59 protein-coding genes, 2 rRNA genes and 1 riboswitch (1 of these 62 running past the window's edge) are annotated in these 57,671 nt (G+C 50.7%); of the genes, 5 read left to right on the top strand and 56 right to left on the bottom strand.

Features of this window, described 5'->3' with window-relative positions:
- From nadB to yabN, 21 genes are all read right to left on the bottom strand, one after another.
- Nucleotides 1-256 carry the 5' end (the start) of an L-aspartate oxidase gene (gene nadB / locus M3194_RS29005; RefSeq protein WP_251657654.1) on the bottom strand. Its footprint begins 1,361 nt before the window's first position, so only the first 256 of its 1,617 coding nucleotides appear in the window; the start codon lies at nt 254-256; its stop codon lies off the left edge, out of view.
- Between the two features lie 45 nt (nt 257-301).
- Nucleotides 302-1,240 carry a quinolinate synthase NadA gene (gene nadA / locus M3194_RS29000; RefSeq protein ID WP_091190584.1) on the bottom strand — a complete coding sequence of 313 codons (939 nt, stop codon included), beginning with the start codon at nt 1,238-1,240 and terminating at the stop codon, nt 302-304.
- A gap of 250 nt (nt 1,241-1,490) precedes the next feature.
- Nucleotides 1,491-2,453 (bottom strand): ABC transporter permease, encoded by a 963-nt coding sequence (locus M3194_RS28995; protein WP_251657633.1) that lies wholly within the window; start codon nt 2,451-2,453, stop codon nt 1,491-1,493.
- The gene (locus M3194_RS28990) at nt 2,450-3,544 is read right to left on the bottom strand and encodes an ABC transporter permease (RefSeq protein ID WP_251657632.1); all 1,095 of its coding nucleotides are present in this window, start codon (nt 3,542-3,544) and stop codon (nt 2,450-2,452) included. Before M3194_RS28990 ends, M3194_RS28995 begins: the two co-directional genes overlap by 4 nt.
- A 6-nt stretch (nt 3,545-3,550) precedes the next feature.
- On the bottom strand, nt 3,551-5,095 hold the full coding sequence (locus M3194_RS28985) for an ABC transporter ATP-binding protein (protein WP_251657631.1): 1,545 nt from the start codon (nt 5,093-5,095) through the stop codon (nt 3,551-3,553).
- A gap of 109 nt (nt 5,096-5,204) precedes the next feature.
- Nucleotides 5,205-6,275, bottom strand: a complete 1,071-nt coding sequence (locus M3194_RS28980; RefSeq protein ID WP_251657630.1) for a BMP family lipoprotein — start codon at nt 6,273-6,275, stop codon at nt 5,205-5,207.
- A 338-nt stretch (nt 6,276-6,613) separates the two neighbouring features.
- Nucleotides 6,614-8,623 carry an ATP-dependent zinc metalloprotease FtsH gene (gene ftsH, locus M3194_RS28975; protein ID WP_251657629.1) on the bottom strand — a complete coding sequence of 670 codons (2,010 nt, stop codon included), beginning with the start codon at nt 8,621-8,623 and terminating at the stop codon, nt 6,614-6,616.
- A gap of 104 nt (nt 8,624-8,727) precedes the next feature.
- The gene (gene hpt, locus M3194_RS28970; RefSeq protein ID WP_012772064.1) at nt 8,728-9,267 is read right to left on the bottom strand and encodes a hypoxanthine phosphoribosyltransferase; all 540 of its coding nucleotides are present in this window, start codon (nt 9,265-9,267) and stop codon (nt 8,728-8,730) included.
- Nucleotides 9,268-9,321: 54 nt separating this feature from the next.
- The gene (gene tilS, locus M3194_RS28965; protein WP_251657628.1) at nt 9,322-10,749 is read right to left on the bottom strand and encodes a tRNA lysidine(34) synthetase TilS; all 1,428 of its coding nucleotides are present in this window, start codon (nt 10,747-10,749) and stop codon (nt 9,322-9,324) included.
- Nucleotides 10,750-10,807: 58 nt separating this feature from the next.
- Nucleotides 10,808-11,725, bottom strand: a complete 918-nt coding sequence (locus M3194_RS28960; protein ID WP_251657627.1) for a serine/threonine protein kinase — start codon at nt 11,723-11,725, stop codon at nt 10,808-10,810.
- Entirely contained in the window at nt 11,709-12,437 is a 729-nt protein-coding gene (locus tag M3194_RS28955; protein ID WP_251657626.1) for a vWA domain-containing protein, read from the bottom strand. The genes M3194_RS28960 and M3194_RS28955 overlap by 17 nt, the downstream gene beginning before the upstream one ends.
- A gap of 237 nt (nt 12,438-12,674) precedes the next feature.
- On the bottom strand, nt 12,675-15,167 hold the full coding sequence (spoIIE, locus tag M3194_RS28950; RefSeq protein WP_397334393.1) for a stage II sporulation protein E: 2,493 nt from the start codon (nt 15,165-15,167) through the stop codon (nt 12,675-12,677).
- A 783-nt stretch (nt 15,168-15,950) separates the two neighbouring features.
- A complete protein-coding gene (locus tag M3194_RS28945; protein ID WP_251657625.1) occupies nt 15,951-16,448 on the bottom strand; it encodes a S1 domain-containing RNA-binding protein in 498 nt (165 codons plus the stop codon).
- 97 nt (nt 16,449-16,545) lie between these two features.
- Nucleotides 16,546-16,857, bottom strand: coding sequence for an FtsB family cell division protein (locus tag M3194_RS28940; RefSeq protein ID WP_251657624.1), 312 nt, complete (start codon nt 16,855-16,857; stop codon nt 16,546-16,548).
- Nucleotides 16,858-16,948: 91 nt separating this feature from the next.
- A complete protein-coding gene (gene yabQ / locus M3194_RS28935; protein ID WP_251657623.1) occupies nt 16,949-17,554 on the bottom strand; it encodes a spore cortex biosynthesis protein YabQ in 606 nt (201 codons plus the stop codon).
- Nucleotides 17,551-17,835, bottom strand: a complete 285-nt coding sequence (gene yabP / locus M3194_RS28930; RefSeq protein ID WP_091190555.1) for a sporulation protein YabP — start codon at nt 17,833-17,835, stop codon at nt 17,551-17,553. The genes yabQ and yabP overlap by 4 nt, the downstream gene beginning before the upstream one ends.
- A 104-nt stretch (nt 17,836-17,939) precedes the next feature.
- A complete protein-coding gene (locus tag M3194_RS28925) occupies nt 17,940-18,755 on the bottom strand; it encodes a DUF817 domain-containing protein (protein WP_251657652.1) in 816 nt (271 codons plus the stop codon).
- Nucleotides 18,756-18,912: 157 nt separating this feature from the next.
- A complete protein-coding gene (locus M3194_RS28920) occupies nt 18,913-19,659 on the bottom strand; it encodes a YciC family protein (protein ID WP_251657622.1) in 747 nt (248 codons plus the stop codon).
- Between the two features lie 66 nt (nt 19,660-19,725).
- On the bottom strand, nt 19,726-20,004 hold the full coding sequence (locus M3194_RS28915; RefSeq protein WP_251657621.1) for an RNA-binding S4 domain-containing protein: 279 nt from the start codon (nt 20,002-20,004) through the stop codon (nt 19,726-19,728).
- A 3-nt stretch (nt 20,005-20,007) separates the two neighbouring features.
- Complete coding sequence (locus M3194_RS28910; protein ID WP_012772051.1) at nt 20,008-20,280, bottom strand: HU family DNA-binding protein; 273 nt, start codon at nt 20,278-20,280, stop codon at nt 20,008-20,010.
- Nucleotides 20,281-20,471: 191 nt separating this feature from the next.
- The gene (gene yabN, locus M3194_RS28905; RefSeq protein ID WP_251657620.1) at nt 20,472-21,950 is read right to left on the bottom strand and encodes a bifunctional methyltransferase/pyrophosphohydrolase YabN; all 1,479 of its coding nucleotides are present in this window, start codon (nt 21,948-21,950) and stop codon (nt 20,472-20,474) included.
- A gap of 153 nt (nt 21,951-22,103) precedes the next feature.
- Between yabN and M3194_RS28900 the strand changes: the two genes are divergently transcribed.
- On the top strand, nt 22,104-23,240 hold the full coding sequence (locus M3194_RS28900; RefSeq protein ID WP_251657619.1) for a glycerate kinase: 1,137 nt from the start codon (nt 22,104-22,106) through the stop codon (nt 23,238-23,240).
- Between the two features lie 25 nt (nt 23,241-23,265).
- On the top strand, nt 23,266-23,889 hold the full coding sequence (locus M3194_RS28895; RefSeq protein WP_251657618.1) for a GyrI-like domain-containing protein: 624 nt from the start codon (nt 23,266-23,268) through the stop codon (nt 23,887-23,889).
- A gap of 541 nt (nt 23,890-24,430) precedes the next feature.
- On the opposite strand, the gene melA is transcribed toward M3194_RS28895, so the two are convergent.
- Nucleotides 24,431-25,729: an alpha-glucosidase/alpha-galactosidase gene (gene melA / locus M3194_RS28890; RefSeq protein WP_251657617.1), complete on the bottom strand. Its 1,299-nt coding sequence runs from the start codon at nt 25,727-25,729 to the stop codon at nt 24,431-24,433.
- A gap of 183 nt (nt 25,730-25,912) precedes the next feature.
- On the opposite strand from melA, the gene M3194_RS28885 reads away from it, so the two are divergent.
- Entirely contained in the window at nt 25,913-26,761 is an 849-nt protein-coding gene (locus M3194_RS28885; RefSeq protein ID WP_251657616.1) for an AraC family transcriptional regulator, read from the top strand.
- A 100-nt stretch (nt 26,762-26,861) separates the two neighbouring features.
- Here M3194_RS28885 and spoVT read toward each other — a convergent pair whose 3' ends face one another.
- From spoVT to M3194_RS28780, 22 genes are all read right to left on the bottom strand, one after another.
- On the bottom strand, nt 26,862-27,401 hold the full coding sequence (gene spoVT, locus M3194_RS28880) for a stage V sporulation protein T (protein ID WP_251657615.1): 540 nt from the start codon (nt 27,399-27,401) through the stop codon (nt 26,862-26,864).
- Nucleotides 27,402-27,895: 494 nt separating this feature from the next.
- Entirely contained in the window at nt 27,896-28,078 is a 183-nt protein-coding gene (locus M3194_RS28875; RefSeq protein ID WP_251657614.1) for a type II toxin-antitoxin system antitoxin, read from the bottom strand.
- Between the two features lie 12 nt (nt 28,079-28,090).
- A complete protein-coding gene (locus tag M3194_RS28870; protein ID WP_251657613.1) occupies nt 28,091-28,963 on the bottom strand; it encodes an SPFH domain-containing protein in 873 nt (290 codons plus the stop codon).
- 129 nt (nt 28,964-29,092) lie between these two features.
- Nucleotides 29,093-30,202 carry a peptidylprolyl isomerase gene (locus M3194_RS28865; RefSeq protein ID WP_251657612.1) on the bottom strand — a complete coding sequence of 370 codons (1,110 nt, stop codon included), beginning with the start codon at nt 30,200-30,202 and terminating at the stop codon, nt 29,093-29,095.
- Nucleotides 30,203-30,519: 317 nt separating this feature from the next.
- Nucleotides 30,520-34,047 carry a transcription-repair coupling factor gene (mfd, locus tag M3194_RS28860; protein WP_251657611.1) on the bottom strand — a complete coding sequence of 1,176 codons (3,528 nt, stop codon included), beginning with the start codon at nt 34,045-34,047 and terminating at the stop codon, nt 30,520-30,522.
- Between the two features lie 131 nt (nt 34,048-34,178).
- Nucleotides 34,179-34,409 carry an anti-sigma-F factor Fin family protein gene (locus M3194_RS28855; RefSeq protein WP_251657610.1) on the bottom strand — a complete coding sequence of 77 codons (231 nt, stop codon included), beginning with the start codon at nt 34,407-34,409 and terminating at the stop codon, nt 34,179-34,181.
- Between the two features lie 63 nt (nt 34,410-34,472).
- Nucleotides 34,473-35,033 (bottom strand): aminoacyl-tRNA hydrolase, encoded by a 561-nt coding sequence (gene pth / locus M3194_RS28850; RefSeq protein ID WP_251657609.1) that lies wholly within the window; start codon nt 35,031-35,033, stop codon nt 34,473-34,475.
- A 130-nt stretch (nt 35,034-35,163) separates the two neighbouring features.
- Complete coding sequence (locus tag M3194_RS28845; RefSeq protein ID WP_251657608.1) at nt 35,164-35,814, bottom strand: 50S ribosomal protein L25; 651 nt, start codon at nt 35,812-35,814, stop codon at nt 35,164-35,166.
- A gap of 59 nt (nt 35,815-35,873) precedes the next feature.
- Nucleotides 35,874-37,274, bottom strand: a complete 1,401-nt coding sequence (gene glmU, locus M3194_RS28840; protein ID WP_285889633.1) for a bifunctional UDP-N-acetylglucosamine diphosphorylase/glucosamine-1-phosphate N-acetyltransferase GlmU — start codon at nt 37,272-37,274, stop codon at nt 35,874-35,876.
- 431 nt (nt 37,275-37,705) lie between these two features.
- A complete protein-coding gene (gene spoVG, locus M3194_RS28835; protein ID WP_012772036.1) occupies nt 37,706-37,990 on the bottom strand; it encodes a septation regulator SpoVG in 285 nt (94 codons plus the stop codon).
- A 129-nt stretch (nt 37,991-38,119) separates the two neighbouring features.
- A complete protein-coding gene (locus M3194_RS28830; protein ID WP_091190625.1) occupies nt 38,120-38,515 on the bottom strand; it encodes a RidA family protein in 396 nt (131 codons plus the stop codon).
- 121 nt (nt 38,516-38,636) lie between these two features.
- On the bottom strand, nt 38,637-39,464 hold the full coding sequence (gene purR / locus M3194_RS28825) for a pur operon repressor (RefSeq protein ID WP_251657607.1): 828 nt from the start codon (nt 39,462-39,464) through the stop codon (nt 38,637-38,639).
- A gap of 81 nt (nt 39,465-39,545) precedes the next feature.
- Nucleotides 39,546-40,400 carry a 4-(cytidine 5'-diphospho)-2-C-methyl-D-erythritol kinase gene (ispE, locus tag M3194_RS28820; protein WP_251657606.1) on the bottom strand — a complete coding sequence of 285 codons (855 nt, stop codon included), beginning with the start codon at nt 40,398-40,400 and terminating at the stop codon, nt 39,546-39,548.
- Nucleotides 40,401-40,519: 119 nt separating this feature from the next.
- Nucleotides 40,520-40,708 (bottom strand): small, acid-soluble spore protein, alpha/beta type, encoded by a 189-nt coding sequence (locus M3194_RS28815; RefSeq protein ID WP_311292416.1) that lies wholly within the window; start codon nt 40,706-40,708, stop codon nt 40,520-40,522.
- A gap of 138 nt (nt 40,709-40,846) precedes the next feature.
- Nucleotides 40,847-41,122, bottom strand: coding sequence for a biofilm formation stimulator Veg (gene veg / locus M3194_RS28810; RefSeq protein WP_012772031.1), 276 nt, complete (start codon nt 41,120-41,122; stop codon nt 40,847-40,849).
- A 155-nt stretch (nt 41,123-41,277) separates the two neighbouring features.
- Nucleotides 41,278-42,177, bottom strand: a complete 900-nt coding sequence (yabG, locus tag M3194_RS28805; RefSeq protein ID WP_251657604.1) for a sporulation peptidase YabG — start codon at nt 42,175-42,177, stop codon at nt 41,278-41,280.
- A gap of 184 nt (nt 42,178-42,361) precedes the next feature.
- Entirely contained in the window at nt 42,362-42,496 is a 135-nt protein-coding gene (locus tag M3194_RS31380) for a hypothetical protein (protein WP_285889632.1), read from the bottom strand.
- 591 nt (nt 42,497-43,087) lie between these two features.
- The gene (gene rsmA, locus M3194_RS28800) at nt 43,088-43,981 is read right to left on the bottom strand and encodes a 16S rRNA (adenine(1518)-N(6)/adenine(1519)-N(6))-dimethyltransferase RsmA (protein ID WP_251657603.1); all 894 of its coding nucleotides are present in this window, start codon (nt 43,979-43,981) and stop codon (nt 43,088-43,090) included.
- A 5-nt stretch (nt 43,982-43,986) separates the two neighbouring features.
- Nucleotides 43,987-44,532, bottom strand: a complete 546-nt coding sequence (gene rnmV / locus M3194_RS28795; RefSeq protein WP_251657602.1) for a ribonuclease M5 — start codon at nt 44,530-44,532, stop codon at nt 43,987-43,989.
- Between the two features lie 154 nt (nt 44,533-44,686).
- On the bottom strand, nt 44,687-45,820 hold the full coding sequence (locus M3194_RS28790; protein WP_251657601.1) for a ubiquitin-like domain-containing protein: 1,134 nt from the start codon (nt 45,818-45,820) through the stop codon (nt 44,687-44,689).
- A gap of 240 nt (nt 45,821-46,060) precedes the next feature.
- A riboswitch (cyclic di-AMP (ydaO/yuaA leader) is annotated at nt 46,061-46,269 on the bottom strand.
- Between the two features lie 183 nt (nt 46,270-46,452).
- A complete protein-coding gene (locus tag M3194_RS28785; protein ID WP_251657600.1) occupies nt 46,453-47,226 on the bottom strand; it encodes a TatD family hydrolase in 774 nt (257 codons plus the stop codon).
- Between the two features lie 30 nt (nt 47,227-47,256).
- Nucleotides 47,257-48,552 carry an HD domain-containing protein gene (locus M3194_RS28780; protein WP_251657599.1) on the bottom strand — a complete coding sequence of 432 codons (1,296 nt, stop codon included), beginning with the start codon at nt 48,550-48,552 and terminating at the stop codon, nt 47,257-47,259.
- A 284-nt stretch (nt 48,553-48,836) separates the two neighbouring features.
- Between M3194_RS28780 and M3194_RS28775 the strand changes: the two genes are divergently transcribed.
- The gene (locus M3194_RS28775) at nt 48,837-49,091 is read left to right on the top strand and encodes an AbrB/MazE/SpoVT family DNA-binding domain-containing protein (protein WP_012772023.1); all 255 of its coding nucleotides are present in this window, start codon (nt 48,837-48,839) and stop codon (nt 49,089-49,091) included.
- A 122-nt stretch (nt 49,092-49,213) separates the two neighbouring features.
- Here the strand turns inward: M3194_RS28775 and rsmI are convergent, their stop codons facing one another.
- The 10 genes from rsmI to M3194_RS28725 all read right to left on the bottom strand — a co-directional run bounded on the left by rsmI (nt 49,214) and on the right by M3194_RS28725 (nt 56,587).
- Nucleotides 49,214-50,095 carry a 16S rRNA (cytidine(1402)-2'-O)-methyltransferase gene (gene rsmI, locus M3194_RS28770; RefSeq protein ID WP_251657598.1) on the bottom strand — a complete coding sequence of 294 codons (882 nt, stop codon included), beginning with the start codon at nt 50,093-50,095 and terminating at the stop codon, nt 49,214-49,216.
- Nucleotides 50,096-50,138: 43 nt separating this feature from the next.
- Nucleotides 50,139-50,834 (bottom strand): tRNA1(Val) (adenine(37)-N6)-methyltransferase, encoded by a 696-nt coding sequence (locus tag M3194_RS28765; protein ID WP_397334392.1) that lies wholly within the window; start codon nt 50,832-50,834, stop codon nt 50,139-50,141.
- A 71-nt stretch (nt 50,835-50,905) separates the two neighbouring features.
- Nucleotides 50,906-51,325, bottom strand: coding sequence for an initiation-control protein YabA (locus M3194_RS28760; RefSeq protein WP_251657597.1), 420 nt, complete (start codon nt 51,323-51,325; stop codon nt 50,906-50,908).
- Between the two features lie 32 nt (nt 51,326-51,357).
- Complete coding sequence (locus tag M3194_RS28755; RefSeq protein ID WP_251657596.1) at nt 51,358-52,167, bottom strand: PSP1 domain-containing protein; 810 nt, start codon at nt 52,165-52,167, stop codon at nt 51,358-51,360.
- 4 nt (nt 52,168-52,171) lie between these two features.
- Complete coding sequence (holB, locus tag M3194_RS28750; protein WP_251657595.1) at nt 52,172-53,149, bottom strand: DNA polymerase III subunit delta'; 978 nt, start codon at nt 53,147-53,149, stop codon at nt 52,172-52,174.
- A 70-nt stretch (nt 53,150-53,219) separates the two neighbouring features.
- Nucleotides 53,220-53,663 carry a YaaR family protein gene (locus tag M3194_RS28745; protein WP_251657594.1) on the bottom strand — a complete coding sequence of 148 codons (444 nt, stop codon included), beginning with the start codon at nt 53,661-53,663 and terminating at the stop codon, nt 53,220-53,222.
- A gap of 16 nt (nt 53,664-53,679) precedes the next feature.
- Entirely contained in the window at nt 53,680-54,009 is a 330-nt protein-coding gene (locus M3194_RS28740) for a cyclic-di-AMP receptor (RefSeq protein WP_012772016.1), read from the bottom strand.
- 61 nt (nt 54,010-54,070) lie between these two features.
- Nucleotides 54,071-54,724, bottom strand: a complete 654-nt coding sequence (tmk, locus tag M3194_RS28735) for a dTMP kinase (RefSeq protein WP_251657593.1) — start codon at nt 54,722-54,724, stop codon at nt 54,071-54,073.
- A gap of 109 nt (nt 54,725-54,833) precedes the next feature.
- On the bottom strand, nt 54,834-56,312 hold the full coding sequence (locus M3194_RS28730) for an aminotransferase class I/II-fold pyridoxal phosphate-dependent enzyme (protein WP_251657592.1): 1,479 nt from the start codon (nt 56,310-56,312) through the stop codon (nt 54,834-54,836).
- A gap of 83 nt (nt 56,313-56,395) precedes the next feature.
- On the bottom strand, nt 56,396-56,587 hold the full coding sequence (locus M3194_RS28725) for a sigma factor G inhibitor Gin (protein WP_251657591.1): 192 nt from the start codon (nt 56,585-56,587) through the stop codon (nt 56,396-56,398).
- 187 nt (nt 56,588-56,774) lie between these two features.
- On the opposite strand from M3194_RS28725, the gene M3194_RS28720 reads away from it, so the two are divergent.
- Nucleotides 56,775-57,305 carry a transposase gene (locus M3194_RS28720; RefSeq protein WP_251657590.1) on the top strand — a complete coding sequence of 177 codons (531 nt, stop codon included), beginning with the start codon at nt 56,775-56,777 and terminating at the stop codon, nt 57,303-57,305.
- 52 nt (nt 57,306-57,357) lie between these two features.
- On the opposite strand, the gene rrf is transcribed toward M3194_RS28720, so the two are convergent.
- Together rrf and M3194_RS28710 are read right to left on the bottom strand one after the other, a co-directional pair.
- Nucleotides 57,358-57,474, bottom strand: a 5S ribosomal RNA gene (gene rrf, locus M3194_RS28715).
- Between the two features lie 72 nt (nt 57,475-57,546).
- Nucleotides 57,547-57,671 (bottom strand): 23S ribosomal RNA (locus M3194_RS28710); the annotation flags it as partial.

The following is a 57,671-nucleotide window of genomic DNA, read 5'->3' as shown; positions in this document are numbered from 1 at the left end:
CGCCCGCAATAAGCGTATCCTCCCGGTGATAAGCCGGCGAGTCCTCCTCCGAGATCACAGCGGCAATGCCGCCCTGGGCGTAACGGGTATTGCTGTCAAGCAGGGACTTCTTCGTAATCATTAAGACCGAATGGTTATTCTCGCTTGCCCGAAGTGCCGTAAAAAGACCGGCGATGCCGGCCCCGATTACTATGACGTCCTTCTCTATTACAGGCAAGTCCTCGATCGACAGATCAACAAGGTATCTTGGTATCATCATCTTCGTATGCGCCTCCAATCATAGGAGTAGCGCATGCTCCTCCTATTTAACGAGTAACATGCGCTCCAGGGACTTACGAGCTTGATCCGCAACATGATCAGGAACGTAAATTTGAGGCTGCATGGTTTCCAGGCATTTCACCAGCTTCTTCAAGTTGTTCACTTTCATATTCGGGCAAACCAGATATTTGGATGCAAAATGGAAGGTTTTGTCCGGGCTGTCCAGACGCAGCTGGTAACCAGTACCGTCTTCCGTGCCGACGATAAACTCCTTACAATCCGATTCCTTGCAATATTTAATAATGGCCGTTGTACTGCCAACGAAATCGCCAAGCTCTACAACCTCTGGGCGGCATTCCGGATGTACGACAAACTGCGCGTTCGGATATTTCGCTTTCATTTCCTCAACGTCTTTGACGGTAAGCATATCATGCGTGTTGCAATAGCCTTCCCAGATAATCATCTTCTTGTCCGTGTTTTGCTGCACGTAGTGACCCAGGTTTTTGTCCGGCACCCAAATCACTTCATCGCCTTCTACCGAGTTTACGACTTTGACCGCATTAGCCGAAGTACAGCAAATATCGGTCTCTGCTTTAATCTCCGCTGAAGAGTTAATATACGTAACGACTGTCGCGTTCGGATGCTGCGCTTTCAGCTTGCGCAAACCGTCTACGTTAACCATGTCGGCCATTGGGCAGCCGGCACGCTCGTCGGGAATAATAACGGTTTTGTTCGGAGCCAGGATTTTCGCGCTTTCTCCCATGAAATGAACGCCGCAAAAAACAATAACGTCCGCATCGGTTTGCGCGGCCTTCTGCGCGAGCAGGAAAGAGTCCCCGCGGAAATCGGCCACCTCTTGAATTTCATCGCGTTGATAATAATGGGCAAGAATGATGGCATTGCGTTCCTTCTTCAATTGCATGAGCCTTTCACGCAGTTCACGATTCTGTTCCGCCTTGCGTTCCAGCGCCAGTGCTTCCACAGTTGATCCTCTCCTCTTATGAGGGATGGGCGATAAAACCCATTCCGATTATGGCTATCCAGACTTTGTGAAATCATGCACAAACTATTTCAAAGTCAATGGCCTATTTGTGATTCTTTTGTTAAGGTTTAATTTACTCCAGGTGCAGGTTACTGTCAATGCATTTAAACAATAAAAAACCTCTTCTCCGCAGCAAATTTTGCATAATGCGGAGAAGAGGCCTTTAACAGCTCTTGCAACGGGACCCAAGCTATCTTTTTGCCGGATCATACGGCTCGCCAAGCGCCCCTGGCGCCGACGAACGTCCCACTGCTCCTGCCAGAACGAGAAGCGTCAGCAGGTACGGCAGCATGTAGAAAAATTCGTTCGGAATATGATGCGACCATTCGAACAGCTGCGCCCAGTTGCGGAGCGCTTGCGCCATCCCGAAGAAGATGGCCGCGCCGGCTACGCCAATCGGATTCCATTTCCCGAAGATAACAGCCGCAATGGCGATAAAGCCTTGCCCGGAAATCGTGTTATGGGCAAAGTTGCTTGTTGTTGTCAGGGCAATCGTTGCCCCGCCAAGTCCGGCTAAAGCGCCGCTCAGCATAACGCCGATGTAGCGGTACTTCGTTACGCTGATGCCGACGGTATCGGCCGAGCTTGGATGCTCGCCAACCGCGCGGAGACGAAGACCAAAGGTCGTACGGTACAGGACGATATAACTGAGAATAACAACCCCAATGACGATGTAAGTGGTCGGGTAAGCGGTGAAGATCCCTTTGCCGAGCAGAGGGATATCGGATAGCCCCGGAATAGCAACCGGATTAAATACATACTCCAGCGTTGTTGTTTGCCCGGAGCCTTCGTACAAGCTTTTCGTCAAATAAATGGCCAACCCGGCCGCAAGGATGTTAATAACGACGCCAACAATGGTTTGGTCGGCCTTAAACGTTATGGTGGCAACGGCATGCAACAGCGATACCACAAGCCCCAACACTAAGCCTGCGAGCAGCCCAATCCAAGGAGCGCCATGCTTCATTCCCCCTTGAATGGCTTGATCCGTAAATACGGCAGCGCCAAAAGCGCCTGCGATCATAAGTCCTTCAAGACCGATATTCACAACGCCGGACCGTTCCGAGAATACCCCGCCAAGACCGGTGAAGATGAGCGCCGTCGAGAAAACAAGCGTAATACTGATTAATTGTCCGATTGTATCAAGTGCGTTCATCGTGCACCGCCTCCTTCCGATTTGCCCTTATTCGAGCGGCGAATCATAAATGGCTTCAGGAAGAACTTCACGAGTCCATGCGAAGCAACAAAGAAAATGATCGAGCCGATAACGATCCGGACAATTTCCGGCGGCACATTCGCCCCAAAGCTCATCCCCGCCGAACCGTAGCTAAGCCCACCGAACAGAATAGCCCCGAGGAATACGCCGATAGGCGTGTTGCCGCCAAGAAGCGCAACCGCGATACCGTCAAAGCCATACCCCCATGAAGCGGCCATAACCGTCTGGTAGCCGAAGACGCCCAGAATCTCGAACACGCCGCCAAGACCCGCAAATACGCCGCTGATAAACATCGAAGTAACGATTGTACGGTTGACGTTCATGCCGGCATACAGCGCAGCGTGGGGATTGAGACCAACTGCGCGCAGCTCATAGCCTTTTTTCGTGCGCCACAAGATGACATAAAACACAATCAGGCCGATAATCGCAAACAGCGTTCCCCAATGCATCCGGGCATTGCCCATGCTTTCGGACAGCCATTTGATCGATACAAGCGCCGATTCATGAATCGGCTTGGACTTCTGTTGGCCTTCCATAACGAGATAAGTACCTACGATATAGTTAGACAGGAAAAGCGCAATCCAGTTCAGCATAATCGAGGAGATAACCTCGTTGACGCCGCGGGCTGCCTTCAGGTAGCCGGCAAGTGCCGCCCACAGGCCGCCAAACAGACCGCCTACAATAATCGCCAGAGGCGCATGGATGTACCATGGCAAATCAAGAGTTACCCCCACAATCGTCGCGCCTGTCATCCCCATCAGGAATTGACCGTCCGCACCAATATTGAAGAGGCCCGTACGGAAGGCAAAAGCTACTGCAATACCCGTAAAGATAAGCGGTGTAATCGCGCGGATCGCCTCGCCAATATCATACGGACTGCCAAACAGCTTCTTCACCAAGGAGCTGTAAGCCAGCCATGGATCATATCCGCCGGCAAGCATGGCAAGAGCACCGCAGATAAGACCCAGGATGATCGCAACAAGCGGCACCAGGAAGGAGGACTTGTCGAATATTTTTCTCATTGTATTCATGCTGTTCTACCCCCTCCCTTCTGTTGAAGCAGCTGCGGCTGAATCGCCTGCCATCATGAGACCCAACTGCTGATCGTCGCGATTATCGGCATCCACTTCACCCATTAAACGTCCTTCGTACATAACCGCAATCCGGTCGGACAAGGCATACAGCTCATCAAGCTCAAACGAAATGAGCAGAATGGCCTTACCTTGATTCCGCGCTTCCACCAGACGCTTATGTACGTATTCAATCGCGCCAATATCGAGACCGCGTGTCGGTTGCACCGCAATAAGCAGATCGGGATTCTTCCACAGCTCCCGGGCAATTATGGCCTTCTGCTGGTTACCGCCGGAGAGCGAACGGGCTTTGGCATGAATACCGGACCCGCGGACATCAAACTCAAGTACCAGCTTGTCAGCCAGCGTGTCCATGGCCTTGAAATCGATAAAGCCATTTTTGCCAAACTGCGGATCGAAATAACTGCCAAGAATCATGTTCTCGCTCAGCGTAAAATCAAGCACCAGACCATGCTTATGCCGGTCCTCCGGTATATGGCTTATTCCGGCAAGCGACACTTCCCGCGGCGTGCGGTTCGTAATATCCTTGCCATTGAGGTTCACGCTTCCGCCGTTTACGCCTCGCATGCCCGTAATCGCATAGACAAGCTCGCTTTGGCCGTTGCCGTCTACCCCTGCAATACCGAGAATCTCGCCTGCCCGGATATTAAAGTTGATTCCGTCGAGCACCTGCTTGCCTTGATCGCCCTTCATGCGCAAGGAATCAACAGACAGCACGACATCGCCAGGCTCCTGCTTCGATTTCTCAACTTCGAAGGTCACGTCTCTGCCGACCATGAGCTCGGCCAAATGACGTTCGTTTGTCTCCGATGTCGGAAGGGTGCGGATCACCTTTCCTCTGCGGATTACGGTTACCGTATCGGCAAGAGCCATAACTTCTTTCAGCTTATGGGTAATGAGGATAATGGATTTGCCCTCTGCCGACAGACTGCGCAGAATTTCAATCAACTCTTCGATTTCCTGAACGGTTAGTACTGCCGTAGGCTCGTCGAAGATCAGAATATCGGCGCCGCGGTACAACGTCTTCAGAATCTCTACCCGCTGCTGCATGCCGACCGTAATATCTTGAATCCGCATCTGCGGATCTACTTTCAATCCGTAACGTTCGGAAAGATCCCGAACTCTCTGATTTGCTTTTCTGTACTTCAAAAAACCGAATTTAGACGGCTCGTTGCCAAGCACGATATTCTCGGCAACCGTGAAAGGCTGCACAAGCTTGAAATGCTGATGGACCATGCCGATCCCAAGTTCAATTGCTTTACCTGCTCCGTCAATGACGGTCTTATTGCCGTTAACCCAAATCTCGCCTTCTTCCGGCTGATACAAACCAAACAAAATGTTCATTAGCGTCGATTTACCCGCGCCATTCTCACCAAGAAGGGCATGAATCTCGCCTTTTTTCAGTTCAAAATTAATGTTATCATTGGCCACTAACCCTGGAAAACGTTTCGTTATTCCTTTTAGTTCGACAGCCGTTGTGCTCCGGATCATTCTTCCATCATCCCCCCGGGGTTTCTACCTTAATGGCAAAAAAGGACAAGACCGGCTGGAGCCGGCCTTGCCTTGACACAGCGACATCAAATAATTTTCTGTCCGAAAATTATTCGGTAGGCACCGTAATCTCGCCGCTGATGATTTTTTGTTTGAACTCTTCAACTTTAGCCAAAACATCAGCTGGAACGTTCTTCGTGGAAGTCTCAGGCAAGCCTACGCCATTGTCTTTCAGACCAAGAGTTACGACTTGTCCGCCTTTCCAGTTGCCGTTGATCAGATCAGTCGATACTTTATAAACGGCAGCTTCTACGCCTTTCATCATGGAAGTCAGTGTAATTTCGTCACCGAATTCAAGCGATTGGTCTTTGTCAACGCCGATTACCCATACGTCTTTACCCGCGTCTTTACGGGATTTCGCTTCGTTGAATACGCCATTGCCGGATGCGCCGGAAGCGTGGAAGATGATGTCGACGCCAGCGTCGTACATCGTAGCAGCCGCTTGCTTGCCAAGGTCAGGCTTGGAGAAGTCGCCTACATAGTTGATTTTCAGTGCTTTTGCAGCTTCAGGGTTAACCGCTTCGATACCCGCTTTAAAGCCGGCTTCGAATTTCTTGATAACCGGAATTTCCATACCGCCTACAAAGCCGATTTTGTTTGTTTTTGTTGTCAGACCTGCAACTACACCAACGAGGAAGGAGCCTTCGTTCTCCGCAAATGCTACGGACTCAACGTTTGGCAGCTCTACTGCCGCGTCGATAAGCGCAAATTTGGAATCCGGATTTTCCGTTGCAACTTTAGTCATCGCATCCGTAAACAGGAAACCGATACCCCAAGTCAGATCATATTTCTCCGATACGAAAGCCTTCAAGTTAGGCTCCATGTCGGCATCGCCTTTGGATTCAAGATATTTTGTTTCAGCGCCAGTGTCAGCCGTTACTTTCTTCAGAGCTTCCCACGCGCTTTGGTTGAAGGATTTGTCGTTAACGCCGCCAACGTCCGTTGCCATACCGATCTTCAGTTTAGAAGCCGGTGCTTCGGATGCGTCCGGAGATGCAGTACCTGCATTGCCGCCCGTGTTAGCGTTATTTGCGCCATTGTCGCTCTTGCTTCCGCATGCGGACAAGACAACTGTCAACGCCAGGATAATCATAAGCATTAAACCCGCCTGTTTTTTCATACCTGTTTCTCTCCCCTGCTTTTTATTTTAGTTAGGGCAATTGTACTATCTTTATTATTCTTGATGTCCACCGCCGCTATTCTTCTTAATTATAATTACAATCTAACAGCCGTCAATCACATTATGTCAACTAATTTAACACAGAAATTATGTTCAGTAGAACATGGTTCATTTATGTAACTTTTGTGCGAGATCGTTCGGAATTTTCCAACAAATAGCTGACTTAATCCCGACGTGTTTGCTTGTTATTACCCTCAGAATCCGAACAATGAAACATATATCCAAAAAAACAGCTGCCTCACGCTTGCGAATGCAAACATAAGACAGCTGCTTGATTATTAAGATCCTTTGTTTGGATCTTCGTCGTCTGGTTTTTGTTCATCCAGTTCAGGAGGCGTAATATCGCCTGCGTCACGGCCTTGAATGCGAACCTTCACGCCGCCGATCGTATCTACGATTGGCTCGGAAGAAGATTCAGCTGCTCCGCTTCCTTCTCCGACAGGCTTATCTCCGCCCGCAAGATCTCCGGATTCAATCAAATTCTTGATTTGCTCAAGCTCGAGCGTCTCTTCTTTAAGCAGCGTTTGAGCGATCAGATGTACTTCTCTGCTCTTATCCGTCAACAACTGCTTCGCGCGAGTGTAGCAATCATTGATGAAGTTTTGCATTTCTTGGTCAATTTCATAAGCAATTTTATCGGAATAATTCTGCTCGTGACCAAGGTCTCTGCCAAGGAATACCTGGCCTTGCGATTGGCCGAATTGCATTGGGCCAAGCTTGTCGCTCATGCCGTATTCCATAATCATGCTGCGGACGATACCGGTGGCTTGCTTGAAGTCGCTGTATGCGCCAGTACCAATCTCGCCGATAAACAATTCCTCTGCAACCCGTCCGCCAAGCAGACCCGTTACTTTGTCGAGCAGCTCTTGCTTCGTTACGAGCATACGGTCTTCCTTCGGAAGCATAATGACGTAACCGCCGGCGCGGCCGCGAGGAATGATTGTAACTTTATGCACCATGTCCGCGTGCTCCAGGAAGTAGCCGACAATGGTATGACCTGCTTCGTGGTAGGCGACGATACGCTTCTCGCGGTCGCTGATGACACGGCTCTTCTTCTCCGTACCAACGATAACGCGGTCAATCGCTTCATCAACCTCTTGCATGGCAATGTCTTTCTTGTTGCGGCGGGCAGCAAGGAGGGCTGCTTCGTTCAGCAGGTTCTCCAGATCTGCACCGGTGAAGCCGGTTGTACGCTTAGCAATGACATCAAGCTTAACGTCTTTATTAAGCGGCTTGTTGCGTGCATGTACTTTCAGTACAGCTTCACGGCCTTTCACATCTGGGCGGTCAACCGTAATTTGACGGTCGAAACGTCCCGGACGAAGAAGCGCCGGGTCAAGAATATCCGGGCGGTTCGTCGCTGCGACGATAATAATGCCTTCGTTGGCGCCAAAGCCGTCCATCTCAACGAGCAATTGGTTGAGCGTTTGCTCACGTTCGTCATGTCCGCCGCCAAGTCCGGCGCCGCGCTGACGGCCAACCGCATCGATCTCGTCAATAAAGATAATACAAGGAGCGTTTTTCTTCGCATTCTCGAACAAGTCGCGGACACGGGATGCACCAACACCAACGAACATTTCCACGAAGTCCGAACCGGAGATGCTAAAGAATGGTACGCCTGCCTCGCCGGCTACGGCGCGGGCAAGAAGCGTTTTACCGGTACCCGGAGGACCAACGAGCAATACGCCCTTCGGAATACGCGCGCCCACCACATTGAATTTGCGAGGATCCTTCAGGAAGTCAACGACTTCGACAAGCTCTTGCTTCTCTTCGTCGGCACCTGCCACATCCTCAAACGTGATGCGCTTCTTCTCTTCGTTGTACAGCCTTGCGCGGCTCTTGCCAAAGTTCATCACTTTGCCGCCGCCGCCCTGGGCTTGATTCATCAGGAAGAAGAACAAAATAAATATGATCACAAACGGAATTATGGAAGTAAGGAACGTAAGCCAGATGCTTGGTGTATCCATTGGCTTATAGTTCAGCTTGAATCCATATTGCTCTTCTGCAGCGAGAATATCTTCTCCCGCTTCCAAGGCTACCCGCGATGAGAAGTTCTTCTCTCCTTTGGAGTCCGCAGGCGGCTCTTTATATTTACCTGAAACCAAATAAGTATAACCATCGTACTTCACGGTCAGTTCTTCAACATTGTTGGAACTGATCGCCTGGCGAAGCTGATCGTAACGAATTCCGACGGTAGTATTATTTTGGCTGCTGATAAACTGAATAATCCCAACCGTTACTAAAAAGATGATCAAATAAAATCCAGTGTTACGGATGATCCGATTCATCCCCTACCTCCTCTCAAGACGCTTCTAATATTTTAACATAGCATGACTTTCCATCTCAATAGAACCAAAGGCGAGGGGGAGGCATGCCGGTTTAACCGCAATTTCTATTTCTCGTAAACTTCCGGCTTCAGAATGCCAATGAACGGAAGGTTGCGGTATTTCTCTGCGTAATCGAGGCCATAGCCGACAACAAACTCATCCGGCAGCGAGAAGCCGGTGTAGTCCGCTTCCAGATCCACCGAACGGCGCGCAGGCTTATCGAAGAGCGTAGCAACCGTTACCGACTTGGCATTGCGGCGCTCCAGCACATCGATCAGGTAGCTTAGCGTCAGACCGCTGTCGATAATATCTTCGACGATCAGGACGTCACGCCCTTCTACAGAAGCATCAAGATCTTTAATAATCTTGACGACACCCGACGATTTGGTCGAAGCCCCGTAGCTCGATACCGCCATAAAGTCGATTTCAAGTTTAATCGGCATCTCTTTGACCAGGTCGGACATGAAAATAAATGCGCCTTTGAGGACGCAAATAACGAGCGGATTACGCCCGTCAAAGTCACGGCTCAGCGTTTCCCCAAGTTCCTTCACCTTCGCTTTGATTTGTCCTTCGTCATAGAGTACCTCTTTAATATCGTTCAACAAAATGTAAATCCTCCTATATCTTTCACTTTATAATTATGAATACAGCAGGTCTTCTTATTCGTTCTCCATTCGAATGAACAGGAAGTCCGTTGTCTCATGACCGGTTAGCGCATGGCTCGAACGTCGGATGCCCGGAATCCAGAGCAGGCGGCCTTCCGCATCAACAAGAAGCGGATAGCGTTCACGCTCGGACGGCGCGATCTTTTCGTCAACGAACATATCTTGCACTTTTTTGGACCCATTTAATCCTAAAACCTGAATTCGGTCGCCAGGCTGCCGATTTCGTACCGTGAGCGGAAAAACAAGCTGATCCGCATCAAAGCAAACCTCGCTTCGTCCCGCCGGCTTCACCGCCTCGCCCCGCTTCTGACGCTCGATATGCAGTCTGCGCCCGCCGGCCGCGATGCTCGCCTTCTCTGATTCGCGGGATACCGGGTAAGCATAGCCTGCTTCCGGGGTAATTGCGGCGCTAAGCACTCGAACCCATCGGATGCTGCCATACTCGCGGATGCACCGAACGCCCGAGCCTGCATCGTATCGCCAGGTACTCGGGGCTGCAGGAGCTGCCGCAAGCCGCATTGTCTCAATTGCGTCAAAGGAGGCAATTTCTGCATCCTTCGAAAGATAATTTAATATTAGTTTAATCAATCTTCTTTGTAAAGCGACATGAAGGCCGTGCAGCATGCTGACATCTACCTTGCATTCATCCGGGGTTGACGTTGCAAGAGATGCAAACAGCTTTTGCGCTTCAAGCTCCATCCAGTCATCCTCGGCCCCCGCCACGTCGGCGATCCGCCGGAGCGAGTGGGTAAGCTGAGGATTAAATTGCGAAAGATAAGGAAGAACATCGAGCCGAACGACATTACGGAAATAATATCGCTCATTGTTGCTGCTGTCGTGGCAGTACGGAATGCTCTGCCCGGAGCAATAATCCACAATGTCTGACTTGTTCATACGAAGTAACGGACGTATAAGTTCCACGTTTTTTTCTTGCCGTTTGGCTGCCATGCCCGCAAGGCCGGTCAGGCCTGCTCCGCGGATGATCCGCATCAGCACCGTCTCTGCCTGGTCATCGGCATGATGGGCGAGGGCTATGGCCGAGGCGCGATATTTATGTGCCGCTTCATGAAGGAAGGCATAACGCTTCTCGCGCGCTGCAGACTGGGCATTCATTCCTGTTTCTTCTATGTATGCCGGCATATCCAATTCAATCATTTCAAAGGATACACCAAGCTTCGCTGCATATTGGCGGACAATTTCCGCCTCCTGCCGCGATGCTTCCTTGCGGAAGCCGTGATTCACATGGGCGGCAATAACCGTGAGCTCATCTTGCTGCGCTGCCGCACAGAGCATATGCAGCAGAGCCATCGAATCGGGACCGCCCGATACAGCGGCCACGATCCGGTCGCCCTTCGACCATAGCTGTTCAGCTGCCGCAAACTTCATCATCTCGGTTGGCAGCTTATGGTCCCCCGTTTCCATATCCGTATGTATCTCCCCGTTCCCTTCATTTTAATTCCCTGTTTCTTCTATATACCTTTTATATACCACCGCGAAGCAGCCAGTAAACGGAGATCCCCAGCACAACCGCCGATACGGCTGCAAGTCCCTTCAGCCAGCCAGGCGTCTTTGAGCTTTTTACTCTCGTGTCCCGGCGGTGCAGCAGCCTCCGCCATGCTTCCACCCCTTCGGAAGCATCGTAGAACCGTCCGGCCATTGCCTGCTTCAACCAGCCCGCTACCGGAGTCAGCCCCTTGCACTCGTTAATCAAACGCTCCAGCTCCTCCGCAGAACGAATCTGCGGCAAGCCTCCGGTCAGTGCTTGAAGCTTCTTCGGTTCATGCAGCATGATGCACAGTAGGGCAAAAGAGAACAGGTCATAACTCGCATCGGCCGAGCGCGACCCCGCATTCCAGAAGCCGCGGTCATAAATCTCCGTGAACTGGCGGATGCCCTTGCCCATAGCCGTAACGCCGCCGTAATCGACAAGCTCCACGTACCCGTAATCGGCAACCAGTACGTTGTCAATCTTCAGATCGCCAAATACCCAGCCTTTGCGATGAAGCTCGGCAAGCTTACTAAGCAGATTAAGCCCAATAAGGGGGAACCACTCCGGTCCGTTCTTCGTCAAAAAATCGGAAATCGTTACTCCGCGCACGTATCTCATAATATAGAAAGGATACTCTTTGCCGTCAGGTCCAAGCAGATCGTCCACCTCGTAGAGGTAGGTCTGCTTCCGGTCCTGCTTCTCGAGTGCCTGCAGCACGTTAATCTCCGACTGCAGATCAATGGCATCCATTCCTACCTTAAGTGCGCACCAGCCGCGGTCAGCATGAACGAGATAAACCTTGCCGTTCGCTCCCTCTCCAAGCAACCGCTCCACACGATAACGGGAATGCTTCCACTTCCCCGTTACAACGGCACCGCGGCGGAGATTTAACTTAAACGACGTAGTCACTCATCATCCCATCCGTTTCATCGTTTTTGCTCTTCTTACCATAATCCCCCTGCCGATAAAAATCAATGACCTGCATAAGAGCCGGTCCTGTCGGCGTTGTCCCGCTCATCGGAAATTTCGTAAATATAGAAGAAATATTTTTCAGATTATCGGTCCAATCGAGATCCAGCTTACAGTCCTCTCCGTACTTGCTGCTTGGAAAATGGAATACCGCAATCTCGCTATGCCCCTGGCGGGCCTGCAGGCTCAGCATCAGGTCATGGATTGCTTCCTCCACCGCGCGAAGCTTTGGCTTCATACTGGCGCTCGCGTCAATAAGCAGGGCAACCTGCAGCTTAGAGGTCTCTCCCAGCTCGTCAATGACACGGACAACCTCGCTCCTCTTCTCGGGCGGGAGCGCTTCAATCGAGCCGTTGCCAAGCACCTGCTTCAGTTCCTTCTGGACGGCCAGCTGAATCGTTTGGACCGCTGTTTTCCTCGTCAGCATTTGAACCGTCTGCGACAGCTGCCGCATATTTACAAGTCTGCTCAGGCCGCCTCCGGCACGAGCCACCTCTTCAATCTCGGATGCACCAAGCTCTCCTACATCGCCATAATCCAAAATGCCTACAACATTTACCGCAATTCCTTCCGCCTTCGCATGCGCCGCCGCCACAACCGGGCTCATCCCGACGTTGGAGCAGCCATCCGTCACCAGCAAAATCTGTTTCATTCTTCATTGCCTCCTCTTCGAAACAAGCATAACCTCTCTATCAGTTTTGCCGTTTGAAGCGAGGGATAAACCGCTAGATTGCCCTATTTCCCGAGAAATTATGCAGGCTGTCGATTTAAAAACCTAAAATAAAGCATAACTTGTCCCATTTATGAAGCAAAAAGGCTCCAGGCTAAAGCGCAACCTGCCGCGCTTTAGCCTAAGAGCCTGCATCCGCCCATATGTCATCTGCCTCCTTCAGCTAACCGTACGGGGCCGTTCCAGCCGTGTAAGTCCAGGCCAGCGGAATGACGCCCACTCCGGCAAATGCTTATCGATCCGCGCTACAAGCACGGTCATATCATCATTAATATCCCCTTCATGATGCCTCACGACAGTCTCCAGCAAGGCATCGGCCATCTCCTGCGGATTCTCCGTCTTCAGCTCTTGAATAATCCTCTTCATCCACATCTCCTTATTAACCGCATGCCCCGGCGCATCATAAATACCGTCGCTCATCATGACGATTGTGTCGCCTGGCTGCAGCGGCATTGAGATCAAATCGAAATCGATATCCTGTAAAATACCGACCGGCAAATTATTTGCCGTTACCGGGATCACCTCGTTTCCGCGTTTAATAAAGCTTGGCGTAGACCCGATCTTCATAAAGGTCGTTTTGGCTGTATATAAATCGATCATCGCTAAATCAATCGTCGCGAACACTTCATCCGGCGATCTTAACAGCAGGATCGAATTGACCGATTTGATTGCCAGCTTCTCATCCATCCCGGATTTCAGCAGCTGCTGCAGAATCGACAGGGCTGCGCTGCTCTCCTGGCGCGCGCGTTCCCCGTTGCCCATGCCGTCGCTAATCGCCACGGCAAACTTGCCATTGCCAAGCTCAAGCATGCTGAAGCTGTCTCCCGACAGCAAATCGCCACCCTTAGCAGCGCCCGCTATGCCCGTTTCCACCTCAAACTCCTTCGCTGAGCCAAACACAACGAGTGTCGGCTCGCCATTCTTCTCTGGCGGCCTCTCCGACTTGACGGCCACATGCTCGCCCAAAATATCCGATAAGAGCGGCGCAATAATTTTGCGGCTTTCGTCGTAGCCCCTTGCGAAATGGTGGTACAGCTCGATTTCCACATTCCCCTCCTCCAAATTAATCACTTCGATTTCCTGTATGGATAAGCCCAGCCCCTCCAATGCTTCGCGGATCTGTTCCTCCTGCAGATGAAGAGTCTGTCCTTCTCTCTTAATCTCTCGCGCCAGGTCCTCCATTACCTGAGATACGCCCGATAGTTGATCCGCCACAAGCTGGCGGGAGTCGAATATTTGTTTTTTCCAGTGCATATCATTCTTGTACAACTCGTGCTCCTGCTCGATAATGCCCAGCACCTGTGCCGGCTTCGTGCAGTGCGAAGCCCATGTGCGCGGCATATTGTGCGAGGGTATGCGGTCCTCCTCCACCGCCGAGATCATATCTTTCATCATTTGATAGGTTTGATAGTACTTGCCCTCCCAGCAAGCCCGGTTTCTATGGCAGTCCGCGCAGCTTCGCGCCGATACCGACTGCATGAAAGTATTAATCTCCTCCTCTCGCTTCACTGTGGCTGCTGTGCCATTCAACTGACCAAAGCTCTTCGAGAGCTGGCGGAACACCTCCGAATATTGCGATACCCGATCCGCCGTTACGTCGCGTACGCGCTTGGCATATTCATGCTGCGACTTGGCATGCTCGTTGGTGCCCGGAACATAGCGGGCGATGGTTCGAATCATGATTTTGGGTGTAAGCATAAGCAGAACGGCTGCTGTGACCGACTCCCAGGTCGAGGTCATCACATCCGATCCGCTGCCGACATAAACGGCAAGAATCGAAGTGCCTAGCAGCATGCCGAAAGCGACAGCCGCTTTGCCGCCTTCCCGCAGAAGGCCGGCCAGCAGCCCTGCGAAGGCGAGCAGACTCATCTGCACCACCGAGTTAAAGTCAGCGAGGCTGAGGATCAGCCCGGCCACTACCCCAACGCAGGCGCCAAGCGGAGCCCCTCCTGCCAGCGCGAACAGCAGCAGCAGGAACCGCGACATGATATGTTCAACGGACAGACCGTAAATTTGCCAGCCTACCGCCCCGGTCATGACGGAGGCAAGCAAGATCATGAGACATATGATTTCCTCATTCTTGAGAGAGGCGGTCTTCTTCGACATGGTCAGAACCGGTATGGCTTGAATAAAGACCAGCGTAAGCACAAAGCTGAGCGCCGCCTCTACCACCACCATCATAAATCCATACCAGCTCATCGTATCTCCTATGAAGAGTCCAAATAGCTGCACAAGTAAGGTGGAGATAAAGACGAGTAAGGGAGCAGTCCCGAGCTCCGCTTTTTCGTAAGCCTCCAGGCCTTTAAATAAGAGGAATAGAACGGCCAGCTCCATCCCGATCCATAAGGGTGCGGGCGTAACCGCGAACCAGCTCCCGGCCACAAGCGAGACGGCTGTCCAGGCGAATGCGTCTTTTCGAAGAAAGTAGACAACCGCGAAGTACGCAGCAGCAAAGGGCATTAAGGATTCCAGGATCACCGCCCGTCCGAGCAGAAAACCAAGCCCGACCAGCATAATGGTCCATTTCTTAGCAAGCACTAATTGGACAAGTCTTCTTGAGGATAGCCATCCCCGCCCTTTATCCATGATCGAACGTCCCCACCCCATCTGTTGTTCTCCTGCAGGAAACATAATCACATTTTGCTTCTTCATAACAAGCACCACCCATTCCGGTTTATTGTGGTTCTCATTATAGGAGCATGTCCGTATAAAAGTTTGTCAGTTTACCGTGGGTGCCTAAAAGTTTTTTCCGACAAAAGCCAAAAGGGCAAGCCATAAATTGTCAGCGCTTTCAAAACCGCGCCGTTCCTGAGCTTAAACCTAACACGAGACTATTGGCACGTCTGCCGCTTCAACAAAAACCGTCGCTCCGCGCCTTCCGCAGCCTGCGACATCTTTGTTTTCTGCTGTCGGGATTGCAAGGAGTATCGGGGAAAACGAGTAAAACTTTTTTTCGGAAGAGGTATATTTTTTGGAATTTAGCATAGAAGAGGCTAGAAAAACGCCAATCTGGCATCCGTTTGGGAGGGAGCATGAACCTGAGGATCATAAACAACGCTGTATTTGCAGCCAGTTGAAGGCAGCGTGTCTCTGCTTTATGAAGAAGTTTGTCATGTCGTACGGCCCGTGCAGGGTGATTGTTATTACCCCGCGCTGGAAATTTTTAAACACAACCACGCGGAAGTGTCGAGACGTTAAGGAGAGTTGCGTGAGAAAACCTTTATCGATGCAGTTCGATGATGAGCGACCGCGTTTAGCGGTAGGTTTTATCGCGGATCAAATGCGGTGAGAAAACCCTTATCGTTGCAGTTCGATGATGAGCGACCGCGTTTAGCGGTAGGTTTTATCGCGGAATGGACCATATTCATGGTCCATTGCCGTAAAAAAGGCAGAACCGTTTAGGTTCTGCCCTCATATGATTGTATAAAATCCAGCTTAGACCCGTTTAGCACCGCGTCCGCCGCGTTTGCCTTCGGTATTTTTCTTCAGGGAGGAAATCCGTTCTTCGCTATCTTTCAGGAAGCGAGACATTTTATCCTCGAATGACGGTTTGTTGTAAGACGGTCTGCCAGCCGACTGCTTGTTGAATGGACGTCCACCACGGTCTTGACCGCCGCCTCCACGGTTAAAACCGCCGCCTCCGCCGCTTCCACCACCAACACGTGGTTCACGTTGTGGCGCTACTTGGCCTTCTGGCCGGTCAACTGCCTGTTTAATGGAAAGTCCGATCTTACCGTCCTTATCAACGTTGATCACTTTGACTTTAACAACATCGTCAATTTTCAGGTGATCCTTCACGTCTTTGACGTAGTTGTCGGCAATTTCCGAGATGTGAACGAGCCCTGTGACACCCCCGGACAAATCGACGAATGCTCCGAAATGCGTTATGCCTGTCACTTTGCCTTCTAACTTGGCCCCTACTTCAATTGCCATAAAATAAAATGTTCCTCCCTAAGCTAAATAGCGTTACTATCGTGATTATAACCGAATCGCCAAAGTAAGGTCAACAGACGTTCACCCGTTGTGGCGTCTATTTAATGACCTGAATCTGCTGTTCTCCAGGAGTTACCATCCCTTGTTCCTTCGTTGCTAGTTGTCTGATATATTCCGGATCGTTAAGTCGATCAATTTGCTGTTGGAGCTGTTTGGACTGCAGGGTGGAATCATCTACCTGCTTCTTGATCTCCGTAAGCTGTACCTGCGTGGCCCGGCCATCCTTGATCTGTCCAATAAAGGTATACGCAGCCCAGCACAAAAATAGAGTGATGCACATGGCCCATATGCGCAAACGGCGTTTGGATCCTGCGTTCCCTGTCGATTGATTGGCTGTGGCAGTCGTCATAACGGTAAACCTCCTAAAATCAATAATCACCCAAAAATGGCCGATTTTACTGCCCATTGCGATGATTCATGCTTCGAAAGCATAGTCTTCGTTAAAACAGGCGTTTCCATAATTTAATCACGCCAGCTCGTACCTTGTCCCATTTTTCTTTAAGCTGCAGACTGTTAAGACGCGGTCCAAGCCATCGCCACAGCGGACGAATGAGCGGACCAAGCAGAAATCTGAACAGCAGCCAGAATGGTCGAACCAATTGTAGCACAATTTTTAACAGGAATACAGTGAGTGCAGTCCCAAATCCGATAAGAACGCGGATTAACCGGTACAGCAGAATGACCGGCTTCACGATTAGCAGGTCAAATGTCCGGAGCGTGAACCGAATGAGGGCTCGTACCGCTTCAATGAGCCATTTCACAATACCGATAACCGGCTTGCTCAGCAGCCAGTAATAGCTCAATACGCCAATAAGCAAACCAAGAAAGACATACGCCCGCACCTCGCCGTAGTTGCTGGCGTACAGCACCCGGAACACAAGGAGTGATGCGGCCAGCCAGTACACCATATCGAGTACCGGCAGCGTCCACCGCGGAAAGCGCAATTCGTTCGACACCACCCGATAGCCGTCGAAGATCACGCCCATTCCGATGCCCGACAGCAGCATCATCCCCATTGTGAAAAACTGTAAGCTTAAGGAGGTCACTTAAACAGCTTCCCGAATAAACCCTTTGTTTTGGTAGAGGCATTGCCGTCCAAATAGGCGAGCGAATGGACAAGCCCCTCAATCGCAACCAGATTCTGCTCGAGGTTGAGATGTTTAATATGCAGGTTTTGCCCTTTTATCATCAGGAAGCCAAGTTCGGTATCGAGCAGAAACTCTTCGCTGTCGAAACTTTCCACATTTAAAACGCCGGTAATTTCGAGCAGCTTGCGGTTCAGCATCTTAACTTCCTGCCGCTTCTGCCCTTTGCTTTGTTCAACCATTGACCCGTCCCTCCACTTCGAAAGCATAGCTTGAGACTAGCTTATGGGGGCTCTACGAACTTTAGAACAGCCGCCGGGGGCAAATCTACTCTTTCATATTTCCGCTAGAGAGCCGGATTGCCTCCTTCCCTGGCACCCTTCACGCGCTTCAGCTGCGCCACGATAATGACGCTGATGACAACAAGCAGGAACCAGGAGCTGATCTTGCCCAGATGGACAATATGCCAGGTATGCTCTTGGTTCGGATAAGCCCATGCCCCCATAAACGTCGAAATATTTTCCGCGAGCCAGATGAAGAAGCCGATGAGCAGAAACGACAGCACCACATGCATGCGGTACTCCTTGCCCCCCACTTTGTACGTGAAGGAAGTACGATAAAAAACGACAACAAGCAAAACCGTCAGCACCCACCGCAAATCCCAGAAATAATGATGGGTAAAAAAGTTCAAATAAATGGCCGCACAGACCATAACGGCATATCGCTGCCTCGGCCATCCGTGCACGGAAATAGAGAGCCTCCTCCATGCCTGGCAAATATAGCTCGCAACGCTCGCATACATAAACCCGCTATAGAGCGGCACGCCAAACAGCTTCGACCAGCCTTCCCCCGGATAAGACCATGACCCCATATGCACCTTATACAACTCAAGCATCAGCCCGATGATATGGAACATGCAGATAACCTTCAATTCGTCGATCGTCTCCAGCTTGAATACCACCATGCCAACTTGCGCAATCAGGCAGATCAGTAGAAGAAGATCATAACGGTGAAAGAACGGAATCGAGACAACTTTCGTTAAAGCGAGCGAAGCAAATATAATAACCGGAAAAATACAGGACATCGCCTGCTGATAACCAAAATTAAAGAGCTGCCCGACGCGGCGGATCCATACGGCATTCAATAAGGGCTGCAATTCCATTGGCATGCCCCTCCCCTCCATAATGAAAAATCACCATTAAGGTACCACAGTGTTTATTGTTTTACAATAAATAATTAATGATATCATTGATATATTTGTTGTTAGAATAGAAAAGGAGCATTCCTCTTTAAGAGAAATGCTCCTTTTCTTCTAGGAATTATACCGTTGCAGCAGCTTCATCAGCCGCCTTTGCGGTCGCCGCATGTTGCTCCGTTCTAAGCTTCAGATAGAGAACTAGAGACAGAATAGTCCCCAGTATGGAGATCCAGTCTATAAACAGATTATAGAGTGCAACGGTAATCCCGTTCGAATAGGCTGCTTCCATGAATAACTTTCCTGCAGACCAGGTGATCAAAAAAAGAGCTCCCTGTATGACGACACTATAGCCGATAAAAGCCCAAAATTGCCCTTTGGCCATATTCCGGCTGCTCTCCAGCGGATTGGTTACCGACGTATTCTCGACAGACACGACTACAGGCAATAGCAGCAGCCGCACGTACATGAAAAAGCCCGGAATGATGAACAACAAAAAGCCTGCCGTTAAAATAACGCTTTGGAGAAAGCTGTACATGATCATTCGAGGCCATTTGCGCAGTCCCCAGCGGTAGGCATCGGTTATGCTGCCTTTGCTCCCTTGGAGGCGTCCGATCAAAAAGTGAACGACTACAGGAGTTAATAGAGTGATGAATAGCATCGAAATAAGAATATCCCGGACGGAGTAGCCTGAGGAGCTGGGAACATACGAAAAGCTGTAGTAGGCTATAAGCTGAATGGGCACCGAGGTGATCGCTGTTAGAAGAAGGAGCGCTCCGGCGTTTTTTATAAATAAAGAAAAAGTCATCCCTAATACCCCCCCGCCTTTCGACGGACGGATCTCGGGCAAATTCGTCATGGCTGGTATCATAGCCGCTTTCCTCCTGATCTGAGCACACAAAAGAGCTGTCACGGCTTACGTGACAGCTCTTGTTGGTTACCAGCCGAGGTTATCCTCGCGCGGGCGTTGTTCTTCCTTGATCAAAGTGTAAAGCTCACCGGCTTCATCCTTACGAGTCGTCTCCGCAATCCGTTCGACGCGAACGGTTACCGTCTTCTGTCCGTATTGGATCGTAAGCTCATCCCCTGTTTTAACCGTGCTGCTAGCTTTCGCTTCACGGCCGTTGATCCACACGCGTCCTTGCTCGGACACGTCCTTCGCTACCGTACGGCGCTTGATCAACCGGGATACTTTGAGGAATTTATCCAGACGCATGAATTACTTGATAGCGTCTTTCAGTTTGTTGCCTGCTTTGAATGCAGGAACTTTGGATTCTGGGATGGAGATTTCTTTGCCCGTTTGCGGGTTGCGGCCAACGCGGCCGGAACGTTTACGAGTTTCGAAAGTACCGAAGCCGATCAGTTGTACTTTATCTCCGCCTGCAAGCGCGTCAGTAACTTCGCCGAGGAAGCCGTTCAATACCGCTTCTACGTCACGTTTAGTCAAGCCGCTTTTTGTTGCAATGTTGTTGATCAGATCTGTTTTGTTCATTATTAATATCCTCCTAAATTCAATTCGCCTGTTTTGTTCGGTCTACTGCGGACCGTTTGTTTGGTAATTTTAAGCATAAACACAAACACGATGATACTTATTCTGCTTGTCTGTAAAAAAATCCTGCTGCACGAGTAAAAAAATTTACCGAAAGATGCAGAAATGTTGCGATTTGTGGCGAATCGGCGGCTCTATTGTCGCTTCGCTTCTTCCCACCAACGATCCATTTCTGTTAAATCAGTCTGGTCAAAAGTTTTGCCGTTTATACGAAGCTGCTCCTCAATATAAGAGAATCGGCTTTTAAATTTCGCGTTCGTGCGAGAGAGTGCCTCCTCGGGATCCGCATGGATAAAGCGGGAAGCGTTCACGACCGCAAACAGCAAATCTCCCAGCTCACCTGCTTGCTCATCCGAATCCTTCGAATCTATCGCCTCTTGAAGCTCGCGAAGCTCCTCTTCTATTTTGCTGAGAACCGGTCCAAGCTCCTCCCAATCAAAGCCAACCTTCGCTGCTTTCTTCTGAAGCTGGTAGGCCTTCATAAGTGCCGGCAGATCCTTCGGAATGCCGTCCAGCTGCGATTTGCGGGCGTCTGCTTCGCCTTTGCGCTTCTTCTCCTCGGCCTTCATCTGCTCCCAATTGCCAAGCGCCTCAGCCGCATTGCCGGCACTGCGGTCGCCAAAGACATGGGGATGGCGGAAGATCAGCTTCTCGTTCAGGCTCTCGATGACATCGTAGACGGAGAAAGCACCTGTCTCCTCTTCCATCTGGCTGTGCAGCATAACCTGCAGAATCACATCGCCGAACTCCTCCCGCATGTTGTCAGGATCGTCGTTATCAAGCGCTTCAAGCGCTTCATACAGCTCTTCGATGAAGTTCTTGCGAATCGATTGATGCGTTTGCTCGCGGTCCCACGGACAGCCCTCGGGGCTGCGCAGGATAGCAACGATCTCATGCAGGCGGTCAAACGTGCGGTTAAGAACGGCATCCTCTTCCGTACGCGGCACCCAGATCAGCGACAAATTGCCAAATCCCGGCGTCCGGTCCAGCTCATACAGCGGAACCTTTAGAATCTGCTCTTCGCCCGTAACGCCAAGCGCATGCCCGACAACGACCTCATAATCATCGGGATAACGCTCCATAAGCGCCAGCTTCACATCCGAAGCCGTGTAAGCATCATAGACCTGCCCAATAATCGTATGTACGCGCGGCTGTACATGAGCCGCCTTCAGCTCGGCAGCATCAAGCAGGGAAAAGCCTTCGATCGGATCGATGCCAAGACGGATAAACGCTTGATCCAGAAAGCTTTCGCCGCCAATAATCTCGAGCGGAATGCCGGCTTGCGAGCAGCGCTCGCGCAGCAGCTGCACCGTGCGCTCCGCCACCATCGGATGCCCAGGCACGGCATACAGGATTGGCGCGGATGCTTCCCGCGCCTTGCGGACAAGCGTATCCGCTATTGTATCATAAACCTCCGGGAAGGTGTCATGCTGCTCATATACGCTGTCAAATGACGTGTAAGCAAGATGATGCTCGCGCAGCAGCGACATCACCGGATGCTGCTCCGTACGGACATAGACCGCCTCAGCGGCCTGCAGCCGCCGCCATACGCCAAGCGTTAATTGATCGGGATCTCCGGATCCCAGGCCAACTACCGTTATCGTTTGTGCCATATTCGTATTACTCCTCCCTGCCACAGGCAGATTCTACACGTAGTATACCATTTCTTGCATGCGGATTAATAATAACCACTGGTTGATGAAGGCGGGGACGGGAGATTTAGGTATAATAATAGCAACTAAGGAACAGAGAAGGAGATGCTGTTCATGAAAATCGTTATCGCCCCGGATTCCTTCAAAGGAAGCTTGTCCGCTGCTGCGGCTGCGGAAGCCATCGCACAGGGAGTCCGAAGATGTCTGCCCGATGCCGCCGTCATCAAGCTGCCAATCGCCGATGGCGGCGAAGGAACGATCGACAGCCTGCTCGCTGCAGCGGACGGAGAGCGCGTGACCATTAGCGTAACCGGACCGCTTGGGAAGCCCGTGAATGCATCTTACGGGCTTCTCGGCCAGACTGCCATTATTGAAATGGCGGAAGCGTCAGGCCTTTGCTTACTGACAGAGGAAGAACGTAACCCTGTACGGACGACAACCTACGGAACGGGCGAGCTCATCCGTCATGCGCTTGAACGCGGTTGCCGGCGGTTTCTGCTCACCGTTGGCGGCAGTTCCACCAATGACGGCGGAGCCGGTATGCTGCAGGCGCTTGGAATGCGGCTGCTTGACCGGGAAGGCAACCCCATTCCTCCTGGCGGCGGTAATCTGGCGGAGATTGTTACGATCGACGACAGCTTGTGGGATCCGCGTATTGCCGAATCCTCTTTCGTTATTGCCACAGACGTGCAAAACCCGCTTATCGGCGAGCAAGGCGCTTCCCGGATCTTCAGCCCGCAAAAAGGCGCCACTCCCGAAATGGTCGAGCAGCTTGAGCACGGTATGATCATTTGGGCAGATCTTATTGAAGCCAAAACAGGCGTCAGAATTCACGAACGCCCGGGCGCCGGAGCAGCTGGCGGCTTATGCGGGGCTTATCTGGCCTTCTTCCCCGCTTCCATGCGCCGCGGCATTGACGTTGTCCTGGAGCATGTCCGGCTGGAGGACCATCTGGCCGGGACTGAACTCGTTATCACCGGCGAAGGCCGCATCGATCACCAGACCGCATCCGGCAAAGCACCGATGGGCGTCGCCCAGCTGGCCAAGCGGCATGGTGTACCCGTCATTGCGCTGGCCGGTTCAGTCGGCTCCGGCATTGACGTCCTATACGCGGAGGGCATCCATAGCGTCCATAGTATCGTAACTACGCCCATGACGCTGCAGGACGCGATAGAGCGCGCCTCCACCCTGCTTGAGCTGACCGCGGAACAAGTGACTCGAACCTTTATTGCGGGGCGCAAAGGCAATTAATTTAATGAATAAGGAGGGGGTCCAAATGAAATACGAATGGAAGAAGAACGACAAAACGCTGTATCTGCCCAAAGCTGTCCCTTCCGTGATCGATGTTCCTCCCGCGAGCTATTTTATGTTAAACGGGAAGGGCAACCCCAATCACTCGGATTTTGAAGATGCCATCGGCGTATTATATTCTTTGTCCTACACCTTAAAAATGCTGCCCAAAAAAGGAGTAACGCCGGAGGGATATTTCGACTATACGGTGTTCCCCTTAGAGGGCATATGGGATTTAGAGGAGGACGCCCGGCATGCCGCCGTCCTCAATAAAGACAAGCTCGTTTACACCATTATGATCAGGCAGCCTGATTTTGTAACAGAGTCACTCGCTTTAGAAGTGATCGAGACCGTAAGCAAGAAAAAACCGCACCCGCTTCTGGGCAAGGTAACGTTCGGAAAGCTGGAAGAAGGGCTATGCGTTCAAATGATGCATCACGGCCCGTATGATGATGAACCGGCAAGCTTTGCAAAGATGGAGCAATATTGCGAGGAACAGGGGCTCAAACGAAGCTCGAAGCTGCATAAAGAAATCTATATCTCCGACGCGAGAAAAACGCCGCCGGAAAAACTAAAAACCGTTCTCCGTTTCCGGGCGGGGCGCAATTGATTTCAGTGTGGGATTGTACTGATTGACGCATATGAGATCTCCGTCCAGGATTGTATCTCTTTCGGTTGCTGTTGCCGTTTTAAAGCTTGAACAAGCTCGTAAACGAGGCTTTTAGACGGCAAAGGCTACAAGCTCTCTGCAAGAAAGCTCCCCCGGAAGCATATGCTGCTGCGCTCCTCAAAAGATACAATCCCTCCCCTCAATCAATTGCTGTTATATGCCGATAAGGCTGCCCACCGAACCGGGCAGCTGATATGTTTCGAGGTCAAGGCGGCCTAAGTCGCCTTTAAAAAACAAAAATAGGCCGCCCAATAGTATGGGCGGCCTGATTTCGGTTACAAAATCGCCGGCTTAGGGCGATTTTTTTGATCGCGATGCGATCGATGGATAGGGTAAAGGAAATATACTTACTGGAAGAGCGTACGCGCTTGCCTTTGTACCCATGAAATCTCGCCCGAGCGAGTTAATTCAAATTTCATGGGTACAACAGCAACTGGAAGGAAGTATATTTCCTGCACCCGCCCACCATCGATCATTCGCATCACTTGTAGCGAGGCAACCAATCACCATGAGCCTCGATCAAATCATCGCACAAAGCCACAATATCATCCAACGACAGCTCAGCCGATGTATGAGGATCCAGCATAGCCGCGTGGTAAATATGCTCTCTCTTCTGCGTCAAAGCCGCTTCAATCGTCAGAAGCTGCGTATTAATATTCGTGCGGTTGAGCGCAGCCAGCTGCGGCGGCAAATCACCGATATACGTCGGATTAATGCCGGAACGGTCTACGAGACAAGGTACCTCTACGCAAGCTTCCTTCGGAAGGTTGGTAATCAGGCCCGTATTCATGACGTTACCGCCAATTTTGAACGGATTACCCGTCTCAATGGCCTCCATAATGTGGGAAGCGTATTCATGGCTGCGTTTATGCTCGATATTGCTGTTGGCAAGCAGGGATTCGCGCATATTGTTCCAGCCTTTGATCTGCTCGACACAACGGCGCGGATACTCATCCAGCGGAATATTGAAGCGCTCGATCAGCTCCGGATAATTGCGCTTAATGAAGTACGGGTGATATTCCGCATTATGCTCGGACGACTCCGTAATATAATAGCCGAACTTCAGCATCATTTCGAAGCGGACCATGTCATGATGCTTCTCCTTCTGCTTCTCCGCCGCGCGGCGTTTGATCTCCGGATACAGATCCACGCCATCCTTTTTCACTTCAAGCAGCCAGGCCATATGGTTGATGCCCGCAATCTTGGATTCCACGCCCGCAGCGTCCATTCCTAAGGTTTTGAACAGATCGGACACGCAAGCCTGTACGCTGTGGCACAAGCCAACCGTTCTTACTCCGCCAGCCGTAGACAGAACATTCGTCAGAACGGCCATTGGATTCGTATAGTTCATGAACAAGGCATCCGGACAAACCTCCCGCATATCCGAAGCGAAATCCAGGACAACCGGGATTGTACGCAGGTTGCGGAAAATGCCGCCGATCCCAACCGTGTCGGCAATGGTCTGACGAAGGCCGTATTTTTTCGGAATCTCAAAGTCCGTAATCGTACACGGATCATAGCCGCCGACTTGAATCGCATTGACAACATACTTAGCGCCGCGGAGCGCTTCTTTCCGATCGGAATAAGCTTTAACGACACAGCTGCTTCCAAGGGATGCTTTCATATTCAACAGCAGCTGCTCGGAATCGCGCAGCCGGCCTGCATCAATATCAAATAAGGCAAGTTCGAAGCCTTGCAGGGCCTCCGTTGACATTACGTCACCCAGTACATTTTTTGCGAATACCGTGCTTCCCGCGCCTAGAAAAGTAATTTTGGACATCTTGCTTCCCGCCTCCGTTTTCGTAAAGGAATTGACTCCTTCACTATATATCCGAAGCAGATAAGCGAACATGGCAAAGCCACTTATTTATTTGTCATAATCCCATTTCCTTATGACGAGCCGGCCTCCCGGCTTTATAATAAGAGAATAAGCTGTTTACCATCCAATGGAGGGAACTGCCCTATGCCTATAACCGAAATTCATCTTCCCCTGACAGAACGATATATGGATTTAAGCCTGTTGTTTTGGGGCAAGCAGGATTGCGATCCCGGACATTATTGGGGCCCTGGTCTGCGTGATATGTATATCGTGCACTACGTGCACAGCGGTACCGGACAATTCCGCTTGGGAGAGCTCAGCTTTGAACTGCATGCAGGACAAGGCTTCCTTATCATTCCTGGCACGCTGGTGTATTACAAGGCGGATGAGCATAACCCGTGGACCTACTCCTGGGTCGGACTCAAGGGCCTCCATGCCAAATCCCTTCTGCAGCGTGCCGGCATGAACCCTGCTAACCCGATTTTCGACGCATCTGAGCATAAGGAATTCTTTGAGTCCGTCTATGATCAATTCCATCATATCTTTGAAGATCACCGCAGCGGTGATCTGTACAGCCAAAGCTTTCTGTATCAGTACATGGCCCGCCTGGTTGCCTGCAGCAAACAGCAAGCGCCTCCACCGCATGCCGTCAATACCAAAGAAGCTTACATCAATAAGGCCGTTGCCTTTATAGAGAACAGCTACAGCCTGCCGATCTCCATCCAGAACATTGCGAATTTCGTAGGACTCGACCGCACATACCTGTCCGGATTATTCAAAGCACAGTTTGGCGTCTCTCTTCAGGCCTTCCTGCTCCGCTTCCGAATGAATCGGGCGGTGGAGCTGCTGCATCATCAAGAGCTGACGATTGGCGATATCGCCCGTTCAGTGGGGTACACGGATCCTTTCCTGTTCTCGAAGATGTTCAAGAGAGTAATCGGCACCTCTCCCCGGGCATCGCGGGATCATATTAACCGGAACCTGCAAAGTTAAACGGCTTTTTCGCAAGCGAAATAAAAAGGCTTGGATTTCCGTTGCGACGACTCTGCTCGAGAATCGATTGACGGGAAGCCAAGCCTTTATCATGTTCTGATTATTGTTCCATCTGCTTCGCCAGGAAGCCCGCCGCCGTCTCCACCATTTTGGTTTCCATCTGCGACATTTTGACTGCATCGTCTTTACTGAGCAGAACGACCGTACCAATCGGATCCCCGCCTGCAACGATAGGTGCTGCAACATAAGCGGTGTATGTGTCATGCAGGTCCTTAACGATCTCGTATGTGCCGGAAGTGCCTTCTATCGTTTTACGGTTATCCATGCAGCCTTCCAGAATTGATCCGATCTGCTTCTCCAGCAGTTCTTTCTTCGAAGCGCCAGCTACGGCGATAACCGTATCGCGATCGGTAATGAGAGTGACGTGGTTGGTGCTTTCAAATAAGGATTCGGCATACTCTTTAGCGAAATCGCCAAGCTCTCCGATTGGAGAGTATTTCTTCAGTATCACTTCACCATCGCGGTCAACAAATATTTCGAGCGGATCTCCTTCACGAATACGTAAAGTACGGCGGATCTCCTTCGGAATCACCACACGCCCGAGATCATCGATGCGACGTACAATTCCAGTTGCTTTCATTTCTTGTTGCCCCACTTTCCTAGAGGATTTTAAGTCACTGGATACTATTTGCCTTCATAACAAGCGATTATCGCTACCCTGGACCTTTTCGTTAGCATTCATGGATAAAGCGTTCTCGCGGAAAAAGAATGACTCAGCTAGCGGAGCGCCTGTTCAAAGCTGCCGTTGTCATGGATGTCGTTCGGCGGCTCTTATGCCTAGCGCGTTCGATAACGAATTCTTTTGTGAATCTGACCATAGTATTCATCGGCTCCCAATTTCTTATGCACCGCTCTCCGCCCCATCATGCGGATCCTGCTGAAGCCAGGCGATCTTGCGAAGTCCGGTAGACAAGCCGTAAAGCACCATTTAAAGCATTCCCTTCTATGGCAAAAACCTTGCTTCATTTCCTTCTTTTTAATAATTAACCCCGCTAATTGTTCCACGTGAAAAAATCCCGATCTTAAAAAAGCCGCCATTCTCCTCAAAAAAGGCAGAACAGCGGCTCATTTAAGTTATTCGTTATCCGGATTCTTGGCGGAGGGCTTAGGAAGCCTTCCGGCTTTGCCCAGCGCTTCCCGGAGTAAAAATTCGATATGCCCGTTAACACTGCGGAATTCATCATTCGCCCATTGCTCGATGGCACGGTGTAAGTCTGGATCGAGCCGGAGCGCGAAAGCTTTCTTTTCTTTCCCCATTGGACTGCCCTCTTAGGAGTACAGCGTGCCCGTATTAATAACCGGCGTTGCTCCGCGGTCTGAAACGATTGCAACCATTAGGTTGTTAACCATCGCCGCGCGCCGCTCATCATCCAGCTCGATTCCGTTCTCCGCGAGCTGCTTCAGAGCGGAATCCACCATGCCTACCGCGCCTTCTACAATGCGCTGACGAGCCGATACGATGGCAATCGCCTGCTGGCGCTGCAGCATGGCGCTTGCAATCTCCGGTGCGTACGCCAGATGCGTCAGGCGGGTCTCCAGCACTTCAACGCCGGCTACCGCAAGCCGGTTTTGCAGCTCCTTCATCATCTCCGCCGCAACCTCATCGGCATTGCCGCGCAAAGATTGAACGTGATTATCCGTAAACGTATCGTAAGGATACTGTGCGGCAATATGACGAACGGCCGTCTCGCTCTGAATTTCAACGAACCGCTCGTAATTATCAACGTCAAAGGACGCCTTAGCCGTCTCCGTTACCTTGAACACAACAACGGCGCCAATCTCAACCGGATTGCCCTCGGCGTCATTAACCTTCAGCGTCTGGCTGTTAAAATTACGAACCTTCATCGATACCTTCTTCTTGTTCGTGAACGGTACAACAATCCAGAGACCGCTGTCGCGGACCGTTCCAACGTACGTACCGAAGAACGTAATGACCTTCGCTTCATTCGGCTGCACGATTGTAAGCGAAGATACCGCAACAATAAAGATAACTTCAAGCAATATGCCAAGCACGATTAGGAAAACATTCGGGTCCAGCTGATCCGCCCCAAATACGATAAGCGCAATGCCACCAGCAAAGGAGATGATCGCAGCAAGCAGTGCAAGAAATCCGTTCACATGCCAAGCCTTGTATTCCTTCATCAAAGAAACACCCCTTATATTGTTTTGATATAAATATGATATCACTTTTTACATTTTTAAGGAAGTCCTTATACACAAAAAAAGCTGATCCCGTCATTTGCATGATAGGATCAGCTTTCTTCAAAAATTTTATTTTGCAGCCGGCGATTCGCTTGCTTCCGGAGATTCGGATGCCGCTGGCGATTCCGATGCTCCCGGCGACGCGGATGCGTCGGAAGATGCTTCCGGCGATGCCTCTGGCAACGTGATTTTCACATCCAGCTTCGGCATTTCGTCCGTCATAAACGTGTTCATGTGGTTGTAAGCCACCACGCTTTGAACTTCTTGCTTCTGCTCATCTGTCAGTTTGTCGTAAGCCGCTTGGTCGCGTTTCTCAACCAGGATGACATGGTAGCCGTATTCAGTCTCAACCGGATCGCCGATTTTGCCAACCGGTTGTTTCAGAGCCGCATTCTTGAAGCCCTCCACCCAATCGGAAGCTTTAGCGTCCTTGTATTCTCCGCCGCTATCCTTCGAGCCCGTATCGTCAGAGTATTGTTTAGCAAGGGCTGTCCAGTCGCCGCCTGCGTCAAGCTTCGCTTTGACCTCTTTGGCGCGGGCAAGAGCTTCCTCTTTTGTACGGAGCGTCTTGGTCGAATCCGCAGGATCCGCTGTTGCAACAAGAATATGACGAACCGTTACAGGGTTGTAGTTGCCGATGTTTTTCTCATATTCGGCTTTTGTCTCTTCATCCGTAACTTTCGAGTTCATATGCTCAACCACAACCAGCATCAGGTTGAGGTAGGTTCTTACGTCAGCTGTCGATACTTTTTTATCATCCAGCGTTTTCTTCACGTCGGCATTTGTTTTGAGCGTGTCTTCAAAGCTCTTCATCTGCTTGTCCGTTTCGTCGCCAGCTTTTTTGATTGTGTCTTCAGTAGCTTGTTTCGCCAAAATTTTATACGAAATGTACTGCTGGAGCAATTGCTCCTTGAATTGCGGGATTGCAATCACTTGCTCGTAGCCCGGCTGCATAATGTTGAAGATATCGAGGTATTTGTTGAATTCCGGTTCTGTTACATTGCCGTCCTTGTATGTCGCAACGACGGTACCTTTGCCTGCCCCTTCAAAAGTGAGGCCCGAGGAACCCTCGTTATCTTTCTTACCACCGCAAGCCGCCATAACCGTCATGACGAGCACTGCCGCGATTACGAGCAGTGCGCTTCTGCGCCATGTCGATTTGCGTGTTGTGTGCAGCATGTTGAATCCCCTTTCAAATTGAGAAGTTTATTGTATTGTAACAGAAAACGACAAGCCTTTGCTATAAGGTGAAATGGTTTCGCTTTCCTTTAGGTAGCGAGACGCGTTTCATTCCGAAAAATTCTAAGCCCTTTTATACAGCTATACATGTAAATTCTTAGAATTTAAGGTGAAATGGTTTCGTTTTCCTTTGGGCAGCGAGACGCATTTCATTCCGAAAAATTCTAAGCCCTTTTATACAGCTATACATGTAAATTCTTAGAATTTAAGGTGAAACGGTTTCGTTTTCCTTTGGGCAGCGAACCCGCTTCAAGCAATCACGTCTTCGCATCCTGCAGCGTTTCTTCGGTTTTTCTCGCATCCTTGAATTTCTTCAGGAAGCCCTCCAGAAGCTGAACCTTCTGATCCATCTCGAGGCCCTTGCCGCGCAGCAGCAGCGTTGGATGGTCATCCTGAATTGCTCCCTGGCGGAACCGGTTCTCGTACTGCACGCACAACTGATCTACCAGCTTGCGGTCGATGCGCTTCTTCTCGCGCTCGCCGAAGCGGACGATAAGATCGTCGCCCTTCTGGCTGATCTGCTCGATGCCGTACTGCGAGCCGTATACCTTAAGACGGGCAACCGAGAGCAGATTGTCGACGGCTTGCGGCAGGTTGCCGAAGCGGTCGATCAGCTCCTCCGCAAGATCCTCCGATTCATCAATGGAGGTAACGGTAGCCACCTTCTTATAGATCTCGATCTTCTGAATGCTGTCGTAAATATAATCCGAAGGCAGATATGCATCAATGCTGACGTCGATAAGCGTTGTGACGCGGCGCTCTTCCTTCACTTCTACGCCTTCCATCTCCGCTTTCCGCTTCGCAATCTCGTCTGCAAGCATCTGCGAATACAAATCAAAGCCGACAGAGGCGATGAATCCATGCTGCTCCGCGCCAAGCAGGTTACCCGCTCCGCGGATAGCAAGGTCGCGCATCGCAATCTTGAAGCCGGAGCCAAGCTCCGTAAACTCCTTGATCGACTGCAGACGCTTCTCCGCTACCTCGGTGAGCACCTTGTCCCGTTGGTAGGTGAAGTAAGCGTAGGCGATCCGGTTCGAACGGCCAACCCTGCCCCGCAGCTGGTACAGCTGGGAGAGACCCATTTTGTCCGAATCATGCACAATCAATGTATTTACGTTCGGAATATCGACGCCGGTCTCGATAATGCTTGTGCTGACAAGCACATCCGACTCGCCGTCCAGAAAATCAAGAATGGTCTTCTCGAGCTCCTGCTCCGACATTTGACCGTGGCCGACCGCTACCTTCGCGTCCGGCACAAGCGCGTTAATCTGCTCCGCCATCTGGTAAATCCCTTGCACCCGGTTGTATAAATAATAGACCTGTCCGCCGCGCGCCAGCTCCCTCTCGATAGCTTCACGCACAAGAGAGGTGCTGTATTCCACGACATACGTCTGCACCGGGAAGCGGTTCTCCGGCGGCGTCTCAATAACTGATAAATCCCGTACGCCGAGCATCGACATATGAAGCGTCCGCGGGATTGGCGTTGCGGTCAGTGTCAGCACGTCGACATTGGTCTTCAGCTTCTTAAGCTTCTCCTTATGCGACACGCCAAACCGTTGCTCTTCGTCTACGATAAGCAGTCCAAGATCTTTAAAGATGACATCCTGAGACAGCAGGCGGTGCGTGCCGATCACCACGTCAACCGTACCCGCCTTCAGGCCTTTCATCGTATCATTCTGCTCTTTGCGGGAACGGAATCGGCTTAACACCTGAATGTTAAACGGATAACCGGAGAAACGCTCGCGGAACGTTTCATAATGCTGCTGGGCAAGAATGGTCGTTGGTACTAGAATAGCTACCTGCTTCCCTTCGATTGCAGCCTTGAAAGCGGCACGAACCGCTACTTCGGTCTTGCCGTAGCCCACGTCGCCGCACAGGAGCCGGTCCATCGGCTGCGGCTTCTGCATATCCTTCTTAATCTCTTCAATCGCCCGCAGCTGATCGCGCGTCTCATCATACGGGAACATCGCTTCGAACTCGTTCTGATAAGCCGTATCCTGGCCAAAAGCAAATCCGGGCGCTGACTGGCGCTGCGCATACAGCTTGATCAGGTCATCGGCAATGTCTTGAACCGAAGCGCGGACTTTATTTTTCGCCCGCACCCATTCGCTGCCGCCAAGCTTATTAATCTTCGGCTCCTTCTCTTCGGAACCGACATACTTCTGAATCATGTCAACCTGCTCAACCGGCACGGACAGCTTATCGCCGCCCGCGTACAGAATGTGCAGGTAGTCCTTATGAATGCCCGCGATCTCCAGCGTGCCGATGCCGACATATTTGCCGATGCCGTGGTTCTGGTGGACGACGTAATCGCCAACCTTCAGCTCGGTATAGCTCTTGATCCGCTCGGCGTTATCGATCTTCTTATCCATCCGGCGCGCCTTGCGCTGCTTCTGCGAGAACATCTCGCCTTCCGTAATAATGACAAGATGCGAAGAGGGCAGCTCAAAGCCGGATTGCAGGTTGCCCTCAATCAGCGTCGGTGGTTCAATATGATAGTCCTGCAGGACACGGCGGATCCGGTCCAGCCGCTCCGCGTTGCCGCCCAGCATCATGACCTTCGCGCCCGTCTTCTTCCAACGGTCCATCTCCGCCTTGAGCACATTCATCTGTCCGTGGAAGTTCTGCATCGCGCGGCTTGTCATATTCAGAATGTTCTGCGGCTGCGAATGAGGAATCTGGCGCAGGAAGAGGGACATGAACAGCGTCTGGAATTTGCGGTGATGCAGAATTTCGTCCGAATCCCGGGCAAGCACAAAGGTAGGCAGCGACTTGCCGTTTGCGAGCAGATGAGTAGACCATTCCGCCTCATCCCGCTCCAGCTGGCGTGCTGTCTCGATCAGCCTGGTCGGCTCATCCAGAATGAGAACCGTATCCTCCGGCATATAGTCCAGGATCGTTTGTCTTTCCGGATACAGCAAAGATATATATTTATAGATTTCAGTAAAATAGACATGCTCCCGCAGCTTCTCAATCTCGCCGCCAATCTCCTGGCGAAGACGTTCCTTCGCTGTCCGGTCCGTCATCTTATCGAGCTGTTGGGCAAGCAATGATGCCGCATGCTCCGCTGCAGCGCTAAAGCGCCGCTGGTCCGCTACGATCTCCTGGCAAGGCGTTACGGTGAACGTCTGCAGGTTATCAAGCGAGCGCTGTTCGGAAGGGTCGAAGGTACGGATGGAATCTACTTCGTCACCAAACCATTCGATCCGGTAGGCAAGCTCCGCCGTGAGCGGATAGAAGTCGACAATTCCGCCACGGACGCTCATCTCGCCCTTGGATTCCACGCGGTCAGCCCGAATATAACCAAGTCCGGTCATTTGGCGCAAAAAGGCATCAAGCTCCAGCGTATCGCCGACCTTAACGTTGATTTTCGCATCCGACATAACGCCCTTGATCGGCTGATAGCGGCGAATGCCGGAGAATGGAACGACAACAATCCCGCGGAAGCCTTCGGACAGCTTAATCAGCACATCCATACGCTGCGCCAGCGTCTCAGGACTTGAGATCGCCGCTTCGGCAGCTACCAGCTCATTCGCGGGATATAACAATACATCATCGGCAGAGAAGCATTCCTGCAAGTCCTCTGCGATCTTCTGTGCAGCATACATATTATGCGTAACAACGAGCTGCGGACGGTCTAAATCTTCCTTCACCGCCGCTACGAGTACTTGCCTCGAAGAGCCTGCAAGTCCCGATATCATCTGTTCGCGCATACCCTTACGGACACCGGCAATAATCGACTGTACGTCCGGATCCGCGGCAAAAGCCTGTACTAACGCTTTCAATCGTGAAGGCACCCCGTTTCTATACACAAGACACAAGCAATGCAATAGAAGTATTCTTTACAAAATAGAATCATCGAAAAGAAGCCTCAGCCGGATGCCAAGGCTACGAACACTATGGTGTTACACCTGAATTATTGCAGCGGATTTACGACGAGCACAAGCTCCGGATTTGCTTCCAGCGCCTCGCGGCAATAATCGCAAACGACTTTAACCGTAATATCGCCGTTCGAGTTATACGCTATTATATCGCTGCGCTCTTCGGGGGTCAAGAAATGGAAACCGAGTCTCGTCTCCGAGATTTCCTTCTCCTCTATCGTCCCCATTGACGTCCGGCAGTGCCGGCAAATATAGTTTACAGCCATATGTATGCCTCCTGAAGAATGGTTATACCCTTCAGTATGCCCGTTTTGCCCGAGCTTAGGCGGTTACTTGTTAAACTTGGCCATTGTATTGTCAAAGCTAGCCTTGAGGGAGAACTCCACCGCGTCGCAAGCTTGTTCAATCATGCCTTTCAGCGCTTCCTGCTCGCTCTTCGGAAAGTTATCCAGCACATAGTCGGCAATGTTGCGTCCCGGCTGCGGCCGTGAGATGCCCATTCTGACCCGGTTGAATTGCTGCGTGCCCAGATGCTGAATGAGCGACTTAATGCCGTTATGGCCGCCTGCGCTGCCCTGATAACGAAGGCGGATCTTGCCGATCTCCGTATCCATGTCATCATAGACGATCATTCCATCCTCGAGATCAGCCTTGAAGTAATCCATAAATCCCCGAACCGATTCCCCGGACAGATTCATATACGTCATCGGCTTGATAAGGACTACCTTCGTACCTTGCACATTGCCTTCGCCGAGCAGCGCCTTGCACTTGCTTTGCGTCACTGAGATGTTCCAGCGCCGCGCCAGCTCGTCTATTACCATAAAACCTACATTATGCCGCGTGCTTTGATAGGTTGTGCCGGGATTCCCCAGCCCTACAATCCACTTCATGCTATCCTGCTCTCCAATCTCGTTTTACGTATGTCTATATTTATTCTACATGATGGGCGGCATTCCCTGCACGAAAGGAAGAAACGGTATCTTCCCGTAAAGGGCAGATACCGTTCGTCTTGTTGCTTCCTTATGCGTGTTCGACCTCGTGCATCTGCGCTTCCGTTGAGCGCGACACGGCTTCCTTCGCTTCAACTTCCTGCGCTTCCGCCTCTTCAGCCGTCAGATCCTTCTGAGGAACCAGAACGGTAACAAGGACGGCTGACGGGTCCGTTACAATCGTCACGCCCGCTGGTGCCTCAACGTCCCCTACGAGGTAACTGCTGCCCATCAGAAGGCCTGTTACATCAACCGGGATCGAATCCGGTATTTCTCCCGGCAGGCAGCGCACCTCCAGCTCATGCAGCAGAGCCTGCACAATGCCGCCTTCACGCTCGCCTTGCGAATCGCCTACCAGATCGACGCGTACATGCGTCGTTACTTCTTCGTTCATATTGATTTGTTGGAAATCAACATGAAGCAGCTTATGGGACAGCTTCTCGCGCTGTACCTCCGCAATCATGACGGATTGCTTGCCTGCACCCGGAATATCGAGATCAATTACCGCATTGGGATGAGAGCGCAGCAGGGCAAGCAGCTCCTTCTCCTGTATAGCGATAGAAGCCGGGGAAGCAATCTGCTTGCCGTAGACTACACCAGGCACTCTGCCGCTCGCGCGCAAGCTGCGGAGCTCGCTTTTCATTTTCGTGATTCTTGGTTCTGCCATCATCGGTATGGACATGGATATAGAGACCTCCTAAAAGTCAATTTCCATATCACTTTGCCCAACCGCTGGAAAACCTATTCTTTCTTGCTTCTTTCTTTCTTCGCTTTCGCGCGTGCGCGGATCTTATCCGCATAGCCCGGTTTATTCTCCTGACGCTGGCGGGCAATCGCCAGATCGCCGGAAGGAACATCATGCGTAATCGTAGAGCCAGCTACGACATATGCGCCATCGCCAAGCTTTACAGGCGCAATCAGATTAACGTTGCTGCCTACAAAAGCATTGTCGCCGATCTCGGTGATCGCTTTGTTGAAGCCATCATAATTGACCGTAATGGCCCCGCACCCGATGTTAACGTCTTTGCCAACTACCGCGTCGCCAACATAACTTAGATGAGATACTTTGCTGCCATCGCCAAGCGTTGCGTTTTTGAGCTCGACAAAATCGCCGATCTTGCAGCCTTCGCCAAGCTTCGAGCCCGGACGCAGGTTCGCATACGGACCTACAGAGCTGTCCTTCCCAACGACGGATTCCGCAACGGCCGAATATTTCACTGCCGCGCCGTTATGAATCTCCGAATCCGTAATGTCGGCCTGAGGCCCAATTACGCAATCCTCGCCAATAACCGTCTTGCCGCGCAGAATTGTACCCGGATATATAATCGTATCTGCTCCGATGCGCACATCTGCTTCAATATACGTATTAGCAGGGTCAATAATCGTTACCCCTTCAATCAGATGCTTGCGGTTAATGCGTTCACGCATGTAACGCTCTGCTTCCGCAAGCGCGACACGGTCGTTCACCCCGATAGCTTCTGCCAGGTCCGGCGTGCAGTAAGCCTGCACCGAATCCCCTGCTTGACGGAAGATGCCGATCACATCGGTCAAATAGTATTCGCCTTGGGCGTTGCTGTTCTTCACTTCTGCCAGGGCGGCAAACAGCTTCTTATTGTCGAAACAATACGTGCCCGTATTGATCTCCTTTATAGCCGCTTCTTCTGCCGAGCAGTCCTTCTGCTCAACAATGCGCTCTACAGCGCCGTCTGCGCCGCGAATAACGCGCCCATAACCCGTCGGGTTGTCAAAAGAAGCCGTCAGCACCGTAGCTGCCGCGCCGCTCGACTGATGAAGCTCGAGCATCGACTGAATGGTCTCCGCCCGCACTAGCGGCGTATCGCCGCAAATAACGATAGTAGTGCCTTCTTCCGATCCCAGAAGCGCCTCTGCCTGGCGTACAGCATGGCCGGTGCCAAGCTGCTGCTCCTGCAGGACATACTCCGCACGGTCGCCGAGGAAGCCTTTTACCATTTCGGCTCCATGGCCTACGATTACAACGGTCCGTTCACTCTTTGCTTCATTAACTGTATCAAGCACGTGACCCACCATCGGTTTGCCGCTTACCTGATGAAGAACTTTATATAATTTCGATTTCATCCGCTTGCCCTGTCCGGCAGCCAGTACAATCGCCATCACTTTCAAACGTAATTCCTCCTACACTCTATCTTGTTTAATTAATAAGCATCTATAATTTCGATTATATTGAACGCGCTACGCCTCCATAACTGGCGCTAGCCGTTTCACCTTGAATTCTAAGGACTTATAGGGTTGTTCCTATAACGGGCTTAGAATTCTCCGGATTGAAACGCGCCACGCCTCCATAACCGGCGCTGACCGTTTCACCTTGAATTCTAAGGACTTATAGGGTTGTTCCTATAACGGGCTTAGAATTCTCCGGATTGAAACGCGCCACACCTCCATAACCAGCGCTAGCCGTTTCACCTTGCTAAAGACTATATCCCATTATACACAAAAAGAAAAGAGAGCCTCTCGGCCCTCTTTTCTATTAGCCCCCGTTGGAAACGGCGCTGCCGTCCCAAACCGGGACGTAATCCGTTACTTAGAGAATAGGCTTAAGCTCCTTCTTCAATTGCAACTTCTTCCACTGCCGCACGCTCGTATTCAGCGAGTACAGCAGCTTGGATTTTCTCCCGGGTTGTCGAAGAAATTGGGTGAGCGATATCCCGGAATTCTCCATCCGGCGTACGTTTGCTTGGCATAGCCACAAACATGCCATTGTTACCATCGATGACGCGAATATCGTGAACAACGAATTCATTGTCAATCGTAATGGATGCAATAGCTTTCATACGCCCTTCCGAATTTACGCGGCGGAGTCTGACATCAGTAATTTGCACTTGTGTTCACCACCTTTGCCTATCTGAGACTTGGTGTATACTTCCACACTTTTGTGCAAATTCCTTCTATTTTTTTGGAAAAAAATGCGATATTTAAAATAATTTTTTAAGATTAATTATTTTTCGTTTCTATTCGACAACAGTCGATGCAATGAGCTCGATTTCGACAAGGACATCCTTCGGAAGCCGCGCCACTTCAACGGCTGAGCGTGCTGGCTTATGGTCGCCAAAGTAAGAAGAATAGATGCCGTTTACGATTGCAAATTGATTCATATCTTTCATAAATACTGTTGCTTTTACAACATTATTTAATGTTACTCCCGCTTCTTCCAGTACTGCCTGTAAATTACGGAAAACCTGGTGAGTTTGCTCCTCAATTCCGCCTTCTACCAATTGACCCGATGCATCTAACGGAATTTGACCCGATGTGAACAGCAGGTCCCCCACTTTAATAGCTTGCGAATACGGCCCGATTGCAGCCGGCGCTTTATCAGTAGCGATTACTTGCAGCTTCTTGCTTGTCATCACGAATTCCCAACCTTTCTGCATTTGTGATTCAAGAGTAAACGGCTGTTCCTTCCCTTGGAGGGGCAACATCCGTTTCGCGAGTGAAATATAAGCCCTGTATAAATAAAACATATACTTCTTATTTTTTGAAATAGTTGCCAGGAATAACCTTCGTCTGTTTAGTCTTCAGATCAACAGCCGTCAGTGTCGCAAGCGATACATAATCCTCGAGCAAGCGCTCTTCGTGCTCCACCTCGCCCGATTCCACGAATACGCCAACACCCGCAACGGTTGCTTTGAATTCGTAGAGCAGATCCATCATTCCTTGAATCGTTCCCCCGGCCTTCATGAAATCATCAATAATCAGGACGCGGGACTGCTCCTTCAGGGCACGTCTGGCTAACGACATCGTCTGAATCCGTTTGTTGGAACCGGAAACATAGTTGATGCTTACCGCCGAGCCTTCCGTCACTTTATTATCGCGTCTTACAATAACGACCGGCAGGTTGAGACAGGCAGCCGTTGCATACGCAAGCGGGATTCCTTTGGTCTCTACGGTCATAATCACGTCAATATTTCGATCAGCAAATGCCGTCGCGAACATTCGTCCAATATCAGCCAATAGCTCCGGTTGTCCCAGCATATCGGTCATATACAAATAACCGCCCGGAAGTACCCTTTCAGGCTGTTCCAGCTGGCGGCAAATGTTGTCCATAATCGATAAAGCTGTAGAGGTATGCATCTTAGGCGTATACTTCACGCCTCCTGCAGCACCGGCAAGCGTATTTAATTCACCGAAGCCCTCTTCTTCGAACACTTCTTTTATAATGGCCAAATCTTCGCTGATGGAAGATTTCGCAGACTGATAGCGGTCAGCAAATGCTGTTAACGAAATTAACGTGTGGGGACGACTCAGCAAATATTGCGTCATCTCTACCAGTCTTGCACTTCGCTTCAATTTTTTCAAAGCCATTCCCCCCACTAAATCCGAATAATATAAAGTCAATATAACATTTTTATACGGATTTAATCAAGAAAAACGTCAGCATTATGTCAGCATTCTTACCACGTAGACTTCTTTACAGAATCCTCGAAGCCCATTATAGATACGTGGAAGCTTGGCTTCCTTCGACACAAGACCAAATACGGTTGGCCCGCTGCCCGACATCAGGACGCCATCGGCACCTAGCTTTTGCATGCTTTCTTTCAGCTGCAGCACTTCCGGATATAAATCCAGGGTCACATCCTCGAGCACATTGCCAAGTCCGGCACAAATATCCGAGAAGGAGCCTCGCTCAATGGCCGATACCATATCCGATGTGGAAGGATGGCTCTTCAGCTCATTTGCGCGCAGTTTGCCGTATACATCGGCCGTCGATACGTTAATTGGAGGCTTGGCCAGCACAACCCAGCATTGCGGCGGATTGCTGATCCGCTCCAGCTTTTCTCCGCGCCCGCGGGCAATGGCTGTACCGCCAGTCACGCAGAAAGGGACGTCGGAGCCTAGCTCCGCTCCAAGGCGGCACAGCTCGTCCTCCGAGATGTTAAGCTGCCATAGGCGGTTTAGTCCGCGCAATGCAGCGGCAGCGTCGCTGCTGCCTCCGGCGAGTCCTGCGGCTACCGGTATTTTTTTGTCCAAATGAATGTATACGCCCTTGCGGACATCGTAACGCTCCTTGATCAGACGCGCGGCCTGGAAGGCCAGGTTCTTCTCATCCAGCGGTATGTATCCAGCCTGGCTCGATATAATAATCGTGTCCCTCGGCAGCTCCTCGAGCTCCAGACGGTCGGCCAGATCGACCATCGTCATGATCATCTCGACTTCATGGAATCCGTCATCCCGCTTCCGCAGGACATCGAGCAGCAGGTTAATTTTTGCCGGAGCCTTTTCGTAAATTTTCATGGCAAGCTCTCCCGTTCGTTGTTAGCTAAGCAACATTATAACAAACGGGCACAAGAAAAGCTAAGAGGCCAGCGCTGGCCTAAAGCGCCCCGCTCTCTTAGCTTTGCGTTCATTGCTTGTTATTGCTGTCCATGAGATCTGGCTGCTGCCTGCTCTGCGAGCTGGATCGCTCTTTTTACCATATTGCCCGCATCCTTTGTGCTAATACCGCCCCAGCCCTCCTGCTCTACCTTATGGATAAAACCGAGGTCCTTCGCCAATTCATATTTCAGTTGCTCGGACATGACACTTCTTCTGCGGCCCATAATCCGTGCACCTCCCGTCCTAAGAAAAGTGTGTGATTGCGCTTTAGTATGTGCTAGGCCGGGCATTGCTTATTCAGCATTAACCGGATATGAAAAAAAACGCGAATCCCCTGGATCCGCGTTTAAGCATGCTGCATGCATTTATTGTTGAATATGGGTGATTCGGACTTGACCTTCATCATTGCATACGGTCACTTCCACCGACTCTGTCAGTATATCCGCATAACTGTAGGAAACGCGCTTAAACGCGTGAGACTCCTGATCCAGTTTGACAATGAAAACAGAAGGGTAGATTTCTTCCAACGTGCCGGTACGTTCGATTGTCTTGCGCCGGCCGCCGTTAGCTCGAAGACGGATTTTGGAGCCTACATGAGCTTCCAAATTGCGTTTAATTTCCAATAGCGCGTTTTTTGCCATTGTCCACTACCACCTCTTTCCTTGTCCATTATAACCAGAAAGAGGAGGTTTGTCAAATGAAGCAAAATATTATAACAGCGATCTTATTTTCTTGTCAACGGTGTTTTCGCCCAATTTAACGAATTTCATGCATAATCAGCTAAAAGTTGTACATATTAAGACGTTATCTTCATACTCGCGGTCGATTGGGTCACTTTTTTGGGCTTTGGCAGCCCCATCCGATGCCGCCCCATCGTCTCTATTCCGCCTACTCCGTCAATCCCGCTGATGGTTCCGTGAATCACATCCGAGAGATTGATCGACTCGCGAACCGAGGTATAACTCGCTTTAATCGCAATATAAACGGGATCCAAAGCATGGATTAAGATTCTTCCCGGCGAGCTTGCGAAGTTGGAGCCTGACTGCAAGAGCGCTTCAAAATGGGATTGGCAGGCACCAGCCACAATGACAAGCCCATCCATGTTTTTTTCGTATTGACGGGCAACACGCACCGCATTCACGAAGTGCTGCGAGTTTTTGTAACTGCTCAAGCTGTACAGATCTTCACCCTCGCGGTTTTTGAGGACGCCATCATGACCGGTGATGACCACGATATCCGGCTTTACCTGCGGCAGTAGACGGTACAGCAGCTGAGCCATCTGCGACTCATGGGCATGCACGCCGTGCGCGGGTACCTTCATCGTCTGGTACAGCTGCATGCTTTTCCGTAAGTAATTTCCGTCCCCGTCCAAATGAAGCACCTTGCCTGGCAACTCAAAATAAGACTGGCTTTGCTGCTGCAAAGCAGCCCGATCATAATCTTGGCCCGATAAAACGGTCAGATGCGCCTTTTCTTGGCGCATGCGTTTGAGAGAATCGTTTACTTTAATCCGCACTTGCTGCCGCGCGCTTGTCGATTCCGGGTCATCCACGACCGACAAGTCGGGAATTGGCGCATCCGCAAGCAATCGGTAATCCGTGCCTTTCAATAATGCTTTATCGGATCGCATATCTTCAACTCGGAACAGCACGTCACCGCCATAGGATTTGCGGACGACCAGGTCCCCTTGCTTCATGGGTGAATCACCTCTTCGTCTATCGTATGGGTGGAAAGGGAGGAATGTGCGGAGAAAATTAGGTTGGGCTCCTGGTGCCGGACTAAGGGACACGGGCAGTGTACTGGCAAAGGCTGACGCGTAAAATTTCCGAAGGAAAGTTAATTCGAAAGCATATGCCTTGCCATTAAAGGGGATTTGCCCCTTACTCCTTGCGGCAGCCAGTACTGCTCAGCTGCCTCGCCTCCACTTTTCCATTTGGAGGCGGCTGACTGCCCCAAACAGCTGTGCCTTGTGCGGCGGCATTGCGGGACCAAGGGGCATGTAGGTGCTCTCTCATGCAGAGTAGCTCAAGCGGGCTTCACCCGCACATATGATGCTCAGTACCATAAGTGAAATCTAACCTCAAGTATTGCCTCGTGATAGGTAAGTACAGACAGACTGACGGGGTTCCAAATAATCAACCATCTTTCATTCGGAATGCTTGTATTGCCCGGGCAATCACTTTTTTTGGCGATCTATATGGGATGGAGTACTCGACCGGCATCGGATGGTGTGGGAGAGTGGTTAGCCTTTTGTAGCAGAGTCTTTTCCGGGCTACAGACACATTGATGGTAGGTAGAGATGACTTAGTGGGCTGTAGCAGGCATTTTCCGGGTTACGGACACATTGTTAATGGGTGGAGAGAACTTAGCACGCTGTAGCAGGCATTTTCCGGGCTACAGAGGTACCTGATGGTGCGTGGAGAGAGCGAGTGCCACGATAAGGCGCTTCTGGCTGCCTTGTCGCTTCTCAGCGCCACGCCCGCCATGCCGCGGCGGGCGGAGGGCAACGGCCGCGCAATAGCGGCGCGCGCCCGCACAAAAAAAGCCGGCGGCGCTAACAGCTCGCCGCCGACCCAAAGCTCGGCCGCTAATGCAGGCCGAGCATACTACCGCCAGCCCGCCGCCAGAAAGGCGCGGCTGATGCGGGCGAATTCGTCGAGGGACAATGTCTCTCCTCGACGGACAGGATCAATATCGCAGCTGATCAGCAGCTGCGTCATCTCCTCGCGGCGTTCCTTGCCCACGAACGCCGTAAGATTGTTCGCCAGCGTCTTGCGGCGCTGGGCGAAGCTCGCCTGGACAATGCGGAAGAAATGCGCCTCGTCCTCTACCTCTACCGGCGGTTTCTCGCGTACCGCCAGCTTGATCACAGCCGAGTCAACGTTCGGCTGCGGAATAAATACCGTATGCGGCACGATGCAGACTAGCTGCGGCTCGCAGTAATACTGCACGGCAACGCTTAGGCTGCCATATTCCTTGCCGCCCGGCTTCGCCGCCATCCGCTCCGCCACTTCCTTCTGAATCATCACGACGATGTTCTCCAGCGGCAGACGTTCTTCGAGCAGCTTCATCAGGATCGGAGTCGTCACGTAATACGGTAGGTTCGCCACTACGCTTACGCCCGTTACATCCGAGAAACGCTCCTCAAACAGCTCCTTCAGATTGAGCTTCAGCACGTCGCCGTGAACGACCTTTACATGCTCCTCGCCCGCCAGGATGTCGCCCAGAATCGGAATAAGCCGGTTATCGATCTCTATCGCCGTTACCGTGCCCGCTTCAGCAGCCAGATGCTGCGTCAGCGCGCCAATGCCCGGTCCAATCTCAAGGGCGCCTTTTGTCTTGTCGAGCCCTGCAGCACTTACAATCTTGTTCAAAATATTTTGATCGATCAAGAAGTTCTGACCTAAGCTCTTCTTGAACGAGAAGCCGTACTTCGCAATAATTTCCTTCGTGCGCTTCGGTGTTGCAACTTCAATCGCCTTTATATCGTTTCCGCTCATACCATTCACTCCTGTCCCTGTTCCATCGTGCGCAGAGCCTCTGCAAACTCTTCGCGGGAGATTTGGAAGCTTGTACACCGCTTGAAAAATTGCTTCCCGTTAGCATACCCGATACCGAGCAGCTTGCCCATTTGCAGACGACGGTTAGCCGCATCCGGATGAACGATAAGCCCCGCAGCCATCAGGTCATCCCAGGTAATATCCCCTTCTCCGGATGCCATCTCCGTCCGAAGCTCGGAGAGCGCCTGACGGATCGCTTCAGGGCTCGCGTTCTCAATTCCGATATCGCCTTTGTACATCGCCTTCTCCTGCGGCAGAAAAGCATGCTTGCAGCCCGGCACGCGCCGCGCGACAATTTTGCGGATCCTCTCGCCCGCATGATCAGGGTCCGTAAATATAATAACGCCTCTGCGTTCCATCGCCAGCTCGATCCGGCGCAGCACATCCTCACCGACCGCAGAGCCATTTGTTTCAATCGTATCGGCATCAACAGCCCGCTTCACGGCGACTGTATCGTCTTTGCCTTCCACCACAATAATTTCCTTGATCACAAGCGTACATTCCTTTCTAAAGCAGCAACTTTCGCTCTTCTTTCACCGTCAATAATATGCAGCTTGCTTAGCATCTCCATGCACACAAAAAGAAGAGGCAGCGCCTCTTCTTATAATGGCATAAATATCAATGAAATACGATAGCGGAAAGCCATTAGCTCGCGGAAGGCTTAGTTGGTCCAAGCACATACACGGTATACCCTTTTTTCCGGCCGAACTTATTGGCATAGCTTGTGCTGTCGAAGTAAACGTCAATCTTATTGCCGTTGATTGCACTGCCGGTATCCTCCGCTCTGCGGAAGCCAATGCCTTCGATGTATACCCACCAGCCGATTGGAATAACATCCGGATCCACCGCAATCGTGCGGCCTTCCTTCACTTTCGCACCGGAAGCCGTAATGCCGTACCCCGGATGGTCCTCATTCTTGCCCGTAGACGCCACGCCCGCCGAATAAGCGGTTAAAGTAACGTTCTTCAAGACCTTCTTTGCCTTAAACGTCACGCCGCTCTTGGTAAACGAGGCATTGCTCGCGGCCGAGAGCGTATGTACGTTTTTCTTCGAGCCGATAGCTACGACCTGACTAACCGTATGCTTCTGCACGACCTTATCGACCAGCTTGGAGGAAACGAGAACGCCATTCTCATACTTCTTCTCCACTCGCTCGATCACGAGGCCGTTTTTGCCGGATTGAACCAGCTTCTCCTTCCCTTGCTCAAGGGTAGGATCTTGCTTCTTCACGATCGAGAACGGCAAAGTCCGTTCAGTCTCCGCCACCTTGGTATCGACGCGGGTAACGGTAACGGTCATCGCGTCCGAAATGGTGGTAGCCAGAGACGGGGAAACTTTATCTTGATCGCGAACAGGAATATTTAATTTCCCGATCGCCGCCTGTACTGTTTTCTCTGTCGTGTACACCGTCGATGTTTTGCCATCTGCTTTTACGGTAACCGGAACCGCGTACTTGATTTCAATGCGGTCTCCGTCTTTGATGGACGCATTCAGAGGATGAGATACCTCGTCATAGGGTCCAACCGTTATAGCTTGTTCATCCAGTAGGCGTTGCAGGACCCATTGTTTTGTCTTTACAACAGTCTCTTGTCCATTCACTACTACGGATACGCTCTTATCAGCCGATCCGTACAACAACACCAAAAACATGAAAGTCATAGCGATTGAGATAATTGCACTCAGAACAATTAAACGCAAATTTTCATGCTTCCATCGCATTGCGAAAGTCATGCTGGATGATCGCTTCCCATGGGTCTCCCTAGCCTGAATCATGCCCACTTCTATCGGTCCTCCTTCATAGCCCCGCCGCCAATCTGTTACGCATGATACTATTGACGCGACTATTAAGTATATTGGCGTGACGAGCACGCTCCAGTGTTACGGCCTCCCACCTCCCAGATCTACCCACCGAAAGACTATTTCCGCTTAAATCGAAAATAAAAAGAAGCCTTCGACAGAGGATCTGATCGTGGCTTCCTGGGTAATCAAACATTCAGGAAAAGGTGAATACACGAGGTTGATCGCTCTCTATAGACGCTTACGAGGTTAGCTGACGGGTTCGGGCGAGAGAGCTGCCCTATCCGCGGAACGAATGCTCATGGCAATCGCCGCAAAATTCACCCCTGAAGAATTCAATACGCCGCCGATGCTTCAAGACGTCTTAATCATGCATCTGCTGACGTTGGTTCCCCCGCTCTCCGCTTCCGGAGATTAAGCGTAAACTGGAAATCCAATACAAAAGTTAAAGCTCTGAGAAAAATCATACCTTCACGACCGTACAATTGTAAAGACGCGTTAAAAGACGATTTTAACGAAATTTTAGCATTCTGAAGGCAAATATGGGCGATTCTAACACGTAAAAAGAGTTTTATCGCGGCTATAGTCTTTATTTCAGTGGTTTTAGACCGTTTTTAAACAATACCAAAACATTTTTTACCGTTTGTGCTTGTAATAACTGCGATTTCCTCCTTAGATTTTCCTGTTATCTCGGCTGCGGCGTCTGCGACTAAAGACACATATGAGCTCTCATTCCTCTTTCCTCTAAATGGATGAGGAGCCAAATAAGGGGAGTCGGTTTCGATAAGCAGACGGTCAAGCGGAACCTTCGCAAGCACCTCTTTTGGCACCCTTGCATTTTTGAAAGTGACCGGTCCTCCAAACGAAATGTAGAAGTTCATATCGAGGCACATTTTGGCCGTTTCCCAGCTGCCCGAGTAGCAGTGCATGACCCCTCCAATTTCGGAGGCCTTCTCCTCTCTCAGAATGCGGACAATGTCCTCATGAGCATCCCGGTTATGGATTACGATTGGCTTGCCAAGCTTCCTTGCAAGCCGAATCTGCTCCCGGAATACCCGTTGCTGAACTTCCTTCGGAGACGTATCCCAGTGATAATCGAGTCCGATCTCCCCGATAGCCACTACCTTCTTATGGGAGCACAGCTGCTCAATCCATTCCAGGTCCCCCGGCTCCATGAAGACGCTGTCTACCGGATGCCAGCCAACCGCCGCATAGATAAAATCATATTTTTCCGCAAGCTCCATCGTTGTTGGGATCGTCTCCCGGTTAAAGCCTATATTAAGCATTAAATCGACACCGGCGGCTCGTGCCCGTTCGATAACCTCGGCACGGTCGTTGTCGAATTGTGAAGCGTCCAGATGGGTGTGTGTGTCGAATAAAGAAATCATCTTAGCTGCAAGCTCCTTCTATAATAAGGTTTAAATTTTGAATAACTCCCTCACGGCCGGGCTTAAGTGATCAGCCGCAGCAAGGAGAGACTCAAGCGGATAATAGATATGGTACTGGCCTTGGTGTAGGCCGCTGATGGAACGGACGATGTCGGATTTCACCGATATTTCGCTTAAGCTGTTATCTTCGCTTAGCAGCAGAATCGGCGCTTTCTCCTCTTTCCCGCCTTTTTTCGCATCCGGGCGATAAATGTCGTAAGGCTGGTCAAACGGAAAATCAATTTCCATGTGATAATCCGGATTAAGCCCTATAGCAATGAACTGGCGAGCTGCTTCTTCTAATAAAGAATCCCCCGGATCATCAAGCGTAATGTACTTGTACAGCTGACGATTAAGGAAGCGGTCACACAGCCCGGCAAGCAGCGTATCCTGCTCCTCGGTCCAGAGCGAGAAGATCGTCTGCATATACGCCTCATCCAGCTTCAAATAATCCGGTACCGTAATCGTGCCGTCGAGGAGTTTGTTGATTGGTCCAGGCATCCACGCAAAGCTGTAGCCGCTCTCGTACAACTCCTTCGCCCGGCGGGTAATTTGCCGCAAAATAATTTCCGAGCTCCGCGTCACCGGATGGAAATAAATTTGCCAGTACATCTGATAGCGGGACATCAGGTAATGCTCAATGGCATGCATGCCGCTATCCTTCACGACAATCTTCCCCTGAACAGGCCGCAGGACGCGCAGAATACGCTCCAGATCGAAGTTGCCGTAATTAACCCCCGTGAAATAAGCATCCCGCAACAAGTAGTCCATTCGGTCCGCATCCATCTGACTGGAGATCAAGCTCACAACAATCGGATTCGGATAGGTCTTGCTGATTACCGAGGCTACCTTCTCCGGGAAGTCCTGAGACACACGGCGCAGTACCTGGTTTACTTCCGTATCCTCCAGCAATATCGCACAAGTCCACTGCTCATGGTGGGTATCAAATACCTGCTCAAGCGAATGGGAGAACGGACCGTGACCGACGTCATGCAGTAGGGCTGCACATAGCGCCAGAAGTCTTTCCTCCTGCGGCCAGCCCGGATACTCGTTACGCTCGAACTGCGAGATGATTTTCCTCGTTATTTCATAAACCCCAAGCGAGTGGGAGAACCGGCTGTGTTCTGCGCCATGAAACGTCAAATAAGAGGTTCCAAGCTGGCGAATTCGTCTAAGCCTCTGAAACTCCTTCGTGTTGATTAAATCCCAAACCGTTTGATCCTGCACGTAAATATATTTGTGAACCGGATCCTTAAATACTTTCTCTTCGGTCAGTTGCTGATTCATTCGCCCTATCAACTCCTTGTTCATGGTTTCGACACAAAACTGTGATAGAATGTCGAATAGTGTCGTAATTTTGTTTCCAAATTGTCGAAGCTGTTGTATGCTATAGTAAGATTAATATGACCTTGCTATAGAGTCAAATTCCCGTAAGTAAAAGGTCTATTGCGTTCTACTAAAGAGTTTTCCGGTTGACTATTATGGGAATCGTTGGTATTATAGTAGCCATAAAAAGAAAAACTATGTCGAATAGTGACGAAATGTAATTTCCTGAGAGGAGAAACAAAATCATGATGAAATCTACTGGTATTGTTCGTAAAGTCGACGAATTGGGTCGTGTTGTTATTCCTATTGAATTGCGCCGTACGCTTGGTATTGGCGAGAAAGACGCTCTGGAGATTTATGTAGACGGCGAGCGCATTATGCTCAAGAAATACGAGCCTGCATGTATCTTCTGCGGCAATGCGGAAAACGTTTCTTACTTCAAAGGCAAAATTGTTTGCCATATTTGTTTATCTGAAATGCCTTCTCCTGTGACAAAATAAGAAATATAGGTTATAATAGAAATACACTAACTTGTTAATTCTAACCTTTTTATACTCCTTGATGCCTTCCTGTGCTAGAACCCGGCCAGGAAGGTCTTTTTTTGCCCAAATAACGCAGTAATCTATCGATTTACTGCGTTATAGACTTCCCGCTTCGGCAGGCCGCGGTCTTGCGCCGCTTTTTTTATCGCTTCTTTACGATCTAAGCCTTCGTTCTCATAATGGGTCACATGTTGTTCAAGCTCAAGCGACGTCCACCATGTCTCTCCGTTATCCCCTGCATCTCCGGTCCCGGCAGCTGCACCTTCTATAATAAGGCAGTACTCCCCGAGAGGCGGATTCTCCTCCAGAAAAGCGATACATTCCGATATGGTTCCGCGTGCTGCCTCCTCATGACGCTTTGTCAGCTCTCTTACCATTGCGATCCGCCGGTCACCCCAATGCTCCAGCATCGCGTCAAGCGTCTTCTTCAGGCGATGTGGAGACTCGTACATCATTAGCGTCCCTTCCTGTCGCTGCAGGCGGGTCAGCCATTCCGCTAGGGGCTTCTTATCTCTAGGCGGGAATCCGGTAAACATGAACTGATCAGTTGGCAGTCCCGAAATGATCAACGCCGATAATGCTGCGTTCGCACCTGGTATAGGCACGACCTTAATCCCCTGCTCAACCGCATCCTTAACCAAATCCGCGCCTGGGTCGCTGACCGCAGGCAGGCCTGCATCGCTGACCAACGCAATAGATTGTCCTTCTATTAATAGACGGATAAGCTCGCTGCCGCTCGCCTGTTTATTATGCTCATGATAGCTCACCAGTCTGGTAGAGATTTCGAAGTGAGTAAGCAGCTTGCGCGTTTGTCTAGTATCCTCTGCCGCAATAAGCTGTACTTCCTTCAACGTCCGGATGGCCCGGAACGTCATATCCTCCAAATTGCCGATTGGCGTTGCCACCAAGTATAGAATGCCGTGCTCCGTCTGCTCTTTAAAGCTCTTTTGAATCCGTACCATTTGCCCGCTCCTTCTCATCTGTCACGCATCTGCTGCCTGTCGATTATTCGTATACGAAAACGGGCGGCAGCAATCTAAGCTCCGGCCTGCCGTCACGTATTGCCTCAATTAATACCATGTTTGCTTCGCCCTGCGCATTCGGATGGATGAACTGGACGCGCTTCGGCTCAAGCCGATACTTCCTCATCGTCTCCATAATATCAATGAATCGGGAGGGCCGGTGAACCATTGCAACTTTCCCTCCGGAACGGACAAGCCGTGCGCAAGCATGTACAACGTCATCCAGCGTGCAGTGCACCTCATGACGCGCAATCGCATAATGATCGTTCTCATTGGAGTCTCCGGCTTTTACCGCCATGTATGGAGGATTGACCGTAACGACGTCATAAATACCATTACCCGCTTCTTTCATGAAAACTTTCAGATCGGCCTCAATAATTGAGATCTGCTCTGAAAGCTTATTCATCTCTACGCTGCGCCTTGCCATATCAGCCAGTCTTGGCTGAATCTCCACGGCATCAATATGCGCATTGGTTCTTGTCGTCAGCAGCATAGGGATGACCCCGTTACCTGTACAGAGATCAAGAATCCGCCCGCGCTTTGGAATGGTAGCGAACTTGGATAACAGCACGGCATCCAGGGAAAAGCTGAATACTTCCCTGCTTTGGATAATATGCAGACCCGTCTCCGTCATCAAATCATCAATTCGTTCATTTGGCTCCAATCTTACTTCCAGCACTATTGACCTAACTCCCTTAACATAAAGATACCGCCCTCAACAGCCAAGGACGGTATGCTTACAATGTTCTGTTATTTATTAAGGAAGGATAAGCAGAACAAGCAATCTCCTTCTGTCCGCAAATGCCCGTAATACACGTTGCAAATGTGGAATCCTTCGTGATACAGCCTAGCCAAATTATCATGCGCCTCACCGACGAGACCGGCTTGCTGCGATGTATCGTTAACCGTATCTTCCTCCGCATGAGCTGCAATCTCACGGCGGGCAGGCTGAGCAGCAGCTTGTCCTTCCGGGCGACTAGCAGCGGACTTTGGCTTCGGCGACGTCTCGCGTTTCAATATTTTGCGCAGCTGTTCGTTTTCCATGCTCAGCTGCTGATTTTCTTCCAGCAGCTCTTTGACCCGCTGCTTCAGAACGCCAAGATGAACATGGAAATCACCCATCCGGCTTTCTAACTGCTCCATTTGATTAAAGATTTCTTTGTTCTCCAAGCTTTCACCCCAGAGCTTTCAAACGTAGTCGTTCATTGTTCCTTCACAACCACATCGTCGAACGGCAGCTCCTTCGGTTTACCCGACACATCGAACAACTGCACGTACACAGACTTCGTGGAAGCGTTGATGCCCGTTACTTTGCCTTCGCCATAAGACGTGACGACAATTTTCCCGACGGAAGGTAACTCCTCCCGCACGCTTTCGTAATTATCATGCTCATATTTCAAGCAGCACATAAGACGGCCGCATAACCCCGATATCTTTGTAGGATTGAGCGATAAGTTCTGATCCTTGGCCATCTTGATCGACACCGGTTCGAAATCTCCCAGCCAGGACGAGCAGCATAATACGCGCCCGCAAGGTCCGATGCCTCCCAGCATCTTCGCTTCATCGCGTACACCGATTTGCCTAAGCTCAATCCGTGTACGGAACACGCTAGCCAGATCCTTTACAAGCTCCCGGAAGTCGACCCTTCCTTCAGCTGTGAAATAGAAGATAATTTTATTGCGGTCGAACGTAAATTCCACGTCAACCAGCTTCATCTTAAGCTGATGATCTCTTATCTTGTCCAAACAAGTAGCAAATGCGTTCTTCGCGGCGGCACGATTCTCCTCCACAACCTTAGCATCTACCTCGCTGGCAATTCGGATCACTTTCTTCAGCGGCAGGACGACGTCTGCTTCACCAACTTCTTTCTGTCCCACCACGACCTTGCCATATTCAATCCCCCTGGCCGTTTCGACAATAACATGCTGGTCCTTGTCCACGGGGTGCAGGGCCGGATCAAAGTAATAAATCTTGCCCGCTTTTTTAAAGCGGACTCCGACAACGTTATACAAGGATTTAGCCCTCCTGTAGGTTTACCAATAGTTGCTCGATAGCAAGCTGCGGGGATACGTTGGAACGTATTCGCTTGCCCGCTTCAAGCGTATGCTCAATACAAGAGATCCAACTCTCGATCGGGCGGTTGAACGCATGCTTGCTGATCCAATCCAACTGATCTATATAAACAATACTTTCCTGCCTTCCGGCCTGAAATTGAATCATATCTTTGAACCATAATACAAATAAGGACAGCAACAGCTGTACCTCGCCTGCAAGGTCCGTTTTAAAAAATTGCTGCTGAGCGGTGAGCATTCCCGCGGTGAATCGGGTCAGACTCTCCTTCCCTAATTGTATCACTACGTTTCTGATTTCTGCAAACTGATTCTGTTGGATAATCTCTCTAGCACCGTCCAGTCCCGAGCTCAGCTCGACGGCAGCGCGTGCCAGAAGAGGCGAAGCTCCTTCATCGACCAAAGCCTTAAGCATTTCGCTAGAGGAGAAGGGCAGGAATGGTACCCACTGCGCTCTTGATCGGATCGTTGGAAGAACGGCTTGTCCATTATCCGTAATCAGTATGGCTACAATAGGAGAAAGCGGCTCTTCAAGAAACTTGAGCAGACTGTTTGCTGCCTGAAGGGTCATTGTCTCCGCTCGCTCGACAATATATACCTTCTTCGAGGATCCGCTTCCCCGGTAAGCAAGCTCTCGCTGAAGCTCGCGGATTTGATCGATCTTAATGGATTGTCCGTCAGGCGTAATGGTCAGCAGATCCGGCTGGTTTCCATTATCGAACTTCCGGCACTCGAGGCATTGATCACAAGCGTCGTCCCCGCCAGCCGTACAAAATAACGCCTTGGCGAAGGCTCTTGCCATAGCCTTTCTTCCCGTACCGGAAGGACCGTAGAACAAATAAGCATGCGATACCTTTCCGCTCTGCAGCGCATGCTTTAATATTCGTTTTGCTTTCCATTGGCCGGCCACTTGTTCCATGCTCATTGCTGCTTCCTTACCCTTTCTTACACGCTAAGAATTTATAAGCTTTGTCGGCGCAGCCGTTTACACTTGTCTAAAACAACAAATTAATAAGAAGTCCGCGTATTTCTCCGATCCGGCCAAGCAGATCAATTCTGCCCTGTTCGCTGTCCAGCAGCTCCTCGGCCATCGACACCAGCGCCGAATCTATCTCATCCAGCAGCTTGTATCGCTTGGTCCGGCCTCTTCGATCAAAGCCGCGCAGCTCTTTCAGCCCGATTCCGCGCTTAACCGTATCCTCAAGGAACCGCTTCACCATATGCCGATACATTTTCAGCTCGCGGACCGTCATGGTTCTGGCTAATCGCTCACCTTGCTTGTGAATCTCATCAAGCTTCTGCTGCAGCTGTTCCTGTGTCCGCAGAGCATCCTGCTGTACCATGGCATCGGAGAAGCTCCTAGCCGGAGCAGGCTTAGTAGCCGTGTCTCCGCCCGTGCGGTTCTGGCCAAGCGGACGCCAGCTTTGATCGATCTTCATCGCTTAACACGCTCCATCAGAAATGTTCGAATCGCTCAACAGGAACGACGAATACGGCCGCGCCTCCTACTTGCACCTCTACAGGGAAAGGAATATACGAATCGGTCGAGCCCCCGATTGGAGATACAGGCGTAACCAATTGATCTCTCACCTTGCAGTTTGAGCTGATTACTTGCAATACTTCATGAACCCGCTCATCTTCAATACCAATCATAAAGGTTGTATTACCGGCACGGAGGAACCCCCCCGTACTTGCAAGCTTGGTTGCACGGAAGCCATCCTTCACAAGGGCGTTCGACAGACGGTTGCTGTCCTTATCTTGTACAATCGCAATGACTAATTTCATCCTCATTCCTCCCATTTGGTTAAAGGTTAATAGAACAGGCACAAAGTCATTCCTAAGTTGTTTATTTCACATCAGAAGCGAAAAATCCTTTAAATCTGCGGTCAATCGTCAAAATAACTTCTTCCAGCACAACATTTGCCGCTTTTCCTGCATCTACCTGCACGATACGCTCCGGGAATTGCTCGCGCAGCCTATGATAGCCTTCCCGAACGAGCTGGTGAAAAGCAAGCGATTCCAGATCCAAGCGGTTAACTTCGCGTTCTCCCGCCGACTTGATCCGGGCTAATCCAACTTCCGGATCAATATCCATGTAGATCGTAAGCTGAGGCATCGCTCCATCGACCGCAAACCGGTTGATCGACCATACCTCCTCCATCCCAAGTCCTCTGGCATGGCCCTGATAAGCCAGGCTGCTGTCTACGAAACGGTCACAGATAACGAGCTGACCGCCCTCAAGCGCCGGCATGACCTTTTCGACGAGATGCTGGCGTCTTGCAGCCGCATACAGCAAAGCCTCCGTACGGGCATCCATGCCTGTATGGGTGCGGTCCAGGATAATGGAGCGGATCTGCTCCGCAATGGGTATGCCGCCCGGCTCACGGGTCGTTATGACGGTTTTGCCCCGCTGCTGCATCGTATGCGCCAGCTGCTCAATCAGTGTTGTTTTGCCGGCACCTTCGCCGCCTTCTATGGTAATAAAGATTCCCTTATTCAAGCTCGTATGACTCCTAACCTAAAGCTACTGATGACTATACTTGTGTATAGTATATATTCTAACAAAGTTATAACAAAGCGAATACCCTTGTACAATTATTTTCACCTAATTAGCGAGAATATACGGCAATTGTCCGCATGGTATTGTCGACTGCTCCCTGAAATTTGGCCCCCGTAGCCGCTAATGTCGAAATACATCCGATCATTTCGTTCGTCAGCGTCTCGCCCGGATATATAACGGGTATGCCGGGAGGGTAAGGGATGACCATTTCCGCTGACTCGCAGCCTTCCGCATCGGTTAATGGAATTCTATGGTGCTCCTTCTTTTTCCGGCTAAATTCTACCGGCTTTAGCTGACTTGGAGTACCATTACCCGGATAAAAGCCATCTGAAACTTTCGTTGCCCCGCTCTTGGCTGGCTGGGACATGATCCACTGCTCGATATGAGCACATGCATCCTGCAGCTTGAATCTGTCATCATCCGTCGTGCGGCTTCCCCATACCAGCACAACATGCCGGGTATCCGCCATTTCCGCCCAGCAGCCATACCCCTCTAATTTTTTCTGCAGCTCAAAGCCGGTTATAGTCCCAGTTCGGTCCCATAAAACGATTCTGAGCGGGTCCAGCTTATCGTATGCTTCTGTTTTATGCCCTGCACGCAGAACCTTTAGTGCTCCGTCTGCATCTTCAATCCACTCCCGGAACGCCTGAGCTGTGGCAACGCCAGGTTGAAACCAGTCCGACTTATAGCGGTCCACCATAACCCGAGCAATATCAAGGGAAGCCATTATTGGAAATGAAGGACTGGAGCTTTGAATGGCAGCTAGTACTTCTCTTATAGAATCTCGGGGAATACGCTCTCCCTGCACATGCAGCATGGCACCCATCGTTAATGCGGACAGGGTTTTATGCGTGGACTGAACGGCCGCGTCTGCCCCAGCCTGTATTGCCGACTGCGGAAAAGACGGATGAAGCCCGTAATGAGCGCCATGTGCCTCATCAACGAGCAGCAGCTTATTAAAGCGATGTACGAGTTCTGCGCAGCTTGTTAGATTCGTAGTCATCCCATAGTAATTCGGATTCGTCAGCATAACTGCCTTAGCCTCCGGGTACAACTCGAGGGCTTGCTCGATATCCTCCAGAGAAGGTTGAGTAGCAAGTCCCGTCTCGTCATCTATCCGAGGCATAAGAAATACCGCTCTGGCTCCCGCAAGCCTTAATCCGTTGATAACCGACTTATGGACATTACGCTGAACGATGATCAGGTCACCGGGCTCGCATACCCCAAGGATCAGCGCCAGGTTACCCGACGTGCTCCCGCCTACCAGGAAATAAGTCTCTTCCGCGCCAAAACATCGAGCGGCGAGCTTCTGCGCCTCAGCTATAAAAGTCTCAGGATGATGGAGATCATCCGTTGACGACAGTTCCGTTACATCGAGCTTCATAATTGTAGACAGCCAATTCTTCTCTATGGATTGTCCCTCTTCATCTATTTGACCAAAGCGGTGTCCTGGAACATGAAAACTAACCGGGCCCGTCTCATAATGCCTTACTAGTGCTTCAAATAAAGGAGCATGCAATCGATTCACGGCAATAACCTTCTATCTTTTTTTTCATCTATTGTAACGGATTTTGGCACAAAAAAAGAGCGGCATCCTATGAGAGATTCCGCTCAGGCGTTTTTTTCAATAAAGATCTGTTTCATTTGATGAATAAAAAAAGGATATTTGGCGTCTTTTACATCTGTGCGAACCATCTCCGATTCACAGTTCTCGCAAATAAACTCCGACACAATGCGGATTCCTTCACCTTCGGCTTTATGCTCCCCGCATATAATGCAATGAAGCCCGCGATCCTCTATCATAACATTCCCGCCTTTCTGTCATCCTATAACTATTATTATGGCATATATTCTAGCGGTTTATACTTGTTTCATAGCCCATTTCAAATATTTCTATATCGTATGCGGCATTCGCCTAATTGGTGAATCCAAACTTGCCGATATACTTAAGAGTAAATTCTTTACTCCTATTTACGAAGGGAAGTTCAACATGCGTCAATCCTTATTGGAACAGCAAGCAGCCACGATTTATCAATATAAGCTTGTCCGAAGAAAGGTTATACGCCCCGAGCTTGTCCAGAGCCATATCCTTATTGCCGCCATTCTCCTTGCCTTTCAGCTTCTTATGTACGGTATGGACGGCCTGTTCAGCTGGCTCTTCGGATTTGCTATCGTTCAAGTCATCCATCTTATCATTTTGCTGCTTGCCTTTATACGCGTTGAGGACGCCGTAGACCGGCGCTGGATATGGGGGATCACTCCTCCGTGGTTTGGCTTCAAGCCCGCCAATGACATTCGTCTCGCTTTATACCGCCGCGTACACCGCCATCTCTTCTGGATTGGCATCTGTGCCGTTGCCGTTATGTATCCATGGATTAAGCCATCGCTCCTAATCAGCATCTTCTGCTGGCATTTATGGCTCATTATCCCCCGGATGCTCCTGTCTCTCGCCTTTCGCAAGCAAAATAAAGACGGCATTCTCCGCCTTCAGCGAAACGAAGCTTCCTACTACCATCAATAACAAACCCGGACAAAACAAAAAGCCTGCCGCGTAATGCGGCAGGCTTCTCATTGCTTGGCGACGTCCTACTCTCCCAGGACCCTGCGGTCCAAGTACCATCGGCGCTGGAGGGCTTAACGGTCGTGTTCGGTATGGGAACGCGTGGTTCCCCTCCGCCATCGCCACCAAACGTAAGCGTTAGCTTATTCAAGGGTTTGCGCCCTGAAAACTGGATGCGAAAGTTTGTAACTCTTTAAGTCTTTAGGATAAGCCCTCGACCGATTAGTATTCGTCAGCTCCACACATTGCTGTGCTTCCACCCCGAACCTATCAACCTCGTCGTCTTCAAGGGGTCTTACTAGTTGGGAAATCTCATCTTGAGGGGGG

The organism is Paenibacillus glycanilyticus (assembly GCF_023715145.1).
In the GTDB taxonomy this organism is placed as follows: domain Bacteria; phylum Bacillota; class Bacilli; order Paenibacillales; family Paenibacillaceae; genus Pristimantibacillus; species Pristimantibacillus glycanilyticus_A.
Note: the sequence above shows the minus strand (reverse complement) of the source record. Positions and strands in the feature narration are given on the sequence as shown.

Coding starts and splice junctions, on each gene's coding strand:
- M3194_RS28995 (WP_251657633.1), bottom strand. CDS start 2,453: ATGAACGCACTTGATACAATCGGACAATTAATCAGTATTACGCTTGTT.
- M3194_RS28990 (WP_251657632.1), bottom strand. CDS start 3,544: ATGAATACAATGAGAAAAATATTCGACAAGTCCTCCTTCCTGGTGCCG.
- M3194_RS28985 (WP_251657631.1), bottom strand. CDS start 5,095: ATGATCCGGAGCACAACGGCTGTCGAACTAAAAGGAATAACGAAACGT.
- M3194_RS28980 (WP_251657630.1), bottom strand. CDS start 6,275: ATGAAAAAACAGGCGGGTTTAATGCTTATGATTATCCTGGCGTTGACA.
- ftsH (WP_251657629.1), bottom strand. CDS start 8,623: ATGAATCGGATCATCCGTAACACTGGATTTTATTTGATCATCTTTTTA.
- tilS (WP_251657628.1), bottom strand. CDS start 10,749: ATGGAAACGGGGGACCATAAGCTGCCAACCGAGATGATGAAGTTTGCG.
- M3194_RS28955 (WP_251657626.1), bottom strand. CDS start 12,437: ATGAAACAGATTTTGCTGGTGACGGATGGCTGCTCCAACGTCGGGATG.
- spoIIE (WP_397334393.1), bottom strand. CDS start 15,167: ATGAAGAAGCAAAATGTGATTATGTTTCCTGCAGGAGAACAACAGATG.
- M3194_RS28945 (WP_251657625.1), bottom strand. CDS start 16,448: ATGGCAATTGAAGTAGGGGCCAAGTTAGAAGGCAAAGTGACAGGCATA.
- M3194_RS28940 (WP_251657624.1), bottom strand. CDS start 16,857: ATGACGACTGCCACAGCCAATCAATCGACAGGGAACGCAGGATCCAAA.
- yabP (WP_091190555.1), bottom strand. CDS start 17,835: ATGGTTGAACAAAGCAAAGGGCAGAAGCGGCAGGAAGTTAAGATGCTG.
- M3194_RS28925 (WP_251657652.1), bottom strand. CDS start 18,755: ATGGAATTGCAGCCCTTATTGAATGCCGTATGGATCCGCCGCGTCGGG.
- M3194_RS28920 (WP_251657622.1), bottom strand. CDS start 19,659: ATGATACCAGCCATGACGAATTTGCCCGAGATCCGTCCGTCGAAAGGC.
- M3194_RS28915 (WP_251657621.1), bottom strand. CDS start 20,004: ATGCGTCTGGATAAATTCCTCAAAGTATCCCGGTTGATCAAGCGCCGT.
- M3194_RS28910 (WP_012772051.1), bottom strand. CDS start 20,280: ATGAACAAAACAGATCTGATCAACAACATTGCAACAAAAAGCGGCTTG.
- yabN (WP_251657620.1), bottom strand. CDS start 21,950: ATGGCACAAACGATAACGGTAGTTGGCCTGGGATCCGGAGATCCCGAT.
- M3194_RS28900 (WP_251657619.1), top strand. CDS start 22,104: ATGAAAATCGTTATCGCCCCGGATTCCTTCAAAGGAAGCTTGTCCGCT.
- M3194_RS28895 (WP_251657618.1), top strand. CDS start 23,266: ATGAAATACGAATGGAAGAAGAACGACAAAACGCTGTATCTGCCCAAA.
- melA (WP_251657617.1), bottom strand. CDS start 25,729: ATGTCCAAAATTACTTTTCTAGGCGCGGGAAGCACGGTATTCGCAAAA.
- M3194_RS28885 (WP_251657616.1), top strand. CDS start 25,913: ATGCCTATAACCGAAATTCATCTTCCCCTGACAGAACGATATATGGAT.
- spoVT (WP_251657615.1), bottom strand. CDS start 27,401: ATGAAAGCAACTGGAATTGTACGTCGCATCGATGATCTCGGGCGTGTG.
- M3194_RS28875 (WP_251657614.1), bottom strand. CDS start 28,078: ATGGGGAAAGAAAAGAAAGCTTTCGCGCTCCGGCTCGATCCAGACTTA.
- M3194_RS28870 (WP_251657613.1), bottom strand. CDS start 28,963: ATGAAGGAATACAAGGCTTGGCATGTGAACGGATTTCTTGCACTGCTT.
- M3194_RS28865 (WP_251657612.1), bottom strand. CDS start 30,202: ATGCTGCACACAACACGCAAATCGACATGGCGCAGAAGCGCACTGCTC.
- M3194_RS28855 (WP_251657610.1), bottom strand. CDS start 34,409: ATGGCTGTAAACTATATTTGCCGGCACTGCCGGACGTCAATGGGGACG.
- pth (WP_251657609.1), bottom strand. CDS start 35,033: ATGAAGTGGATTGTAGGGCTGGGGAATCCCGGCACAACCTATCAAAGC.
- M3194_RS28845 (WP_251657608.1), bottom strand. CDS start 35,814: ATGTCCATACCGATGATGGCAGAACCAAGAATCACGAAAATGAAAAGC.
- M3194_RS28830 (WP_091190625.1), bottom strand. CDS start 38,515: ATGACAAGCAAGAAGCTGCAAGTAATCGCTACTGATAAAGCGCCGGCT.
- ispE (WP_251657606.1), bottom strand. CDS start 40,400: ATGAAAATTTACGAAAAGGCTCCGGCAAAAATTAACCTGCTGCTCGAT.
- veg (WP_012772031.1), bottom strand. CDS start 41,122: ATGGCAAAAAACGCGCTATTGGAAATTAAACGCAATTTGGAAGCTCAT.
- yabG (WP_251657604.1), bottom strand. CDS start 42,177: ATGAAGCAAGGGGACCTGGTCGTCCGCAAATCCTATGGCGGTGACGTG.
- M3194_RS31380 (WP_285889632.1), bottom strand. CDS start 42,496: ATGAGAGAGCACCTACATGCCCCTTGGTCCCGCAATGCCGCCGCACAA.
- rsmA (WP_251657603.1), bottom strand. CDS start 43,981: ATGAGCGGAAACGATATAAAGGCGATTGAAGTTGCAACACCGAAGCGC.
- M3194_RS28785 (WP_251657600.1), bottom strand. CDS start 47,226: ATGATTTCTTTATTCGACACACACACCCATCTGGACGCTTCACAATTC.
- M3194_RS28780 (WP_251657599.1), bottom strand. CDS start 48,552: ATGAATCAGCAACTGACCGAAGAGAAAGTATTTAAGGATCCGGTTCAC.
- M3194_RS28775 (WP_012772023.1), top strand. CDS start 48,837: ATGATGAAATCTACTGGTATTGTTCGTAAAGTCGACGAATTGGGTCGT.
- rsmI (WP_251657598.1), bottom strand. CDS start 50,095: ATGGTACGGATTCAAAAGAGCTTTAAAGAGCAGACGGAGCACGGCATT.
- holB (WP_251657595.1), bottom strand. CDS start 53,149: ATGAGCATGGAACAAGTGGCCGGCCAATGGAAAGCAAAACGAATATTA.
- M3194_RS28745 (WP_251657594.1), bottom strand. CDS start 53,663: ATGAAGATCGATCAAAGCTGGCGTCCGCTTGGCCAGAACCGCACGGGC.
- M3194_RS28740 (WP_012772016.1), bottom strand. CDS start 54,009: ATGAAATTAGTCATTGCGATTGTACAAGATAAGGACAGCAACCGTCTG.
- M3194_RS28725 (WP_251657591.1), bottom strand. CDS start 56,587: ATGATAGAGGATCGCGGGCTTCATTGCATTATATGCGGGGAGCATAAA.
- M3194_RS28720 (WP_251657590.1), top strand. CDS start 56,775: ATGCGTCAATCCTTATTGGAACAGCAAGCAGCCACGATTTATCAATAT.